General features: G+C 55.5%; 60 protein-coding genes (2 of these 60 cut by a window edge). 29 read left to right on the top strand and 31 right to left on the bottom strand.

Annotated features, from left to right (window positions below; translation table 11 throughout):
- The 5 genes from brxD to MBOO_RS11170 all read right to left on the bottom strand — a co-directional run.
- A protein-coding gene (gene brxD / locus MBOO_RS11190; protein ID WP_012107719.1) for a BREX system ATP-binding protein BrxD crosses the window boundary here: on the bottom strand, positions 1-1204 show its 5' portion. It extends 104 nt beyond the left edge of the window; 1204 of the gene's 1308 nt are visible here — the first part of the coding sequence; its start codon is at positions 1202-1204; its stop codon lies beyond the left edge, outside the window.
- The gene (locus tag MBOO_RS11185; RefSeq protein ID WP_012107718.1) at positions 1185-2999 is read right to left on the bottom strand and encodes a tetratricopeptide repeat protein; all 1815 of its coding nucleotides are present in this window, start codon (positions 2997-2999) and stop codon (positions 1185-1187) included. Before MBOO_RS11185 ends, brxD begins: the two co-directional genes overlap by 20 nt.
- Positions 2996-3706, bottom strand: coding sequence for a dolichyl-phosphate beta-glucosyltransferase (locus tag MBOO_RS11180; RefSeq protein WP_012107717.1), 711 nt, complete (start codon positions 3704-3706; stop codon positions 2996-2998). The genes MBOO_RS11185 and MBOO_RS11180 overlap by 4 nt, the downstream gene beginning before the upstream one ends.
- Before the next feature lie 97 nt (positions 3707-3803).
- Entirely contained in the window at positions 3804-4034 is a 231-nt protein-coding gene (locus MBOO_RS11175; RefSeq protein ID WP_012107716.1) for a hypothetical protein, read from the bottom strand.
- Positions 4035-4116: 82 nt separating this feature from the next.
- Positions 4117-4389: a hypothetical protein gene (locus MBOO_RS11170; RefSeq protein ID WP_232385609.1), complete on the bottom strand. Its 273-nt coding sequence runs from the start codon at positions 4387-4389 to the stop codon at positions 4117-4119.
- A gap of 107 nt (positions 4390-4496) precedes the next feature.
- Here MBOO_RS11170 and MBOO_RS11165 point away from each other — a divergent pair, with 107 nt between their 5' ends.
- A complete protein-coding gene (locus MBOO_RS11165; RefSeq protein ID WP_012107714.1) occupies positions 4497-4913 on the top strand; it encodes a PaaI family thioesterase in 417 nt (138 codons plus the stop codon).
- A 19-nt stretch (positions 4914-4932) separates the two neighbouring features.
- Here the strand turns inward: MBOO_RS11165 and MBOO_RS11160 are convergent, their stop codons facing one another.
- Positions 4933-5715: a tetratricopeptide repeat protein gene (locus MBOO_RS11160; RefSeq protein ID WP_157677694.1), complete on the bottom strand. Its 783-nt coding sequence runs from the start codon at positions 5713-5715 to the stop codon at positions 4933-4935.
- A gap of 142 nt (positions 5716-5857) precedes the next feature.
- Here MBOO_RS11160 and MBOO_RS11155 point away from each other — a divergent pair, with 142 nt between their 5' ends.
- The 6 genes from MBOO_RS11155 (at position 5858) to MBOO_RS11130 (ending at position 11755) form a co-directional block, all read left to right on the top strand.
- The gene (locus MBOO_RS11155) at positions 5858-7438 is read left to right on the top strand and encodes a CTP synthase (protein WP_012107712.1); all 1581 of its coding nucleotides are present in this window, start codon (positions 5858-5860) and stop codon (positions 7436-7438) included.
- A 13-nt stretch (positions 7439-7451) separates the two neighbouring features.
- A complete protein-coding gene (gene guaA / locus MBOO_RS11150) occupies positions 7452-8369 on the top strand; it encodes a glutamine-hydrolyzing GMP synthase (protein ID WP_012107711.1) in 918 nt (305 codons plus the stop codon).
- Between the two features lie 105 nt (positions 8370-8474).
- Complete coding sequence (locus MBOO_RS11145; protein ID WP_012107710.1) at positions 8475-9626, top strand: aspartate aminotransferase family protein; 1152 nt, start codon at positions 8475-8477, stop codon at positions 9624-9626.
- Entirely contained in the window at positions 9598-10653 is a 1056-nt protein-coding gene (gene hisC / locus MBOO_RS11140; RefSeq protein WP_012107709.1) for a histidinol-phosphate transaminase, read from the top strand. The genes MBOO_RS11145 and hisC overlap by 29 nt, the downstream gene beginning before the upstream one ends.
- A complete protein-coding gene (locus MBOO_RS11135) occupies positions 10650-11162 on the top strand; it encodes an adenylate kinase family protein (RefSeq protein ID WP_012107708.1) in 513 nt (170 codons plus the stop codon). The genes hisC and MBOO_RS11135 overlap by 4 nt, the downstream gene beginning before the upstream one ends.
- Positions 11159-11755 (top strand): CDP-alcohol phosphatidyltransferase family protein, encoded by a 597-nt coding sequence (locus tag MBOO_RS11130; RefSeq protein WP_012107707.1) that lies wholly within the window; start codon positions 11159-11161, stop codon positions 11753-11755. The genes MBOO_RS11135 and MBOO_RS11130 overlap by 4 nt, the downstream gene beginning before the upstream one ends.
- A gap of 260 nt (positions 11756-12015) precedes the next feature.
- Here the strand turns inward: MBOO_RS11130 and MBOO_RS11125 are convergent, their stop codons facing one another.
- Complete coding sequence (locus MBOO_RS11125) at positions 12016-12447, bottom strand: hypothetical protein (RefSeq protein WP_012107706.1); 432 nt, start codon at positions 12445-12447, stop codon at positions 12016-12018.
- 1137 nt (positions 12448-13584) lie between these two features.
- Between MBOO_RS11125 and MBOO_RS11115 the strand changes: the two genes are divergently transcribed.
- Both MBOO_RS11115 and MBOO_RS11110 read left to right on the top strand, forming a co-directional pair.
- Complete coding sequence (locus tag MBOO_RS11115) at positions 13585-15003, top strand: hypothetical protein (protein ID WP_012107705.1); 1419 nt, start codon at positions 13585-13587, stop codon at positions 15001-15003.
- Positions 15000-16943 carry a type IV pilin N-terminal domain-containing protein gene (locus MBOO_RS11110; protein WP_048068462.1) on the top strand — a complete coding sequence of 648 codons (1944 nt, stop codon included), beginning with the start codon at positions 15000-15002 and terminating at the stop codon, positions 16941-16943. Before MBOO_RS11115 ends, MBOO_RS11110 begins: the two co-directional genes overlap by 4 nt.
- Positions 16944-16960: 17 nt before the next feature.
- Here the strand turns inward: MBOO_RS11110 and MBOO_RS11105 are convergent, their stop codons facing one another.
- A complete protein-coding gene (locus MBOO_RS11105; RefSeq protein WP_012107703.1) occupies positions 16961-18490 on the bottom strand; it encodes a small ribosomal subunit Rsm22 family protein in 1530 nt (509 codons plus the stop codon).
- 159 nt (positions 18491-18649) lie between these two features.
- Here MBOO_RS11105 and MBOO_RS11100 point away from each other — a divergent pair, with 159 nt between their 5' ends.
- Positions 18650-18886 carry a hypothetical protein gene (locus MBOO_RS11100; protein WP_012107702.1) on the top strand — a complete coding sequence of 79 codons (237 nt, stop codon included), beginning with the start codon at positions 18650-18652 and terminating at the stop codon, positions 18884-18886.
- Positions 18887-18916: 30 nt separating this feature from the next.
- Here MBOO_RS11100 and MBOO_RS11095 read toward each other — a convergent pair whose 3' ends face one another.
- Genes MBOO_RS11095 through nifS form a run of 5 tightly spaced genes read right to left on the bottom strand, consistent with a single transcriptional unit; the run spans position 18917 to position 22067 of the window.
- Positions 18917-19339 (bottom strand): molybdenum cofactor biosynthesis protein MoaE, encoded by a 423-nt coding sequence (locus tag MBOO_RS11095; protein ID WP_012107701.1) that lies wholly within the window; start codon positions 19337-19339, stop codon positions 18917-18919.
- 16 nt (positions 19340-19355) lie between these two features.
- Positions 19356-19634: a ubiquitin-like small modifier protein 1 gene (locus MBOO_RS11090; RefSeq protein ID WP_012107700.1), complete on the bottom strand. Its 279-nt coding sequence runs from the start codon at positions 19632-19634 to the stop codon at positions 19356-19358.
- A complete protein-coding gene (locus MBOO_RS11085) occupies positions 19624-20400 on the bottom strand; it encodes a HesA/MoeB/ThiF family protein (protein WP_012107699.1) in 777 nt (258 codons plus the stop codon). The genes MBOO_RS11090 and MBOO_RS11085 overlap by 11 nt, the downstream gene beginning before the upstream one ends.
- A gap of 43 nt (positions 20401-20443) precedes the next feature.
- On the bottom strand, positions 20444-20878 hold the full coding sequence (gene nifU / locus MBOO_RS11080; RefSeq protein WP_012107698.1) for a Fe-S cluster assembly scaffold protein NifU: 435 nt from the start codon (positions 20876-20878) through the stop codon (positions 20444-20446).
- Positions 20871-22067 (bottom strand): cysteine desulfurase NifS, encoded by a 1197-nt coding sequence (gene nifS, locus MBOO_RS11075; protein WP_012107697.1) that lies wholly within the window; start codon positions 22065-22067, stop codon positions 20871-20873. Before nifS ends, nifU begins: the two co-directional genes overlap by 8 nt.
- 242 nt (positions 22068-22309) lie before the next feature.
- Between nifS and MBOO_RS11070 the strand changes: the two genes are divergently transcribed.
- From MBOO_RS11070 to fdhD, 3 genes are read left to right on the top strand one after another with little or no spacing between them, the layout of a single operon-like run.
- The gene (locus MBOO_RS11070; RefSeq protein ID WP_012107696.1) at positions 22310-22657 is read left to right on the top strand and encodes a transcriptional regulator; all 348 of its coding nucleotides are present in this window, start codon (positions 22310-22312) and stop codon (positions 22655-22657) included.
- 45 nt (positions 22658-22702) lie between these two features.
- The gene (larE, locus tag MBOO_RS11065; RefSeq protein WP_012107695.1) at positions 22703-23539 is read left to right on the top strand and encodes an ATP-dependent sacrificial sulfur transferase LarE; all 837 of its coding nucleotides are present in this window, start codon (positions 22703-22705) and stop codon (positions 23537-23539) included.
- Between the two features lie 5 nt (positions 23540-23544).
- Positions 23545-24324: a formate dehydrogenase accessory sulfurtransferase FdhD gene (gene fdhD / locus MBOO_RS11060; RefSeq protein ID WP_012107694.1), complete on the top strand. Its 780-nt coding sequence runs from the start codon at positions 23545-23547 to the stop codon at positions 24322-24324.
- Here fdhD and MBOO_RS11055 read toward each other — a convergent pair.
- Positions 24298-25245 (bottom strand): TIGR00269 family protein, encoded by a 948-nt coding sequence (locus MBOO_RS11055; RefSeq protein WP_012107693.1) that lies wholly within the window; start codon positions 25243-25245, stop codon positions 24298-24300. The genes fdhD and MBOO_RS11055 overlap by 27 nt on opposite strands.
- 4 nt (positions 25246-25249) lie before the next feature.
- Entirely contained in the window at positions 25250-25444 is a 195-nt protein-coding gene (locus MBOO_RS11050) for a MoaD/ThiS family protein (protein WP_232385608.1), read from the bottom strand.
- Positions 25445-25570: 126 nt separating this feature from the next.
- Here MBOO_RS11050 and nadA point away from each other — a divergent pair, with 126 nt between their 5' ends.
- The gene (nadA, locus tag MBOO_RS11045) at positions 25571-26479 is read left to right on the top strand and encodes a quinolinate synthase NadA (protein WP_012107691.1); all 909 of its coding nucleotides are present in this window, start codon (positions 25571-25573) and stop codon (positions 26477-26479) included.
- Positions 26480-26616: 137 nt separating this feature from the next.
- Positions 26617-27483: a methanogenesis marker 8 protein gene (locus tag MBOO_RS11040; RefSeq protein WP_012107690.1), complete on the top strand. Its 867-nt coding sequence runs from the start codon at positions 26617-26619 to the stop codon at positions 27481-27483.
- 57 nt (positions 27484-27540) lie between these two features.
- On the opposite strand, the gene comE is transcribed toward MBOO_RS11040, so the two are convergent.
- Genes comE through MBOO_RS11015 form a run of 5 tightly spaced genes read right to left on the bottom strand, consistent with a single transcriptional unit; the run spans position 27541 to position 32074 of the window.
- Positions 27541-28659: a sulfopyruvate decarboxylase subunit beta gene (comE, locus tag MBOO_RS11035; protein WP_012107689.1), complete on the bottom strand. Its 1119-nt coding sequence runs from the start codon at positions 28657-28659 to the stop codon at positions 27541-27543.
- Positions 28652-29926, bottom strand: a complete 1275-nt coding sequence (locus MBOO_RS11030) for a cysteate synthase (RefSeq protein WP_012107688.1) — start codon at positions 29924-29926, stop codon at positions 28652-28654. The genes comE and MBOO_RS11030 overlap by 8 nt, the downstream gene beginning before the upstream one ends.
- A gap of 10 nt (positions 29927-29936) precedes the next feature.
- Positions 29937-30551: a (Fe-S)-binding protein gene (locus MBOO_RS11025; protein ID WP_012107687.1), complete on the bottom strand. Its 615-nt coding sequence runs from the start codon at positions 30549-30551 to the stop codon at positions 29937-29939.
- Between the two features lie 6 nt (positions 30552-30557).
- Positions 30558-31265, bottom strand: a complete 708-nt coding sequence (locus MBOO_RS11020; RefSeq protein WP_012107686.1) for a GTP-binding protein — start codon at positions 31263-31265, stop codon at positions 30558-30560.
- A complete protein-coding gene (locus MBOO_RS11015) occupies positions 31262-32074 on the bottom strand; it encodes an ATP-binding cassette domain-containing protein (protein ID WP_012107685.1) in 813 nt (270 codons plus the stop codon). The genes MBOO_RS11020 and MBOO_RS11015 overlap by 4 nt, the downstream gene beginning before the upstream one ends.
- A gap of 103 nt (positions 32075-32177) precedes the next feature.
- Here MBOO_RS11015 and MBOO_RS11010 point away from each other — a divergent pair, with 103 nt between their 5' ends.
- Positions 32178-32666: a helix-turn-helix domain-containing protein gene (locus tag MBOO_RS11010; RefSeq protein ID WP_012107683.1), complete on the top strand. Its 489-nt coding sequence runs from the start codon at positions 32178-32180 to the stop codon at positions 32664-32666.
- A 3-nt stretch (positions 32667-32669) separates the two neighbouring features.
- On the top strand, positions 32670-33611 hold the full coding sequence (locus MBOO_RS11005) for an ABC transporter substrate-binding protein (RefSeq protein WP_012107681.1): 942 nt from the start codon (positions 32670-32672) through the stop codon (positions 33609-33611).
- Positions 33612-33666: 55 nt separating this feature from the next.
- Here the strand turns inward: MBOO_RS11005 and MBOO_RS13225 are convergent, their stop codons facing one another.
- The gene (locus MBOO_RS13225) at positions 33667-35967 is read right to left on the bottom strand and encodes a hybrid sensor histidine kinase/response regulator (RefSeq protein WP_198324433.1); all 2301 of its coding nucleotides are present in this window, start codon (positions 35965-35967) and stop codon (positions 33667-33669) included.
- A 119-nt stretch (positions 35968-36086) separates the two neighbouring features.
- Complete coding sequence (locus MBOO_RS10995; protein WP_012107679.1) at positions 36087-37022, bottom strand: cation diffusion facilitator family transporter; 936 nt, start codon at positions 37020-37022, stop codon at positions 36087-36089.
- Positions 37023-37167: 145 nt separating this feature from the next.
- Here MBOO_RS10995 and MBOO_RS10990 point away from each other — a divergent pair, with 145 nt between their 5' ends.
- On the top strand, positions 37168-37719 hold the full coding sequence (locus MBOO_RS10990; protein WP_012107678.1) for a protease inhibitor I42 family protein: 552 nt from the start codon (positions 37168-37170) through the stop codon (positions 37717-37719).
- 499 nt (positions 37720-38218) lie between these two features.
- On the opposite strand, the gene MBOO_RS13220 is transcribed toward MBOO_RS10990, so the two are convergent.
- From MBOO_RS13220 to MBOO_RS10975, 3 genes are all read right to left on the bottom strand, one after another.
- Positions 38219-40201 (bottom strand): hybrid sensor histidine kinase/response regulator, encoded by a 1983-nt coding sequence (locus MBOO_RS13220; protein WP_012107677.1) that lies wholly within the window; start codon positions 40199-40201, stop codon positions 38219-38221.
- Positions 40202-40321: 120 nt separating this feature from the next.
- On the bottom strand, positions 40322-41323 hold the full coding sequence (fen, locus tag MBOO_RS10980; protein ID WP_012107676.1) for a flap endonuclease-1: 1002 nt from the start codon (positions 41321-41323) through the stop codon (positions 40322-40324).
- A 36-nt stretch (positions 41324-41359) separates the two neighbouring features.
- The gene (locus tag MBOO_RS10975) at positions 41360-41674 is read right to left on the bottom strand and encodes a hypothetical protein (protein ID WP_012107675.1); all 315 of its coding nucleotides are present in this window, start codon (positions 41672-41674) and stop codon (positions 41360-41362) included.
- A gap of 66 nt (positions 41675-41740) precedes the next feature.
- Between MBOO_RS10975 and MBOO_RS10970 the strand changes: the two genes are divergently transcribed.
- Complete coding sequence (locus MBOO_RS10970) at positions 41741-42721, top strand: presenilin family intramembrane aspartyl protease PSH (protein ID WP_012107674.1); 981 nt, start codon at positions 41741-41743, stop codon at positions 42719-42721.
- On the opposite strand, the gene MBOO_RS10965 is transcribed toward MBOO_RS10970, so the two are convergent.
- Complete coding sequence (locus tag MBOO_RS10965) at positions 42662-43639, bottom strand: NOG1 family protein (RefSeq protein WP_157677690.1); 978 nt, start codon at positions 43637-43639, stop codon at positions 42662-42664. The two genes, MBOO_RS10970 and MBOO_RS10965, sit on opposite strands and share 60 nt — an antisense overlap.
- 61 nt (positions 43640-43700) lie before the next feature.
- On the opposite strand from MBOO_RS10965, the gene MBOO_RS10960 reads away from it, so the two are divergent.
- Positions 43701-44579, top strand: a complete 879-nt coding sequence (locus tag MBOO_RS10960; RefSeq protein ID WP_012107672.1) for a CBS domain-containing protein — start codon at positions 43701-43703, stop codon at positions 44577-44579.
- Positions 44580-44753: 174 nt separating this feature from the next.
- Positions 44754-45008, top strand: coding sequence for a PRC-barrel domain-containing protein (locus MBOO_RS10955; RefSeq protein ID WP_012107671.1), 255 nt, complete (start codon positions 44754-44756; stop codon positions 45006-45008).
- Here the strand turns inward: MBOO_RS10955 and MBOO_RS10950 are convergent.
- The 5 genes from MBOO_RS10950 to MBOO_RS10930 form a co-directional block, all read right to left on the bottom strand.
- Complete coding sequence (locus MBOO_RS10950) at positions 44990-45688, bottom strand: phosphoglycolate phosphatase (RefSeq protein ID WP_012107670.1); 699 nt, start codon at positions 45686-45688, stop codon at positions 44990-44992. The two genes, MBOO_RS10955 and MBOO_RS10950, sit on opposite strands and share 19 nt — an antisense overlap.
- Positions 45682-46659: a DNA repair and recombination protein RadA gene (gene radA, locus MBOO_RS10945; RefSeq protein ID WP_012107669.1), complete on the bottom strand. Its 978-nt coding sequence runs from the start codon at positions 46657-46659 to the stop codon at positions 45682-45684. Before radA ends, MBOO_RS10950 begins: the two co-directional genes overlap by 7 nt.
- A 90-nt stretch (positions 46660-46749) precedes the next feature.
- Entirely contained in the window at positions 46750-48057 is a 1308-nt protein-coding gene (locus tag MBOO_RS10940; protein ID WP_012107668.1) for a nucleic acid-binding protein, read from the bottom strand.
- 15 nt (positions 48058-48072) lie between these two features.
- The gene (gene lysA / locus MBOO_RS10935) at positions 48073-49365 is read right to left on the bottom strand and encodes a diaminopimelate decarboxylase (protein ID WP_012107667.1); all 1293 of its coding nucleotides are present in this window, start codon (positions 49363-49365) and stop codon (positions 48073-48075) included.
- Positions 49362-50510, bottom strand: a complete 1149-nt coding sequence (locus tag MBOO_RS10930) for an LL-diaminopimelate aminotransferase (protein WP_012107666.1) — start codon at positions 50508-50510, stop codon at positions 49362-49364. Before MBOO_RS10930 ends, lysA begins: the two co-directional genes overlap by 4 nt.
- Before the next feature lie 116 nt (positions 50511-50626).
- Between MBOO_RS10930 and cutA the strand changes: the two genes are divergently transcribed.
- From cutA to MBOO_RS10890, 8 genes are all read left to right on the top strand, one after another.
- Positions 50627-50971, top strand: coding sequence for a divalent-cation tolerance protein CutA (gene cutA / locus MBOO_RS10925; protein ID WP_198324432.1), 345 nt, complete (start codon positions 50627-50629; stop codon positions 50969-50971).
- A gap of 65 nt (positions 50972-51036) precedes the next feature.
- On the top strand, positions 51037-51531 hold the full coding sequence (locus MBOO_RS10920) for a DUF1890 domain-containing protein (protein ID WP_012107664.1): 495 nt from the start codon (positions 51037-51039) through the stop codon (positions 51529-51531).
- Entirely contained in the window at positions 51519-51800 is a 282-nt protein-coding gene (locus tag MBOO_RS10915) for a DUF1894 domain-containing protein (protein ID WP_012107663.1), read from the top strand. The genes MBOO_RS10920 and MBOO_RS10915 overlap by 13 nt, the downstream gene beginning before the upstream one ends.
- Before the next feature lie 132 nt (positions 51801-51932).
- Entirely contained in the window at positions 51933-52322 is a 390-nt protein-coding gene (locus tag MBOO_RS10910) for a response regulator (RefSeq protein ID WP_012107662.1), read from the top strand.
- A gap of 94 nt (positions 52323-52416) precedes the next feature.
- Entirely contained in the window at positions 52417-54078 is a 1662-nt protein-coding gene (locus MBOO_RS10905) for a 2-oxoacid:acceptor oxidoreductase subunit alpha (protein ID WP_012107661.1), read from the top strand.
- Entirely contained in the window at positions 54075-54926 is an 852-nt protein-coding gene (locus MBOO_RS10900) for a thiamine pyrophosphate-dependent enzyme (protein ID WP_012107660.1), read from the top strand. Before MBOO_RS10905 ends, MBOO_RS10900 begins: the two co-directional genes overlap by 4 nt.
- Positions 54927-54984: 58 nt before the next feature.
- Positions 54985-55818 (top strand): hypothetical protein, encoded by an 834-nt coding sequence (locus tag MBOO_RS10895; RefSeq protein ID WP_048068461.1) that lies wholly within the window; start codon positions 54985-54987, stop codon positions 55816-55818.
- Positions 55819-55956: 138 nt separating this feature from the next.
- On the top strand, positions 55957-55997 hold the start of the coding sequence (locus tag MBOO_RS10890) for an IPT/TIG domain-containing protein (RefSeq protein WP_012107658.1). The gene runs 931 nt beyond the window's last position; 41 of the gene's 972 nt are visible here — the first part of the coding sequence; it begins with the start codon at positions 55957-55959; its stop codon lies beyond the right edge, outside the window.

Here is a 55997-nt window from a genome sequence, read left to right as displayed (position 1 = left end):
GCTCGCACTTGTCCAGCACATCGATAAACTCCTTGAGGAAGATCCGTGGGATTACGTCAACCCGGCCCCCGAACCGACCGGTGAGTTTTTTGATCATTGCCCGGATAAACCGGTGGGAGACCCTTTCCCTGTCCACCTCACGATAGGCCTGCGCATACACCTCTGTTACCTTAAGGGCCACCAGCTCGAGCTTTCCGGTATCGAACTTCGGCAACTGGATCTGCGGCTGGCGGGGATTTTTGTAAGCATCGGTTTCGGCACCGGCCACACTGATCCGGTCATAGAGGGGGGGCACCGATCGTATGCCCCGTGAACTGTCAAAAAAAGCCGGGGTGCCGGTAAACAGGAAGTAGCAGTGCGGCATCCGCCCCCCATCCAGTGCGTCGATGATCCGGGCGAGTGTCTGGTAACTCCGGTCCCGCTGGCTCCGCTGGAGTCCCTGGATGGTTTCCATCTCATCGATCGCAATGGCGAGCCCAGCATATCCGGCAGCATGAATGATCTCGATAAGGCCTGCGAGGAAAGGAAATGCAGTACTGTCATCGACCTCTCCCTTGATCCCGGCCTGTTGCTTAAAGTCACGTCCCACGGTCGGTTCTGCGGCAATCCAGCCAATGGCTGCCTGTGCAAGGGAGAAGTCCCCGGTGTTGTTTGCACGGTAATAGGTGCGCAACGCCGCGGAGAGACCGGTACTTGTTTCGCTGATGCCGGCCAATGCCGTTTCAATCTCGTTCTCTGCTGCACGTTCAAGACTGGTGTCTCCATCAGTTCCCCGATTGGCTGCTATCAGGCGCTCCTCTATGGCATAGACCCAGTTGTCCACAATGGTTTTGAGCGCATGATCGCCTTCAGTCGTCCTGAGGCCTGCACAGATCTGCTGGTAGAGTGCCTTTGGTTTCCCGAGCGGGGCTGTTGGTGAGACAAAGATATGTGCGGTAGCAAAGCCCTTTCCCATGGCAATCTCGAGGGCTCTTGCAACAAAAAAAGTTTTGCCGCTTCCAAAATCTCCTCGTATGAACTTGAGATCGCCTCCTCCTTCTGCTACGTAGTCCAGCTGCCGGCTGACCGCCCCCTCCTCCAACTCAAGCCCTACCACTATCCGTGCAAGACCATCCGCAGGGACGGTACCTCTTCGCAGGGCATTGATGATGTTGAGGCTTTCGTGCCGGCGCAATTCCTTTTGGTCAGGGTCCGCAGTATTCATAGATCTCCCCCTCAGTACCCATTCCTTTTTTTTCTATCAGCATAAGCCCCTGTGCCTGCATTTTCCGGATCATAAGGTTGACCATTCCGGTGACTCTCCGGCTTCCCAGCAGCCGGCGCAGATCCGTCTCGCTTGCCCTTCGGTGAGTGGCAAGGAACATCAGGATCTTCTGCTCTGCCTCCGAAAGTGTAACGCGATCCACTATTTCCTGGAGCGTCTGCCCTGTGCGCTCTTTTGTTTGCGGAAAACTCACCGTCATGACCGGGGTATCGGTAAGTGCCTGCTCTTTGGCCCGGTTAATGAGGGTAAGAAAGTCCCCGGTCTGGCAGAAGCGGGGATAAGCCGGCAAAACATCAATACCGCAGAGACAGCTGCGCATGCACGCCGCCCCATCACCCTGCGAAAGTGCATATGCGGCCTGGTGCAGGTATGCCGCTGCGAGACACTCCCGGTCATCGGAGGTGAGAATCTGCCGCTGCTCTTCCAGTCTTTTGATCAGCTGCAGGGAGAGCCGCTTCATGTATTGCGGGGGCTGGTCAAGCTCTGTGACCACAGCGGCAACCCTGCTGAGATCAACGGGTTTTTTGACATTTGCGAGGATGTGAAGCAGTACTTTTTCGCATTCGCGCATATCCCCGCTGGTGGCAAGGAATATTGCATAGGAAAGGCCCCCGGTACGGAAATCCGCGCGGTACGCACGGTAGTACCAGGACCGGGCCTCTTCGGGCTTGCCCTCCTCCTGGTACATACGCGCAGTTTCCTCAAGGCAGGTAACATCGGTGTCCCCTGAGATCAGACAAAGGAACCGCTGCCTGGCCTCGTCCGGGGAAAACCGGGCAACCAGGTACTTACGATAGGACCGGAGAATTTGTCGGAGATCCTCAGGCTCAATCGGCATATTCAGGATATCCCTGATCAGTCCCTCATATTCCCCTAATGCATGCAGGTGATCGCCCAGCTCTGCAGAAATCTCGCAGGCAAGGAGCCTGTACTGCGGGCAATTGTCAAGATCAAGGAGTTTCTTTGATGTGGCAAGGGCCCGGAGGAGTTCTTTTCGTTCCCTGAGCAGGAGCGTATAATCCAGACAGATGCCGGGATCGGATGTTTCCCTTATTGCCGATGCGTAGGCCGTCATACCCTCGTCTGCACTGGCACGGGCATGAGCGGCAAGGTAGATCCGGAGCAGTGCCGGCTCAGGGTTTTCATTATGCAATTCCCATGCTTTGTCTGCGGCTTCCCGGTACCTGCCTGCAGCCTGGAGGGCTTCGGCATATTCCCGGCCCAAACCCGCTCCCGGGCTTTGTGATGTGCAGAGAAGACAGGCCTCCTCATAGCGTCCGGTACCTGTGAGCGTTGCCACAAGGAGCCGGAGATCATCGGGTCGCCCGCTCAGGATGTGAAGTTTTTTGAGTGTGGGCAATGCACCCCGGTGATCGTTTCGTGCGATCAATCCCGCTGCATAACTGCGCAATGCTTCGAGGTTTGCGGGATCCAGCCTGACCGCGGCTGCATATTCGGAAATTGCACCAGTATCCCCCTTTATTTCAAGCACCTTTGCAAGATAACTGTGAACATGCGATGACTCGGGCATCCTCCGGGCAAGGTCCCGGAAATGCACTTCCGCATCCTCGAATTTTCCCAAGGAAAAAAGGTTAATGGCAGCGAGGATCTCAAGAGACGGATCCCGGGTCGATTCCAGCAGCCGGTTGCAGAGCACCTGGGATTCAGCATATTTCCCGGCCTGATGCAGCGCAAATGCTTCCTTTATCCTGTCATCAGCGGGAGGGGGTATCATGGCCTGGCCGGGCGGAACCGGACCCGGAGGAGACCGGCAAGCATCCGCAGCATATCTCCTTTCCTGACCCGGGAATCCCCCTTGTTCTGCCATACGATTGGAACCTCCTCAATCCGGCAACCGGCCTGTTCCAGCCTCCAGATCAATTCTACATCGAACTCAAAACCCTGTGCGATAAGATGAGGTAATACAGCATCGACCGCGTTTTTTTTAAAGACTTTTGCCCCGCACTGGGTATCGTGGAAGGTAAGACCAAACAGGAGCCGTATAATTGTGTTGAATCCCCGGCTTTCCAGCCGGCGGACCCATCCCTGCCGTACTGAAGGAGCCGAACCGGGTACCCACCGCGAACCGATAACCACGTCATAAGATGCAAGATGGCCAAAAAGCCTGATCATCTCCTCAATGCTGGTGGAACCATCCGCATCAACATACCCTACAAGGGGAGCCCGTGCTGTTGCAAGCCCCGCGATCACCCCTCCGCCTTTCCCCAGGCGGTTTGAGAAACGCAGGCAGCGGATACCGAGTGCTGGCTGATCTCTGGCGATAGTCTCTATGATATCTGCAGTGTGGTCGCTTCCATCGCAGACAACGATGATCTCTCCATCGAAGCACCGGAGGTTCTCAAAGATGCAGGCAATCCGTTTTTCCTCGTTGTATGCCGGGATAACCAGACTGTATCTGAATTCGGTGGCGGGGGATGACATGGCAGGCCGTGGGTCCCTGCCTATCTGCAGATATTTGGTAGCGATATGCTCTGCAGCGGGGCAAGTCCTGTACCGTTGGGTGAGGAACCGAATAATATTACTGGTGTTTTCCCAGGTGCCGGGCAAGTGCAGTATCCTTGCGGTATTTCTCGGCTATGGCAAGGGCAGTGGCCCGGAGATCCCGGTGATCGGCCAGGCAACTTTCGGGAGGGGAGGATTTGCGCAGAATGGCTGAGGTATTCTCCGTTACCTGGATAAGTTCGGTTGCAATAACTGCATTAAGCCAGATCAGATCGGCAAGCATACTTTTGAGTTCTGCATCTTCCATACACGTTATTTCCGCGGTGCAGAATAATTAAAGATAAGCTCTAAGGGAACCGCTGTATCCGGAAAAAAGAATAATGACGGGATTATCCTTTCCATCGGAAGTACGGGATACCATTGATTACCCGGGATTCGATCTTTTTTTCTTCAAAGAGGAGCGGCGCAAGGAGTGTCAGGGCGGCGATGAAAAGGTCAAGATGCTTTGTACGGTTCATACCGGGCCCGATTAATGCCTCCTCGATCTCGTGAAGGGAGTATGCGGTATCCGGGTGTTTCCTTAGCAGGGCCTCAATTTCGTTTGTCCCGGACTCTCCTTTTTCAAATTCAGCAACAGACAGCGGCATATTACGTGTCACCATGCACCGGTTACCGTTTCCGGACACATATAGGTTGGCCGTGGAACCTTTTGTCCTAGAATGGTAACCTTAATCCCCGTTTCGCGCGAGAAAGTTCCTTTACGAATACCATGAGTTATCTGGAGAATCTACAAAAAAACGGGAAATATGCCAATCCCTTTTTCTGCCTGACCGGAATTGAAGTGGTCAGCATGGGGGAACGTCATGCCGTCTTGAAAATGGCGGTCCGGCCCGATATGCATAATGGCGTGGGCTGGCTCCAGGGAGGGATGCTTGTGGCACTTGCCGATGAGGCAATGGCACTTGCGCTCTATTCCCAGCTTGGACCCGGTGAGGGGATCGCAACGATCTCTGAATCCACGAGTTTTATCAAGGGGATCCGCGACGGTGTGATCATCGCCGAGGGCAGAGTGATCCGTAAGGGAAGGCGTGTGGCGTTCTGCGAAGGAGAGGTCCGGATGGATAACCCCGAAAAGACCGTGCTTTCCCGAACGACTGCTTCTTTTGCAGTGACTTCGTGCGTGTAAGACAAAGAAAAAAGTGAGTTTATTTTTTATTTTTCTTTGAGCCTGCTTTTTTGACCGGTACTTCGTTTGCCTTTTGCTGGACCGGGCGCTTTTTTAAGATATAATACGCAACCCCTGCCCCGGCGATAATCACTACGATAACCAGTGCGATCAGGGAGACCGGCAGCTCAGCGGAAGTAAATTTCTCTGCAGCGGCCAGCTTGGTTGCGGTCTCATTGCTGTCGGGATTGTTTGCAAGCGCTGCTTTATAGGAGGTAACGGCATCCTGGTAATTTCCGAGTTTAACAAGGGCATCGCCCTTATTGACCAAGGTCAGGGTGTTATTTGAATCATTTGCGAGCGCATTATTATAGGAGGTAACGGCGTCTTTGTAATCGCCGGTTTTGAACTGGGCGTATCCCTTGTTGTTCCAGAGATGCTCATCCGTGGGGTACAGGGCCAGCCCTGCGTTGAGGGTATCTATCGCACCGGTGTAATTTCCCAATTGGATCTGCGCGTAGGACTTTCCCTGATATGTATAGAGAAGGCCATCGGATTCCTGTATTTCCGTCGTGTTCGAGTTCAGCGCCATATCATAAAGTGCAATCGCCTCCAGATAGCTCTTGCTCGCTGTTGCATTGTCTCCGCTTGCAGCTGCGTTGTCCCCGCTAGTTGTTAACTGTACAGCACTATTGTAATAGTTCGTTGCGGCATCAGGGGCTTGAGGGTACGATGTAGTCACATTTGCACCCATTGCTGGAATAACGGCTATGGCACATATCAGGAGAAGTGCCAGAATACCAAGAATCTGCCCTCGTTTCATGCCCGGTATATGGATCTTGGGCATTCATCAATCTTGCTTTGGCAGGGCAGTCTCCGGGATGCCGGGACGGCTTTCTATCACGACGTTAAGATAATAATAATAGGGAATGCGACGCAAATGGTAAAGCAATCGGGGAGATCACGTGAAGTATATTTTTGTCACCGGCGGAGTCATGAGCGGCCTGGGGAAAGGGATCACGGCCGCTTCTGTGGGGCGGATCCTGAAAAACCGGGGGTACCGGGTCACGGCGGTCAAGATCGATCCGTACCTTAATATCGATGCCGGCACGATGAACCCGGCCCAGCATGGGGAAGTCTTTGTCCTGAAGGACGGGGGGGAGGTCGACCTTGACCTGGGTAACTATGAACGGTTCCTAGACATCGAGCTCACCTCCTCGCACAATATCACGACGGGGAAGGTCTACCGCACGGTGATCGAAAAAGAGCGCCGTGGCGATTTCCTGGGTGAGACCGTCCAGATCATCCCCCACATCACCGACCAGATCAAGACCTGTATCCGTCAGGCCGCAGAAGAGACATTTCCCGACGGCACGAAAGCCGATGTCTGCCTTGTCGAGGTTGGCGGGACGGTCGGAGATATCGAGAGCATGCCGTTTCTCGAGGCCGTTCGGCAGATGCGGGGAGAACTCGATGAGCATGACTACGTCCTTGTTCACGTGACCCTTGTTCCCGAGGATGCGATGGGGGACTTAAAAACCAAGCCCACCCAGCACTCGGTAAAGGCGCTCCGGGAGCTCGGCCTTCACGCCGATATTATCGTTTGCCGGAGCGAGCGGGTGGTAGGGGCAAACACCAAGCGCAAGATCTCGGCGTTCTGCGACCTCCCCCTCAGCGCTGTCATTTCGGCTGCAACCGCCCGGGATACCTACGAGGTTCCCATGGAGATGGAAAAGGAGGGGATCGCCGATGTCCTCTCGACCCATCTCGGCCTTGAGAAGAAAGAGACCGACCCCTCGTGGTACCGGCTCGTCACCAAAGAATACACCAACCGCGTCACCGTTGCCATCGTGAGCAAATACGGGATCGAGGATGTGTACATCAGCATCAAGGAAGCGCTTAAGCACGCGGGCCGCGCCCTTTCGACCGAGGTGAAGATCGTCTGGCTCGATGCCGAGCGGTACGAACCCTGCTCGCTCAAGGATTATGATGGCATCCTTATCCCGGGAGGTTTCGGGAAGCGGGGGATCGAGGGCAAGATCGGGGCAATCCGGTTTGCACGTGAGAACAAGGTCCCTTTCCTTGGTCTCTGCCTCGGGTTCCAGCTTGCGACAATCGAGTTTGCCCGGCACAAGTGCGGGATTGCCGATGCAACAAGCGAGGAGTTTGGCGAAGGCTCGCACGTGATCGCGCTCCTTCCCGAACAGGAGAGCGTGACTGAACTGGGCGGCACTATGCGGCTTGGTGACTATACCTCAGATATCAGGGACAAAACGCTTGCGATGAAACTCTACGGGAAATCCCAGATCATCGAGCGCCACCGGCACCGGTACGAGGTAAACCCTCACTATATCGAAAAACTCGAAAAAGAGGGACTGGTCTTCTCTGCAACGAACAAAAACCGGATGGAGTGCCTGGAACTCCCCGGCCACCCGTTCTTCTTTGCAACCCAGTTCCACCCCGAGTTCAAGTCCCGGCCGACCCGCCCGTCGCCGCCGTACCTCGGCTTTGTCGAAGCGTGCCGGGCAAACAAGCGGACCACATAATCAGGGGAGCACCATGGTAAAAACAGAGAAGTTCATCCAAAAATCTGTCGAGGAGATCCAAAAAGAGGCAGGTAATGAGAAGGTCGTGATGGCCCTCTCGGGAGGCGTGGACAGCTCGGTCTGCGCAAGCCTTGCCGCCCGTGCCATCGGGGATCGCCTTATCCCGATTTATATCGATACCGGCCTGATGAGAAAAGGCGAAACGGAACGGATAAAGGCGGTCTTTGGCAACATCCGGCTCCAGGTGGTCGATGCCGGTGACGAGTTTGTTGCAGCGCTTGCCGGGATCACCGATCCCGAGAAGAAGCGCAAAGCGATCGGGGAGCGATTTATCCGGGTCTTTGAGCGCGAGGCAAAAAAGTCGGGGGCGACCTGCCTTTTACAGGGCACCATCTACCCGGATCGGATCGAGAGCGAGGGGGGCATAAAAAGCCACCACAATGTCGGAGGGATGCCTGAGCATACGGCATTTAAAAAAGTGATCGAGCCGATCAGGGATCTGTACAAGGACGAAGTACGGGAGGTTGCGGGGGCGCTCGGCCTGCCGCCCGAGATCCAGCACCGGATGCCTTTCCCCGGCCCGGGACTTGCAGTCCGTATCCTTGGGGAAGTCACCAAAGAGAAGGTTGCGGTGATAAGGGAGGCCAACTGGATCGCCGAGTCGGAGATTGTGGAGAAGTACCGCCCCTGGCAGTGCTTTGCAGCGCTTATCGGCCTTGGGACCGGGGTCAAAGGGGACAATCGGATCCATGGCTGGATCGTTGCGGTCCGGGCCGTGAACTCCCGGGATGGGATGACCGCCGACCCTCTTGAGATCCCGTTTGCGGATCTTGTGAGAATCGGGTCGAGAATTACCGCTGAGATCCCAAGCGTTGCCCGGGTGGTGTACGACATCACCCCCAAACCCCCGGCAACCATTGAGTACGAATAATCCGGCCGGCAACCTCCAGAGAACCAGAAACAAACAGGGTTTTTTAGGAGAACAGGGACAGAATACTAAACGGGAATAACACCAGCAAGAAATCACGTGATACCCATGAAAAATACCGATATAACGGCGCAGTACAGGGCGCTTGATGACCAGTATTATATGCCTGCGTTCTCGCGGAACATGGCGATCGTACGCGGAAAGGGCTCGACCGTCTGGGATGGGGACGGGAAGGAATATATCGACTGCGTAGCAGGGATCGCAGTCTGCAGCACCGGTCACTGCCACCCCGCAGTGGTAAAGGCGATCTGCGAGCAGGCACACGAGCTCATCCACTGCTCCAACCTCTACTATGTCCCCCACCAGGGCGAGATGGCAAAGAAGATCGTTGAGGTAACGGGCATGAAAAAGGCGTTCTTCTCGAACTCGGGGGCTGAGGCAAGCGACGGGGCGTTAAAGCTTGCCCGGGTCCGCACCGGGAAAAAGAAGTTTGTCGCGTTCACCCACGGGTTCCATGGCCGGACGATCGGATCGCTTGCAGTGACCCACAAGCCTGCCGCCCGTGAGCCGTTCGAGCCTCTCGGTCTCCCGACCACGTTTGTGGAGTACGGGAATCTTGATGCCGTAAAAAAAGCGGTGGATAATGATACTGCGGCGGTGATTGTCGAGCCGATCCAGGGTGAGGCCGGCGTCATCATCCCCCAGGACAGTTTCCTTGAGGGTATCCGGGAGATCTGCGACAGGAAAGGGGCGCTTATGATTGTCGATGAGGTCCAGACTGGCATGGGCCGGACCGGGAAATGGCTTGCTCTCCAGCACGCAAAGGTTCAGCCCGATATTGTTACGCTTGCCAAAGGTATTGCAAGCGGCTTTCCCATGGGTGCCTTTGCTGCCCGCGACGGGTTAGAGTTTGGTAAAGGGGAGCACGGAAGTACGTTTGCCGGCGGGCCTGTTGCCTGCGCAGCAGGGCTTGCAACGATCAGTGTCCTTGAGCAGATCCTTCCGGATGTAGCCCGCAAGGGCGAGCGGTTCAAAAAAGGGCTTGCGAAGTATCATCCCCGGGTCCGCGGGCTAATGATTGGGATCACGGTCGGGGAGAAGTGCCCCGAGGTACAGGCAGAGTGCCTGAAAAACGGCGTGCTTGTGAACTGCGCCGCAGACGGGAACCTCCGGCTTGTCCCGCCTTTAGTGATCTCGGATGCCGAGATTGACCGGGCGGTGAAGGTGATCGATGGAGCGCTTGGTAAGGTCGTGCTATAAGCAGGGCGGATATGTTTTCGCAAAGAAGGCGGGAGGCCGTACACACGGTGCGGGCGACGAGCGTATCGCCCGCCTTGCCAGCAACGAGAATCCCGAGGGTCCGTCGCCGGCAGCGGTAATGGCTGCACAGGAAGCGGTCCTTACCGCAAACCGGTACCCCGATGAGCGGGTGGACGTACTCGTGTCTGCATTAAAGACGCACTACGGGGACTACGCCTTTGTAGCCGGCGTTGGCATGGACGGGGTAATCGAGACCCTGATGCGGACGCTTGTCGAGCCGGGAGAGACGGTGGCGGTTTCGACCCCGACGTTTTCCTTCTATGGGCTTGCCGCACAGGCACAGGGAGCAAAGGTTGTTTCTGTCCCGCGCCGGGCGGACTTTTCTGTCGACATCGATGCACTTATTGCGGCCGGGAAGGACGCGAAGATTATCGTACTCTGCTCGCCGAATAACCCGACGGGGAACGCAACCCGTGTTGAAGATGTGAAAAGAGTGCTCGAAGGGATCAACGGATTCCTCTTTCTGGACAATGCGTACGTCGAGTTCTCCGGGATTGATTATCTGCCCCTGATCAGGAAGTACGAGAACCTGGTGATTGGCCGGACGTTCTCGAAGGTGTACTCGCTTGCCGGTCTCCGGATTGGGTATGCGTTCGTCCCGGCCTGGCTCCAACCCTACTATGCCCGGGCAGGGACGCCCTTTACCGTAAACTCGGTTTCGGCAGCAGCAGCGGCTGCTGCCCTTTCGGATGACGGGCATGCGGACCGGTATATCGGGCATGTCCGTGTGTGGCGGAAGCGGTATGCAGATAAGATAAAATTCCCCGTCCTCCCCTCTGATGCAAACTTTGTGATGATTAATGTGACACCCCACACGGGCGATGAGATCGTAGAGAATCTTGCCGCCAAGGGCGTACTCGTGCGCTCGTGCAGAAGTTTTACAGGGCTCGGCGATCATTATATCCGGGTGAGCGTCGGAGAGGACTGGGAGAACGAGCGGTGCATACAGGAGCTCAACGCCCTATGATGTGCGGGATCACCGGCACACCGGGAACCGGGAAATCGACGGCAGCCGATGAGCTTGCCCGCCGCGGGCATACTGTTGTCCACATCACCGATATCGCGCAGCCCTACGTGCTCGGGAGAGACCCGGAACGGGACACACAGGTCATCGATACCGACCGGATGGTGGACGAATTCGTGCCGTTCGATGGTTTTATCGAGGGTCATTTCGCCCATCTGCTGCCCTGTGACCGCATGGTTGTTATGCGCCTGCGGCCTGACGAACTGGCAGCCCGGCTGCGTGCCCGCGGGTACGAGCAGGATAAGATCCGGGAGAACCGGGATGCCGAGGCGCTGGATGTCTGCCTGATCGAGACTGTGGAACAGTTCTCACCCAATCAGGTCTTTGAGCTGGACACCACAGGAAAAAGCCCTGTTGTATGTGCCGATCTGATCGAGCAGTTTTACCTGGGGGAGATTCCCGCATCATTCGGATCGATTGACTGGTCTTCGTATGCGGAGGGATCGCTATGACGCTCGACCAGTTCCGGCCGCATGTGAAAGTCTATTTCGATCCTCTTGTCCGGTTTGCGATCCGGTGCAGGATTACCCCCAATGTCCTGACTATTGCAGCTCTTATCGCATCAGCCGTTGCGGGCATACTCTTCTATTTCCGGCTTGAGCTCTGGGCTGTCCTTGCCGTTGCCATCAACGCATTCTGCGATGCCATGGATGGTGCGGTCGCCCGGGAGATGAAGAACCAGAGCCTGCGGGGCGACTTCCTTGACCATGCCGTTGACCGCTATGCGGATATCTTCATCATCACCGGGATCTTCGCAAGCGGCCTTGTACCTTGGCCGATCGGGGTGCTTGCCCTTACCGGCGTCCTGATGTCCTCGTACCTGGGCACGCAGGCGCAGGCAGTTGGCGTTGGCCGGGTCTATGCCGGGTTGCTCGGTCGTGCCGACCGGCTTGTGCTCATCATGGTGGTAGGGATCACATTCATTGTCTTCCCCATGACGATTTACGGCCTAAACCTGCTTGGCTGGCTCCTCCTTCTCTTCGGGGTTTTTGGCCATGTGACCGCGTTCCAGCGCTTCGCGTACGTCTGGCGGAAGATGGAATAAGACCTTTTTTTGAGCCGGATCTGTTTGACCTCTCACTATCACCGGTTGATGCCAAACAATACCAGTGGCCATTGATGTTGCGGCGCACGATAGAGTAAGGATTCCTTGGTGGGAGAAACCCGCACGGCAAAAAGGAGCTAATAATTATGGTGTCACTTACGCTTGCCTGAGCACTTATGACTTCTTTAGATCCTCGTAGTTCACAATTTTGTCGACAAAGGCTGAAATATGAGAGAGAATGCGTGGATCGAGAATGTTTTCTACACACAGAAATATCCCGGATACCTCTGCCATCTTGAGTTTATTGACGACGAAATGGATAGTCTTTCCTTTCCCTGAAAACTATCTGCCTTACCCGGCAAACCTGACCGGAGCTGTACCTTTGGCCTGCGCCAGATCTCTACGATCCCTTCATACCAGTCCGGGAGTGATTCCCTGTAGGGGACGAACTGAAATTTTTCGAGGATATGCTGCATAATAGGACGCGGCATTACCACCCGCACATCGTACCCCCGTTCAATCCAGTCGCTGATTAAATTCTGGGTATTGCCCCTGTTTTTGCTCCGGGAAATGATGAAATGAAGATAGAGCCTGCGGTGATCCCTGAGTTCCAGCCAGCCGGAATAGAGGGTTTCAAAAAATCCAAGGGCATCTCCGGCTTCCGTGCCTGTTTCTATTCGTTGAGCGTTCATGCTTGTTCACCTAGTGCGGTATCCCAACCGTCTGCGGGAGGTCATTTAAAGGCAGGGCACGGACGGGGTGAAAGTGCAGCTGATCATAAAGGCTCCCGCATGCTTCATTTCAGGAAATAACCCTATGCGCGGGAGGTGACGTTTAATCTTTGCGTCATGGCAGTTTGAGGGAGCGGTTTTACAAAATTCGTTATGCATTTAACCGGCCATTTCACAAAAAGGGGAAAGAGAGAATCCGGAATTTCCTACTCCCGGATGTCCTTTTTCTCAAAAACCTGCGGGTTATTTGCAGGACATTTTTTTTAGAATACGGATATTTTGGGGATCCAGCGAAGAATTTGAGGGTTACTGGCGGGTCGATCGGTTTTGGTGCAAAATAATACGGGTTTTTGTAAAAATCCTCAACATCTGATCCGCACATTTCCCGGAAAAGAGGCCCCCCGCTCGCGTGAGCACATGGTCGGGGCTACTAATTCTGAGATCGATCGGCCCGATCAACTTTTCTGCGGATTGCAAAGCGGGATGAGGGGGGCTATCTCTGATCCCGCTGTACGATCGGTCACCCCGATCAATTCCGGAATTGATCGGTCCGGCTAATTTCAGAAACGATCGGACCGACCACTCCGCCTCACCTGAAAGTTCAGTGGAAACACTGGTTGTGGTACTGGAAGAAAAGAGGTCACCCCGACCGATTTTGAAATCGATCGGTCCGGCCAATTTTTTTAAAGGGCTGCACAGTGGAGGGAGGGGAGTGACTGTTTTTTTTAAATGGGGGGTGGGGTCCGCTTATGTTCCGGAATCCTCAAAGCCTGGGACCCGGATTTTTTTGAAATCCCGGGCTGCCAGATCGGATCTTTTCCGGAAAAAATATATCAAAGGTCCCGGACAATTCTCATGATCCCTGTACCAAACCAAAGAGTTTTTTTCTGGAACCGACTCTTTGAAATTCACCGGCCTTTTCCGGTAAAAACAGATCCTGTGCTACCGGGCCGGCAAGAGAGACGTGGTCCCCATATTGCCAGCAGCAGATCGGTCTTCCTCCGAAATAGGGAGAGACGCACACTTCCTGTCAGAACAGGAAGGAGTGAACTGACACGAACAACTTTATAAGCAAAGTAATATACGAATAGTCTGAACATGGAATGTACTGCCGCCGGGGCCTGTCGGGAACGGGCTCTTTCTGAAGTTATCGGGTTTGTGCTTATTCTTGGGATTATTATGGCGGCATTCTCCCTGTACCTGGTCTATGGCGTTCCGGTACAGGGCCGCGAGAACGAGATCAACCACATGAATGTCATAAACGATCAGTTCGTCAGTTACAAGATTGGTGTCGATTCGCTCTGGACAAACCAGCAGACCGGTCTTGCCATGAGCACCACGTTTCCTCTGGGCACCGCGGGTCAGACCGCACAGGGGAGTACAAGCATCATACCTGTTCTTCAGCCCATCGGATCGAGCGGAGTACTTGCCATCAACCAGCGGACAACCACACCCGAAATTTTTACCGTGTCATCCGCATCCTATATCAGCAATACGACTTCGACTTCGTCAGGTTCTCAGGTTCAGATTACCACATCATCAGCCTCACAGGCAATTTTAAATGCACCTTCGAGCCTGCAGGTAAACCTCTCAACAACAAATGCATTCTGGAACAACACCGCTCCGGGAAGCGTCCTGATTAATGGCAGTACCTGGAGTGCAACAATTAATATCACCCCGGATATTTCCGATTGCCTGACCACCGGATCCGGAAATAATGTGACCTATCTGACCAGTTGTTATGGATCTGATGTTACGGCAACCGTTGTGAAAAATGGTATAACCACGTTGAATCGTGCAGTGATATACTCAAATATTAAACCAGGATCCATCTATTCGATTAACCTGCTTGATGCGGCATACGGGATACAATCATCGATTACGTACCCTGCGACGCTTTACTTTTCGAAATATGACCCGAGCAGTCAACTTACAACTGCAACGGCAACCGCCCAGTACGCCTACCAGCAACAAACCAATTATACCTACTCAGTCCCTCTCGGCTCCCTTGAATACAGCACGAACAACAACTACTGGATCCCCCAGACCTATTATTACCAGATGGGCGGGGTGTTCCTCTCCCAGTCTGATGGAATCACGTACAAACTACCCCCGGAGATCACTTTTCTCAACAATGGGAACGGGAATGTTACCATCAGCATCGTGGCGATAGCTTATGATCCCGCAGATTCAGGTGCGATTGGCGGCAGCAGCCCGGCACAAATTTCAACATCGTTGGATTCCAATGCCGGCAGCCTTCCCTATGCGCCGATCAACCTGAATACCTGGAATGCAAGTATCAATATCACGACACCGGACCCGAATGCTGCCGTGATGTGGGCAGCCTACTTAAACGCGGCGGCAAACCAGACCGGTGGAATTCCAACCTCCTTGTACGCGGCGGGTAACACCACAAACGGTAGTTATATTAATTTCCCCGGGACGTCCCCACATATAACCCTCAGCGTGAAGACTGCAAACCTTACTGCCAGCGTGCAGAGCGTGGGGAGCTTATGATGCGTCCGTGCCGGAAACAGGATTCTGCCGTCTCCGAGATCATCGGAACGGTATTATTAATATCGATAGTCGTCCTCGCAGCATCGATTATTGCCGTCGCTGTCTTCTCTCAGCCCCAGGCGCAGAAGATCCCTGCGGTAAGTGCCCTCATCTCAAACCAGAGCCAGATTGTATATATCAAGCACAACGGTGGGGATCCGCTCCAGAACGGGACCTACCGGATTCTTGTCGATGGGGCAGACGTTACCTCCAGCATTAACCTGCCATCCACATGGTCGATCGGTAATACGCTTACCTATACAAAACCCGGGACAACTCCCCCGTCAAGTGTGGTGATCGTATATACCGGATATAGCTCCACGGGAGTGGTCTTGACATCGGCGTATTTCGGGACAGGACCGCTGACGACGGCAACAGTGACAGCAACGACTTCGCCGGTACCGGGAACGTCCTCCACTATTACATCATCTGTTTCGGGAACTGGCGGCACTATTTCCCCGAGCGGATCGGTTAATGTCACCTATGGCTCCAGTCAGACATTCAGCATTACCGTAAATTCCGGATATTCTGTCGCCAATGTCTTGATCGATGGAACCTCAATTGGTCCTCAGTCGTCATACACATTCTCAAATGTAGTTGCAAATCATACCATTGTGGCGTCATTTGCGCTTACCACCTACGTGATCAGTGCTACCAATGCTACTACGGGAGGAATGATATCCCCGAATGGATCGATCAGTGTCAATTATGGCGGGAGCCAGACATTCACCATTACGGCAAATTCAGGGTACCACATCTCCGACGTTTCTATTGATGGAAGCTCCGTAGGTGCTGTATCCAGTTATCCGTTCACCAGCGTCGCCTCAAACCACACGATCATCGCATCGTTTGCTGCCAATACTGTACAGATTATCACTTCGTCAGTATCAGGGTCGGGAGGCACCATTTCCCCATTGGGTGCGGTAAGCGTTCAGTATGGTGCAAGCCAGACATTCAGCATTACCGCAAATTCAGGATACCATATTTCCAATGTCCTGATCGATGGGGTCTCGAATGGAACCATATCCACCTATACATTTTCAAATGTGGTAACAAGCCACACCATTGTAGCATCATTTGCGCTCAATGCGCCGACACTATCAGGTATTACGCCAAGCAGCGGGGTAACCGGTACATCGGTAAGCATCACCAATCTTGCAGGAACAAACTTCAGTGTCAGCGGGACCACCGTTGTCCAGCTGACGATGGGATCAAACACGATTACGGCGACCAGCGTGAATGTGGTGTCATCAACGCAGATCACCTGTACATTTAGTCTTGCCGGAGCAGCAACCGGCGCTTGGAATGTAGTGATGACAAATCCGGATGGACAGACCGCAACACTCTCCTCTGGATTTACGGTCACCAGTAATGTCGTCCCGGCATCCTCAGTTCTCGTGAATGCTAATAATTACCCGGGGAAACCGGGGTATCTGCTGAGTGGAGGATATATCCAGTTCACAGTAACGGGAAGTTATTACACGATAACCTATGGAGGCACTCAGCATACTTTTAATAATGGCGATGTTGTCCGACTGACATTAGAATCAACCACGCAAGGGACTAACGTGCCAACAATATATGTCACATCAAGTCAAATCAGTGCATTTTATCTCAATAATGTTGACCTGACCATCAACGGGGTTGATTATGGCCAGTCTACGATTTCCCAAATATATATTGGCAGCTACAGTTCATTCACATCGACACTTACGTTGAATGTCCCCTCTCAATCTGCACAAACCGAATTCGATGCAAATGGTGCATGCGTGATATGCAATGCGGTCAGTTCTACCCCGATCACAGTTTATAATCTGGGGATGGGTTCAGGTGGAATTAATCTCGGACCCATGGCGACTATTTACTATACCGGTGGAGCGACCGGGTATTCCCTATCCTGATCCCTGAATACATCTCACTATTTAACTAAGGGTATGACCATAGTATCCCTGCTCACGAACAGGTTATACGCGTCGTGATCCGGGTTATACCGCACCAGCACGTTTCGGATTTCAAGTATCGTTCCGTACGGTGCAATCCCCAGCTCACGGTTAGACGGCATAATATGAAACGCGGGCAGCATGGCGTACACCGGTTTTTCCGCCGAACCATCGCAGAGCCTGAATATATGGGTCTCCTTGTCGCCAAGATCCTCGGACATCTTCGCCGCAACCACCGTGATCCGTTTTCCCACGTTCAGGTGTACCTTGGACAACCGCAGGGCTTTCATTTCCTTTGGGATGTTGCAGGAAGTGCGAACCTTCCCGTCTTTGCGCAGCATCACGTAACTGTACTTGATATCAGTGTTCACGTACCGGAACGGCTCATTACATGACGCCAGCGTATTCATGATCCGGGTGGGCCGGATGGAAGGTGCAGTCTGGAAACTCCAGCACCGGTCCGGCGTACAGTTCGTCCCCCAGACAAACGTGCAGGGCGCATAGATCGAGAGGCCCCTTTTCTTTAACGCAAGGGACATGGCCCGCAAACCGGTTGAGGTCACCTCCTCAGCCGGCTCGATAATGAGGATTGTCCCATCGGGTGCGAGCCGCTCTGCATAGGTCATGACCAGATCTGCTCTCTTTGCAAGGGGAAGGCCGGCCAGTTCGTTGAGCACGTTGGAAAAGATCATCAAGTCTATACGGTCGGGAAGCAGCACATCCCCGGGAGAGGTTATATCCGCTTCCTTTGGGGGCTCTATCGTTACCTGGGGATCCGGTGTGGCAATGCTCCGGGCAAGAGCGCCAAACGCCTCGATGTTTTCTTTTGAACGTTCGATCGAGGAGACGGTCGCCCTGGCGTTATCTAGACACCTCCAGAAATCCTCAAGGGCAAGCGGCATGACTCCCGGCCCGGTGCCGAGATCAAGGACAGTCATATCCCGTTTGAGCAGGCCGTCGCGGGCAAGCTGCGCGAAGAGGTACCGGGCCTGCATGAAATAGACCGGGAAATGGTACGCCAGGTAGCCGAGCACGGCATAGCCTTTCGTGTACTGGAGTGACCGTTTGTCTGCAGGTTTCCAGTAATCGTCCTTCTGGGCGACAATCGCATGGCGGAGCCGTTCGAGGATGATCGGATCAGACCAGTCCTTACCGGTTTTGCGGGTGATATACTGTTCAATGGCATCTTCAAGAACGGAGGGCATGGAGCCAAGGGAGAGGTATGCGGCAAGGCGTTTTTCCTCGGCAGTATTCAAGGTATAGAGGGGGGATTGTTGCGGCCGCGAGATTGTATAATCTTCACCGGTCTTTAGTGCGGAAAGCCCGAAGCCGGCAAGATGCGGCTGGAGCGCGGCATACATCTGCCCGACCGTGAGTGGATCATCGAGATAGGCCGCAATCTCGGAAAGCAAAAAGACCGGTTTTGTGCCGGCCACGTATTTTACTGTTGAAAGAAACTGTTTTGCGGCCATGATCTGCCGGAATCTTTGCCGCAGGCACTCATACATCTTTGGATGACCCATGCCTCAACAGCCCTGTGTGTTTTTGTTGGTGATTCCCTGATGCACTGAGGTGGATCCTTTCCGATCCCTGAGTTTTCCTAGACACTCGTCCTGATCCGTCCGGTTCATGAGCTGGGAAAACAACATATCCCAGAGAAGTGAGCCATGTACGACCACTGTCCCGGCGCAGCGAATATACGGACACCGACGCTTGCCATTAAGAAGTGCCCGCAATGTGGAGAGGAAGTCGAAATCTTCTCTAATGATGTCTCTGTGAAATGCAGTAAATGCGGGTTTGAGATTTACAACGATATTGCATCGTGCGTGCAGTGGTGTAAACACGCACGTGAATGCGTGGGCGAGGAGATGTACCGGAAACTCACAGAAAAGAAAGTGGCCTGAACATAAACAGGGTATAAGGCAAAGGATGGCTCAGTCTTTTGGTCTCTGCCCGTGCGAGTGCTCCCCGGGTACCCAGCGATCGCCATTGCGGGAGAGCTCCTTTTTCCAGATCGGGACGCCGGCTTTGATGGCCTCGATAATAAACCGCGAGCCCTCGTATGCCTGTTTACGATGACCTGCGCTCACCACAATAACCAGGATATTCTCGCCAATGGCAAGGCGGCCGATCCGGTGAATGATGTCAATGGAAAGAAGGTGGTAGGCTGCCTGTGCCTCTGCGGCAATCTTCTCCAGTTCGGGAACGGCAACTTCTTCGTATGCTTCCAGTTCTATTTCCCTGATATCGTCATCGCGGACAACCCCGTCAAAGACAACAATTGCCCCGGTCCCTTTCTTTTTGGCGCCGGTGATCAGTGCCCCGATATCCACATCGCCGGTCTGGATCGCGATCATATCGGCCCTCCTCTGCCTACCCGCCCGCAACCGGGGGAAATACCGCGATCTCGTCGCCGTCAGTGACGGGGGTTGAGGCGGCAGTGGCAGTCTCCACGCGTCTGCCGTTCTGCATTACGATGACAAATTCCCGGAAGTCGCCCTTCGCATCGAAGATGGCATCATACCCATCCTGGCTTTTTTCTGCTATCTTTTTCACTACCGTAAGGAGGTGCGTTCCTTCCTGTGAGGTGACTATGATATCGGTCCCGAGCAGCTCGCGGAACCGGGCAAAAAACCGTACCTTAATTGTCATTTTTTTCCCTCTTTTGTGATCTTTTCGTTTCAGGTGGATTGACCTTCGCTCCACAGGTGGGGCAGGCCGGGTTTTGTTCAACCCTGATCTCCTCTGTATGCATGGCCATCCCGTCCCAGATCAACAGGCGGTTTGCCAGCAGGTCCCCGGTTCCAAGGAGATACTTGAGGACCTCGGTTGCCTGGATGGTACCGATCACGCCCGGTGTTACTCCCACAACAGGAAACACTTCCTGGGGCGGGGCACAGGGAAAGATACAGCGCAGGCAGGCAGTTTTTTCGGGAATAATCGTTGTGGCCTGGCCATAGAATCCCCGGATTGCTCCATGGAAGAACGGGATCTTTTTTGTGTGAGCAGTATCGTTGAGGAGATACCGTGTCGGGTAGTTGTCCATCGCATCGACAATCCCATCGGCACGCCCGATCAGCTTCCCTACATTCCCCGCATCGATGGTGGTATCGATCACGCGGATGGTGATATCCGGGTTCCAGGCTATGAGCTTCTCTTCAGCGGATTCCGTCTTCTTTTTTCCTATATCCTTGTCATAGTGCAGGATCTGGCGGTTGAGGTTGGTCTGGTCGACCACATCCTTGTCCACCACGGTGAGGGTCCCGACCCCTGCCACCGCAAGATAGATGGAGACCGGCGAGCCCAGTCCTCCGGCCCCGGCAATGAAGATATGGGCTTTTTTGAGCCGTTCCTGGCCTTCATCGCCAAAGAGTATCAGCTGGCGTTTATACCGTTCGCGCTCGCGGGCCGAGAGCATTCTTCACCCGGTCCGGCGGCGTGGATGCAGTGATGCCGCCATGCTAGTGCTGGCACTCGATTCCTTCCTCATGCTCATGGGCATGAGAAGAGGTTTCCTGCCAGGGTTCGAGACCATGTTTGACACGATAATCGTTGATTGCTTTATGAATGCCCTCCTCCGCGAGCACCGAACAGTGCATCTTGATCGGTGGCAGGCCGTTAAGCGCCTCGGCAACGGCCTTGTTGGAGAGCTGCCATGCCTCCTCAAGAGTTTTTCCCCGGACAAGCTCTGTTGCCATGCTGCTCGATGCAATTGCCGCCCCGCAGCCAAAGGTCTTGAACTTCGCGTCGACAACGATGTTGTTCTCGATCTTTAAGAAGATCTTCATGATGTCGCCGCAGACCGGGTTCCCGACCTCCCCGACACCATCGGGATTCTCAATCTCTCCGACATTGCGCGGATTCTTGAAATGATCCATTACGGTTTCGCTATACATTACACCCTCCTTTCTTTCCTGCAGACTGGTACAAGGGAGACATCTCCCTCAGACGGGATACCACTTTTGGCAGTACCTCAAGCACAGTATCCACATCCTGCTCTGTATTAACATCACCAAGGGTCAGCCGGAGAGAGCCGTGCGAGATCTCAACGGGAAGACCTGTGGCAAGAAGCACATGCGAGGGTTCGAGTGAGCCGGAGGTACAGGCGCTCCCGGTCGAGGCACAGATCCCCTCGTCGTCCAGCCACAGGAGCATGGATTCCCCTTCGATGAACTCAAAACTGATATTGATGTTCCCCGGCAGCCGCTCTGTGGGGTGGCCGTTGAGGTATGCATGGGGAATCCTCTCAAGGATCCCCTTGAGGAGCCGATCGCGCAGCGCACGAATCCGTACATTATGCCCCTCAATATCGGCAGTGGCAAGCTCTATTGCCTTCCCGCATCCGACAATTCCCGCAATATTCTCCGTGCCGGCCCGTCTCTTCTTTTCCTGCCCGCCGCCATGGATCAGGTTATCGAGCCGGACACCATTCCGGATATAGAGGGCGCCGACGCCCTTGGGCCCGTAGAATTTATGGGCGGAAAGGGAGAGCAGATCGATCTTTTCGTTCCTGACATTGATAGGGACATTCCCGATTGCCTGCACTGCATCGGTATGGAAGTATATCTTATGCTTCTGTGCTATTGCCGCGAGCTCCCGGATGGGTTCGATCGTACCGATCTCGTTGTTCGCATACATGATCGAGACAAGGATCGTTTTGTCGGTGATCGCTTTTTCAAGTTCTGCCGGATCGACACGCCCATACTTGTCCACCGGGAGGTAGGTGACCGCAAATCCCTCTTTTTCAAGGAACTGGCAGGTATGAATGACCGCATGGTGCTCGATCTTTGTGGTAATAATATGGTTACCCCGTTTCCGGTTGGCGTATGCAACACCTTTTATTGCCCAGTTGTCGGATTCGCTGCCTCCCGAAGTAAAGTAGATCTCATCGGGCTCTGCCCCGATTGCCTTTGCCACCTGGGCCCGGGCCGTGTCTATGGCCTGCTTTGTATAGCGGGCGATACCATAGATGGACGAAGGATTTCCAAAGTGCCGGGTAAAGTAGGGAAGCATTGCCTCAACAACATTTTCTTTTGTATACGTTGTCGCGGAATGATCCATGTAGATTATACGCTGTTCTCCCATGCTCTTGAACCTCGTCGTTTTTAAGTGAGTAATTGAGTGAATATGTGCGCGTTTCGTCTGATTATCCTTTTGTTGCTGGCAACAGGTTTTCACTACTATCGGTAGTATTGATATTTATACCCCATCCGGATGCTCCGTGGGCGGGATGTCCGCGGGAATATATTTATGGCCTCACAACAAATTCACAATTGTGAATACAATTGATTATGTAACAATTGTGATAACTTAAAGATTGTGATATAATGGAAGCCCCCTGCCAGAAGATCGTATGGGATGTATTGCCGGCAATCCGTGCCGCCATCGCAGTGGAGCTGGTAAAGTGCGGTGTATCCCAGGTGGAGGCGGCCCGCATGCTTGCTATTGCCCCCTCTGCGGTTTCCCAGTACCTCTCAGGGAAACGAGGTTACCGCATTGAGTTCGAGAATGATGTGAAGCTTTCGATAGAGCAGCTGGCCCGGGATTTAAAAGAGGGTAAAGAGGTGAATCTCGTGCAGCGCACCTGCGATATCTGCCACCAGCTGCGTGAAGGCGAGGAATATCAGTGTGGCGGGGGTAACACTTCCCCAAAAAATCCCCGGTGCGGCAGCTGATTCCCGGATGAGTCAAATCAAGGGATCCAAAAAGGCGGGTTTGTAATGAGTACTGATGAGCGGCGTCAGCGTCTTTGTGATCAGATAGTGGGGCGGGGCTCTATGCTCGTTGCTTTTTCCGGCGGGGTGGACAGCAGCCTGCTTGCAGTCCTTGCACAGAAGGTACTCGGGGAGAGGAGCCGCTGCGTTCTTCTTGACAGCCCGGTGGTGCCCCGGGAAGCAATTGAGGAGGCGCGGCTCATTGCACAAAAGTACCAGCTTGACCTTGAGATCCTCCCTGTAAAGGTGATGGATGATGAACGGTTCACGAAGAACCCTGCCGAACGCTGTTACTGGTGCAAGAAGAATTCGGCTGCCGTGCTCAAATGGCGGGCGCGGGAACTGGGATTTGCCTGCGTTGCCGATGGTATCAATGTCTCAGATACCGGGGAGCACCGGCCGGGCCTTGTTGCCAGCACCGAGGAAGGAGTTGTCCACCCGTTCCTTGAAGCTGGCATTTCCAAAAACGAGATTCGCGAGATTGCCCGGAATGAAGGCATGGTGTTCTGGGACAAACCCTCGGCGGCCTGCCTGTCCTCCCGCTTTCCCTATGGCGATGAGATAACCGGGGAGAAACTCCACATGATCGAGGAAGCCGAGGCGTTCCTGCACCGGAACGGATTTCGCCAGGTGCGCATCCGCATCCACGGGAAGATTGCCCGCATCGAAGTACCCAAATCAGAGATGAATGCAGTACTGGATATGCAGGCAGACGTGACAAAGACCCTTCACGGGCTTGGTTTCTCCTATGTCACCCTCGATCTCGAGGGGTACCGCACCGGAAGTATGGATGAGGTGCTCCCCTCTGCCGTCAGGCAGACTCCTGCGGGACCGGCACGGTGACCGCGATGACGGTGCCGATGTTTAAGAAGGTGCGCTGCATCAAACTGGACGCAGAGGGCGCAAAATCCGGGCTGCATGAAGTAATCGATGAGGTGCCCGAAGCGGTTTTTGTCAATGGCAGGCATGCGATGACCGCGATGATGAGCCCATCGGACCTTGAGGACTTTGTCACCGGCTACCTGTTTACCGAGCAGATCATCAAAAGTGCCGAGGAGATCGAGTCCATCCGTATCGAGACAAACCGGATCAGCGTGATCACCAAGAATCTCTTTAAAGTGCTTGGCCCGAAAAAGACCATCCTTTCCGGGTGCGGAGGGGCAGCATCGTTTATCGATACCGAAAAACTCCCCCGGATCCTCCCGGGGCAGCCGTTCCCCGTCGATCTGATCCGGAAGACCACCGTTGAGGTGCTCGATTCCGAATTGCATACGGTAACCGGGGGCATCCACGTGGTCGGGCTTGCTTCTGAGGCAGGTATTATTACCCGTTCAGAGGATATCGGGAGGCATAATGCCCTTGACCGCGTGATCGGGTACGGCCTCAAAAAGGGCACCGATTTTTCCAGAACCTTTGCCATCTGTTCCGGCCGCATCTCTTCGGAAATGGTGCGCAAGTGTCTGGTTGCCGGTATCCCGGTGATCGTTTCGCGGGGGGCAACAACGACCCTTGCCGTGCAGATCGCCGAACAGAACGGGGTCTGCATCATCGGTTTTGTCCGCAGTGCAAAGATGAATATCTACACTCACCCGGAACGGATCTCAGGAATCCCTTCCCCTCTCCAGTGAGTGCCTGAGCCGGCAGACCTGGCAGAGATCGCCCGAGCAGGGATCGCCGCACTCCCCGCACCGGTTGAGGGGGGTCATTACCGGGGTTCCCGCACAATACCCTCGGATCTTTTTTTTGCTTTCCCCGAGGCTGGCGGTTGTACCGGGATACCGGCTCTCCAGCCCGGCAAGCAGGGACCGTACATCTGCACGGAGCGCGTACCGGGTGTACGGGCACTCGGGCAGCACGGGAAAGAGATCCTGGACAAAGAGGTATGCGGCAATCTCTTTTTCTGCAATTGCCGCAAGGGGTTTAATCCGCGGGAGAAAGGGTGCTGACCGGCCGGCGCCGGCGTCCCTGACAAGGCGGGGAAGATCCCCCCGGAGGGCATTCATCAGGACCGATTGTGCCTCATCATCGAGATTGTGGCCGGTGGCAATCACGGTTGCACCGGAGTCTCGGGCCGCATCCATAAGGGCTTTCTTGCGCAGGATGCCGCAGATGGTACAGGCCTGTTTCCCGCGTCCCAAAAGCAGGGTGTCGAGATCACTCCCGATGAGATCCCGGAACGAGACCATCCGGTGTTCCACGCCGAGGCGCCGGGTCAGTGCTTCCGCCGATTTTATCGTGTCAGAACGGTATCCGGCGATCCCTTCGTCTACCGTAATGGCCACAATCTTTACCTCCGGCAATCCGGGCAGGAGCCGGGAGAGGATAACCAGGAGTGCAGTGCTGTCCTTGCCGCCGCTCAGGCCCACCGCGATCCGATCGCCCGGGTGGATCAGGTCCCCCTCCCGGATGGTTGCCGCTGCCCGGGCTTCCAGATCCTGGATAAGATGCGTACCGCAAAGATGGCGCTTCTGTGCAGGCTGGCAGATGACCGCCGGTTCCCCGCAGATAGCACAGGGCGGGATACGGGAGGGGACTGCTGACTTGGCCACCCGGCTACCCCCCGTGCGCGATACGGATGATCCGGATCTCGTCATCCCCGCCGATTGCTGCCTGCTCGGGGACAAGGGCGCCGTTTCTTGCAACCATCACCTCAAGGGGATTGATCCCAAGCTCCTGCAGGAGTGCCGCAACCGTGCCGGGGCCCCAATCGATCACCCTGATTCCCTGATCCGGCAGAAGGACTCTCATGCTCTCTCGAAAAGAGGGTAGGAGTGCCCGGTGCATAAATATCCCGGTAGGGTCTGGATCCTGCCAGCGAGTTTTTGACACTCAACAACACACTACTAGGATACAACCCCACGCGAGCTAACCTTCATGGATGATACCGCCCTGCTGCAGGAGGAGATCCTGCGGCTCAAAGAAAAGAAAAATGCGATCCTCCTTGCGCATAACTACCAGCGCCCCGAGGTACAGGATATTGCCGATCTCACTGGGGATTCCCTGGAACTTGCCCGCGCTGCAGCGGCAATGCAGGGCGACACTATCGTCTTTTGCGGGGTTGATTTTATGGCAGAGACCGCGGCCATCCTTGCCCCGGACAAGACAGTCCTCCTGCCCGCAGCGGATGCCTGCTGTCCCATGGCGGAGATGGTGACTGCTGAAGAGCTCCGGTTTGCCCGCGCCCGCCATCCCGGGGCGGCAGTGGTCTGTTACGTGAATACGACTGCCGGTGTCAAGGCGGAAAGCGACATATGCTGTACCTCCGCAAACGCCATAAGCGTGGTCAATTCCCTCACCGAAGATCGTGTCATCTTTGTCCCGGATAAAAACCTCGGCCGGTATGCTGCCCGGTTTACCGAAAAAAAAGTCCTGCCCTGGGAAGGATTCTGCCTTGTCCATGACCGGTACACACCCGATGACGTTGCGCGTGCCAAGGATGCGCATCCCGGCGCAGCTGTAGTTGTGCACCCCGAATGCCGGCCGGAAGTTATCGACCTTGCGGATCACGTTGCCAGCACATCGGGAATTATCCGGTATGTCCAGACCTCCCCCGGCTCGGAGTTTATCATCGGGACCGAGATCGGCATCCTGCATCGCCTGAGTAAAGAGTGCCCGGGCAAGCGCTGCTTCCCACTCTCGGACAAGGCCGTCTGCGTTAATATGAAAAAGACCACCCTTGTCCATGTCCGGGACGCTCTTGTCACGGGCCAGCCCAGGATTACCGTACCGGATGAGATCGCATCCCGCGCCCGCCGGGCTATCGGGCGGATGCTTGCCTTATAACCGCACCAAAGCGCGGATTCTTATTTTAAGAACAGTAAAAGATCCCTTAATTAACAATCGTTACGTCCTGTAGCTAAGGATACCTTTTCCCCGGGGAAAGACAATCCTGCGGGACGTGAGAAGAAGAGGGAGAGGCAATGGCTGAAAACGAAGAGAATGACATCCATGTGATCGAAGCGATAGGCCGGTCGAAGATCGTTATCAAAAACGGGAATGTGGCAGAAGTCTCAGTCTCAAGACTCCGCCAGTGCCCGCTTGCAAAAAAATTTGCCCGGCCCGTAAACGAGATTACGCAGGATGAGGTAAAGGCCAACATCGAGCACCGGATGGATTCGTGGGGCATGTGCCAGCCGCACCGGAATGTCTGCGGGGCGGTGGATTTTGTCGGGTTTGGTGCGTCCGAGCTGATCAGCACCGGCATCCTGTCCGGGAGCCTTGACGCTGCCGTCCTTGCCTGTGACGGTGCTGGCACAGTGATCGTGACAACGCCTGAGATGGTTCAGGGCATCGGTGGCAGGATGTCCGGCCTTGTGAGCACTACACCGCTTGCTGAGGAGATGGACCGGATTGAGCAGGGTGGAGGTATCGTCCTTGACCGCGCAAAAGCCATGGTTGATCCGGTGCTCGGGACGGCAAAAGCATATGAGAAGGGATTTACCCGTGTTGCCGTTACTGTAGCTTCAGCAGGTACTGCACTGGCGATCCGCGAAAAATTCCCGGAAGCCTTTATTTTCGGCGTACATTTAAGCGGCATTACCGAAGAAGATGCTGAGCGGATTATCGGGGCTGCGGATATTGTAACTGCCTGCGCCTCGAGATGGATCTGGCAGATCGCAGGGGCCCGCGCCCTCCTCCAGGCAGGTACTGCCGTGCCGGTTTTTGCGCTTACCAAGCGCGGGAAGCAACTGATTCTCGACAAGATTGCGCGGTCGGATCGCCCGGTGCTGGTATCCGGTTCAAAACTTCCGGTCTACGGTCCGGAACTTCCCGATCCCCTCTTGTAAAAACGGAATGAAAAAAGAGCCCGGGTTATCACCCGCTCCCTTATTTTTCCTCAGGGTTCATGAGAGTGCAGCCACGAACCGGTCCCGTATCTTTTCGGGTGAAAGAGGGATATTGGGGACCTCGCTGTTCCCGGGCCGGATACGGGCATGGATAAATGTCGGCCCTTCTCGGTTTTTCTGCGAAAGTGCGGCTTGAAATTCCCAGTTCTCGTGTACCGTTGAAGCGTGTGCAAATCCCGCCCCAAGAGCCATGAGGGCGAGGTCTGCGCTGTCCTGTCCGGGCCGGGGCTGGTTACCGGTACTCCCAAAGACGCCGTTGTCAAGGCAGGCAATAGTGAGATTTTTCGGGCCGGCTGCGGCAATAACGGGGAGGATTGCCGAGCCAAGCAGGCTTCCGTCACCGTCAATCACGATCACGTGTTTGTCCGGGCGCGCAGCCGCGATACCAAGGCCGATTGCAGATGCCTGCGTATAGCTGCCCAGCATGTAGAAGTTCTCCGGCCGGTCCTTCGCCGCGTAGAGTTCTTTTGATGGGACACCGATGTTTGCGACCAGTATTTCATCCTGTACACTTCCGGCAATGACCCGGATGGCATCGTCTCTGGTCATAACGGGAGGCCGCCAGCTCCGGGTATAACAGAACGATAATAGACGTGGCGGCTGGTCTTGCGGCAACACTGTTCTGCCGCCGCATTCGGAAAAGCATTCCGGGCGGAGGAGGATGACCTGCGGCGCCCGGTTCCGGTACGCTGCCGCAACCGCCTTCCCGATCTCATGCGCAGCATCAGGCCCGGAGACTTCTGTGCAGGCAATCCCGGCAGCGGAAAGAATAGCCGGGAGCGGGCGGTTGAATGGGATCTGGGCCGGGATCTTCTCTCCCTCGCACCCCCGCCAGCTGGCAAGGATCGGGAGCGGAAGGCCAAAGGTTATCGTGAGGGAGAGTATTGCGTTTAACATGTTCCCAAGGCCTGAGCTCTGGATGGCAAGCGCCGGGTGGGCCCCGGCAAGGTACGCCCCTGCCGCTATCCCCACCCCGTCCTCTTCCCGGGTCAGGCCAATATGCCGGAAGTGGTCCGGCAGCGCAAAAAAGAGTCCCTTTGCCTTGTCGCACGGGATCGAAGCGATTAGGTCGATCCCCTGGTTTTTTAGTTCCCCGATGATCTGGTCTTCATCCATAGTGTGCGACCCACCGTGAAAGTTCTGCCTTCAGGGTATCCCCGGTTTCGTGCTGATTGACCGTCACAGACGGTTCGATCGGATAGAGAGTATAATCCTCCCGTATTCTTTCATAGCCTCCCCCGGTGATATTGAGGAGGATAGAGTCGTCCGGTCCAACGGTGCCGGCCGCTGCTGCCTGCACGAGCGCTGCTGTGGCAACCGCTGCTGCCGGATCAGGATCGATCCCCAGAGTATCCCTGATGAGTGCCATTCCTTTCTTTCCCTCGTCGTTTGATACCGCATACATCTGCCCTTCCGTTGCCTGAAGGGCATCAAAGAGCCCGCCCCCTATGCCATAGGGCGGGCTGCGGTTCGTGAGCACCGGGGACATTACCTCCTTTATGGCATTGGGTGCATCCGGCATATCAAGCTCCGGCTTAAAGGTACGACGGCGCTGCTGCCATGCCAAAACGATGGGAGTAAATGGCTTATTCTGGGCCAGGTGAAGGCGGGGAAGTTTTGTGCCGTACCTGCCATCCCCGATAAGGCGGAGCGCCGCTTCCCACGCCGCAATCGCTCCCGTGCCGCTCCCGACAGCCTGGAAATAATGATCCGGTATCCGGCCGAGCGTGACTGCGGCATCAAGCACTGTGGTTCCCATGCCGTCACGGCGGGCAACGTTCCTTGCCCCGCCTTCCGGCACGCACCCGGGGACCGTTGCAAGCGCGGTGCTCACCGCGATTGCATCGGTATAATCCCCGTCCACCGCAACGAGGAAGACGTCCTGTGCGGGAGTCGTTGTCCAGAGGCGGGAGACCGCACTGGAGGGTACAACCACGACAACAGGTTTTCCGTACTGTGCCGAGAGCCCGGCGAAGGCCCGCCCGGTGTTCCCCGCGGATGCAATCACCGGGATCTTCTTTCCCAGTTCCCAGAGCCTCTGGAGGGTGGCAAGGGCTTCGAGTTCCTTGAACGAACCGGTGGTAAGGGAGGCGTGATGCTCCGGGGAATACCCGGAAAAGGAGATGGCAAGCCGGGAAAGCCCGAGCTCGCGGGAGAGCTCATCACTGGTAAAAGTTACCGGACCCCCTGATGGGAGTAAGGGGGCGGTAACGGGCAGCCAGCAAAGGTACCGGAAGATCCCGCTGTGGTAAGAGAGCTGCAGCCTGCGGCTGGTGTACTCGGTGCGCAGCAGGGAATCATGGCCGGCAGGGCAGGAAAGGGAGGTGATATCGGGGACAATCTCCCCCCCGCTGATGCACCGGATGCGGTACTTGGGGATCATACGGAACCCTTTAGAGGATCCGGATGTCTTCCACCCTTACATGGACCCCGTCTTTTTTCTTCAGGACCATGTTCACAAGTGCGGTGTGGGCGAGATCGATCATGCAGTAGCCGGGGAGGAAACGCTGGCGGAGCCCAAGGGTGGGGGGTCGGATCACGGTCTCGGCAATACCCTCGAATGCATGGACATGGTAGGCCTGCACATCGAAAGCCTTCTCTTTTCGTGCCTCAAGCGGGCCGACCGTGTGGCATTCGAGGACACCGGTAATGGGGTTTGCAGAAAGTACCCGGAGCGCATGGTACAGGGGACAGCCCGGGCCCGCGGGGCGGCCGGTAATGAGCGCCCCTGCCCGGATGTCCCACTTTTCCACGAGATCGGCACGGAAGGGCACGACAAACTTACGTGCCGAGGGTTCACCGGGGAATGCCCGTATGATAAAATCATACTTGGCCCCGGTGACGTCGGTCCCTGAATAGCTCGTCTGTCGCTGTATAGCGCAGTGATCCGTTGTATAATACGGGCAGTCGCTCTCCGTCTTGCTCCCCTTTTTCACGGCTTTTACAAAATCCCTGCATTTCGGCAGGCCGCACGCACCGCAGTCTTTTCCGGGGGGAACCCATGCCATGGCGTTTTAGTCCCCCCGGTAGAGGTTATCTGCCTCTTCAAGCGGGCGGATCACACCAAAGTGGTGCTGCCACCCGATCTCTTTCTTACCTATGCAGATCGTGCAGACCCCAAGCGGCGGGGTACCCCGGAGCGCTATGGCTTCTGCATCCGTGATTGTAGGGTACTTGCTGATGGCCTTGAGGAGGTACCGGAGGCCCGTCCCCTGCACGGCATTGGTTTCGATGATATCGATCTTTGGGACAACGCTGCGGATGCATTCCCGGAATACCTCTTTTTCCGCCTGCGAAACCAGATCGGTCTTGGTGACTACGGCTGCATCGGCAAGGGCGATTAAGGGTGCCATTTTCAGGGGTGAGTTGCTACCAGATACGGCGGGAAGTACAGCTATGCCGAATGCCTGCGTAGTGTACGGAGTGCAGCGGAGGCAGAGCCCTGCACTCTCGACAATAAGGATACCGGCACCGATCCCTTCTGCCCAGGCGATTGCGTCCCTGAGTACCATGATGCCCATATGATCAGGGCAGAGATCGCCCGAGTAGACCTTGCGGGTCGGGATTTTGAATTCTTCAGCGAGTTCCTCGTCCTCGAATGCCTTTACCACATCGATCTTGAGATACGCAGGTTTGTCGGACTTTACGAATTTTTTTATGATCTGGCGGATGACCGCGGTCTTTCCGGCGCTTGGGGGGCCGGCAACGATTACGAGTTTCATGCGGCAACTACCTCCTTTTTGTGATTTGCAGGAATGATATCCGGTGTATCTACCCGGTCCCCGTTGCGGATCTTCTCCCTGAGATCCCACAGGTACGCGTCAATCTCTGCAACTGTACTGGTAACAACACGTTCGGATCCGTCAGGTTCAATCACCGCAGACACCGCTCCGTTCTTCATAACAATACGCCGGTCGGTGATGAGGGCGATATAGGGGTCGTGGGTGACAAAGATCACGGCTTTCTTATATTCCCGCAGGCAGGCAATGACCCGCTCCTTGTTGATCCCGGCGTTCTCCACCTCATCAAGAAGCAGGATCGGGGTCTGGCCGACAAGGATTGCATCTGCGATAAGGAGCGACCGGGTCTGGCCTCCCGAGAGCTCGGTCATCCGCATACCTTCGGCAATCTTTTCACCGGTAAATTCGTTCGCGAGTGCAATGGTGCGGGCCATCAGGCGGCCTGCCCCGGTATCCCGTGCCTGAATATGCAGCGCAAGGAAACGGGAGACCGAAAGGTCGGCAATCACCCGGGTGTTCTGGGAGATGAGCGCGATGGGCTTTTTTGCCGGGTCGCGCACGAGCTCTTCTGATGGCTCCTCCCCGTTTACGAGAATGGTTCGCCCGGTTACGGTATCCTCCTGTGCCAGTACCTCGATATCGTTGATGAATGCCGATTTGCCGGACCCCGTGGGCCCGACAATAGAGAGGGAATCTCCCGGGCGGATCACGATCCGGTCAAAGCCTTCCTGCTCCCCGTTCCGGTTGGTGCCGGGAAGCACGGTCAGTTCGTATGCCTTCTCGTTGTACATCGCATGATCATCTGCGGGATTCTTCAAATAGCTTTCCAATTTTACAAAAAAATTAACCTTATAGTAACAATTATAATCCTAAAAATACCACATAAAGGATAATATGTTCTCGAAACGGATATTTGAGATCGATTTCACTACGGCCCTCAACGAAGAACTGGAACGCAAGAACCTGACGGTAAAAGAGCTCGCGGAACTGACCGGTATCCCTGTTTCTACCCTGTACAAAGTGACGGTGGGGGAGCGGGATCCCCGCCTATCCACGGTAAAAAAGATCGTGTCTGTATTAGAACCGGAGCGCAACCGGTTTATCGCGGTGATTGCGGCAAAATTCCTGCTCGATTCTTTTACCACCCGGGAAGTGGAAGCCGGGGGGCAGAAATATGTCATACGGGGGTACTCCGCTCACTCCCTTGACGAATGCATTGTCGCTGCCGCCCGGGCGGAAAAGGACGGGGCATCGGGGATCATCTGCGCCCCGATCCTTGCAACGATGGTCGAGAAGATTGTCGATGTACCCGTGGGAATGCTCCGCCCCGAACTCTCCTGCGTGGATGAAGCTATCGACGCTGTACTCAGAAAGGTCGGATAAATCATGCCGGATGAGACCATCAGGATCGGCCATCTCTCCACCCTTTACCATACTGCGTTCCTGCTCCGCGGCTCGGATCTTCTTGCACAACGGGGTGTCCGTGCAACCTGGTCGCTCTTCCCCTCGGGGCCGGATATCATCAGTGCAATGCAGGCAGGGCGGCTTGACCTTGGGTATATCGGTATGCCACCGGTCATCATAGGGATCGACCGGGGGCTGGAACTTGCCTGTATCGCCGGCGGCCATATCGAAGGAACGGTCATGATTGCGGACAGTACGATCCGGACCCTTGATGAATGCGGCAGCATGCAGGCGTTCTTTTCCCAGCTTGCAGGAAAAGCGATCGGGACACCCCCGAAAGGCTCCATTCATGATGTGATCGTTACCGATCTGCTGGAAAAGAACAGGAGGCCGGACATCTCCGTGCGCAACTATCCCTGGGCAGACTTCCTCTCCGATGCACTCGTACAGAAGGAGATTGCCGCTGCCGCCGGTACCCCGGCGCTTGCAACAACTGCCCGGACGTACGGGAATGGCAGGATCGTGATCCCGCCGGACCGGCTCTGGCCGTTCAATCCCAGCTATGGCATCGTGGTGATGCGCAGGATGCTTAAAAATCGCGATCTCCTTACCCGGTTTTTAACCGCCCATGAGGCTGCATGCGAGTGGATCCGCAGTGACCCGGCTGCATGTGCACGGATCGTGGCAGGGACAACCGGGATGGTGGACCCAGGTTTTGTTCTTGAAACCTACCGGATCTCACCGAAATACTGCGCGGCGCTGCCGCCGGAGTATATCGCGTCCACCATGAAGTTCGCACAAACGCTTCATACCCTCGGGTATATTTCCCGCCTGATCCGCGAGGACGAGTGCTTTGAGCGGTCACTGATAGAAATCGTCCACCCGGGACCCCACCATTACGCTGACGGGATCGCAGACGCGTGATGTACACAGTTTCCCGGATTACGTGCCGGGTCATACCCTGAAAGGATTACGGGTTTCACTTCATCAGGCGGTATGCACCCCGGGGCACCCGGAGTGCGAACCGCGCCCCTTTCCGGTACTCCCCGGTCTCTGCGATTCCGATACGGGTAATGGCAAGGATCTCCCGGGTTAAAAAGAGTCCAAGGCCGGTATTTTTGCCAATGCCCCGGGAGAAGATCCGGCTCTTCTGGCTATCAGCGATGCCAATCCCATTATCCTCGAAAAAGAGGAGCAGGTCGGTTCCGTCTACTTCCCCGTACAGCCGGATCCTGGTGACACCTTCACCATACCGGAATGCATTGTCAAACAGGTTGTAGAAGACCTTCTCGAGCATCGGATCCGCATAGATCTCAAGGTCGCCGGTCTCGCAGGTAAATGAGATGGTATGGATAAACTGCGCATAGGCCCGTACCGCGGTATTTCCCACATGCTGCCAGACCGGGGCCTTGATACCGAGATCGTCATAGGTGCGGGTGAACTCAATCTGGCTGCGGATCGCAAGCAGGGCCTTTTCCTGTTTCTCAAGAAGGTCCCGGGTCGGATCATCGACCTCGCGGTCCCTGAGGAACCCGTTATAGGCCAAAAGCAGGGTAAGTGAATTTAGCACGTCGTGGCGGGTTACCCCGATAAGCAGGTTGAGCTTGACGTTTGCGATCCGGAGGGCATCGCCGATCTGCTGGACGCCGGTCAGATCCCGGATGGAGAGGATAAGCACGGATCTTTCTTTAAAAGAGAACCAGGCAAGCGCAATATCGGCGGGAAAGACCAGGCCGTCTTTTTTTCTGTGGTAGCGCAGGGCAACCCGGGGAACCCGTTGGTCGAGGACCTCCTTTGTCTTCTCCGGTTCAGCAGAGAGCTCCAGCAGCGTCATCCCGAGCATCTCACTGCGGGAATACCCGTATAAATCTTCTGCCGCCTGGTTGAGATCGATGATACGCCTTGTTTCCGCATCGGCGAGGAGGAGGGGGTCGTTTTTTGCCTCAAAGACCGTCCGGTACTTCTCCTCGCTTTCGTGGAGCTCACGGGTGGCTTCCTGCAATGCCAGCTCCGCTCTCTTGCGTGCAGTAATATCCTGGACAACCCCGATTACGCCAGTGATCGAACCTTCGTGGTCTTTTAAGGGGGAGGCAATTCCCCGCACCCAGATCGGGGTCTCCTTTTTCGCATTCAGCAGGACCGGGAGATCGGCAGTCTCCACTGTTTCCCCGGTACGTGCCTGTTCGATCATGGCAAGGATGCCGGTATTCTTGGACTGGGGGAAGATCTCGTCCAGCCGTTTTCCCATCACCCGCAAAGAAGGGATCCCGGTGAGGGTTTCCATAAACGGGTTCCAGAGCGTAATGCGCAGGGAAGAGTCCAGGGCTACAATGCCTTCACTGACGTCAGTGATGATGTTTTTGAGAAAGGTTTCGGAGGCGCGTACCATGCGATCTGTTTCCATCCTCCGCTGTTCGCTTGCGGCAAGCTCGTTGTAGTTCTGGCGGAGTTCCTCCTCGGTTGCCGTCAGCTGCTCGAATGCGGCAAAGAGCTCCTCATGATTTTTCTTCTGCCGCATCTCTGCCTCCTTACGCTCTGTGATCGGGCGGGTGGTAACCACCACGCCATCGACGTCTTCCTCTCCTATCAGGTTGGAGGCGATGGATTCGACCCAGATATACCTGCCGTCTGCTTTTTGTATCCGGAACTCGGAGGGCGTTCCCGGGTTTTTCTTTTTATAGACCAGGGCCAGATCGGATTGGATCCGGTCGCGATCTTCGGGATGGACAAAATCAAGAGGATTCCGCCCCTCCAGGGAACCGGGTGCATACCCGAGGATCTTTGCGGCTGAGGGAGAATCGTACGCGATCCTGCCCTGGTGATCCAGGATCCGGATAATGTCCGAGGCATTCTGGAAGAGCGCCCGGTACCGTGCCTCTGCCTTGCGGAGGGCTCCTTCGGCCCGCGATCGCCGGACAATCTGGCGGAGCTTCTCTGCGAGTTCGACAAACTGGGCCTTTGGGTTTCCCCCTTTCTGGAGATAAGAGTCGGCACCGCTGTTGATCGCTTCTATGACCACCTCTTCACGTCCCCTCCCGGTGAAAATGATTACCGGGGTGGTATCTCCTGCACCTCTGATGTGCTGCAAAAGGGTGATCCCGTTCATGCCGGGCATCTGGTAATCCGAGACGATCGCGTCGTACCTCCGGGTCTTAAGGATCTCAAGTGCCTCCTCTGCGGAGACGGCTGACGTTACGGCAAATTCCCCGGTGTTTTCAAGAAAGAGCCGGGTAAGATCGAGCAGGGCGGGTTCGTCGTCGATAGAAAGAACATGTATCACGAAAACATACACCCGATACGATCGGGTTGTCGTGCGCGTTATTAAACAGTTTCTTTTCCGGTGAAACATCCCCTCGCCCCCGGGGAGGAGAAACCACCTGTTGTAGCCGTGGAAAAAGGTTACCTGTGCGCCGGTCCTGCCGGCTCACTGGTGGGGACGATAGAGACCACACTGCCGGAAATCTTCTGCTCAAGGGCGGCCCTGAGCCGGTCGCATGTGGCCTGCACCTCGCCCATCCTGAGCCCGGGGTCAAATCCAAGAAAGATATCGATATAGATCTTGCTGCCTGACCTTCGGGAGCGGACCCCGTAGAACCCTTCGTACTCGGTAAAGAAGGCAGAAAGTTCGTGGAGGATGACGATCTGGAGTTCCTCTTCGAGTGTTTTATCGAAGAGATCGGGGAGTGAGGAGGAGATCTCCCGGAACCCTGCAATGAGGAGGAAGCCGATGATCACAAATGAGATCACCGGATCGATGTAGGTGGACCAGGAATAGCCGATCAGGGCAAACGAGAGCACCAGCGAGAGCAGGACTGCGATATCGGCAAATGACTTGGTCCGCCGAAGCCGCCACTGGGCCTCCATGATGGGCGAGGGATCAGAAAGGGAGATGCGGTAGTTTTTCTTCCAGAGGTACGTATCGATGATGGCAGAGATGACCATTAAGGGTATGGCGAGGTAGGCTCCTGCAGTCTGGAGGGGTTCGGGGACGAAGATGCGGTGGAATGCGGCAAAGAATATGATAATGATGGAGACCAGCATCACCACGCCGGTGGCACTCCGGGTGAACGTCTCGAATTTGCCCATCCCGTAATCGTATTTGAACTCACCTCCCTTCTTCATCTTGAGGAGGATGGCAAGCGCAAAGACCGTGGCAAGGATCTCGTTGCCATCCTTCATGACATCGGCAAAGAGAGTCACAGAACCAGAGAGGACGACCGCGGCGATCTCAGGCAGCCAGAGCCCGATGTCGCAGAGGAGGCTCAATACAACCGTCTTCTCTTTTGAAGCGGTGGCCCCCGGGGTCGTACTGATATCTCCCGCACCCTCACTCATAGGATCCCGGAGATGTTTGGGCCGGGAGGCTAAAAGGGAGATCGTTTTTTTCCGGGCGCGATGGTTGACTGCAAAAGGAATCGTAGTTATCGCCAGATTTATTAAAAATTCGCGCGATAACCTGTTTGTTTAACAGGTGACCAGAATGAGGAAATCTTACGTTATGGGGGCGCTGTGCTGCACCCTTATCCTTGCAGCCCTTGTAATTGCAGGATGCACGCAAAATGCCGCACCCGCCCCGGCCACACCGGCTGCCACGGCGGTTCCTGTGGCGACTACACCCGTTGCCAGCGTACCGGCAGCAACGGCCATTTCGACTACCTCCTCCATTGTACAGACCATGACACCAACACCCACCACTTCCGGCAATTCAGCAACCACGATTCCGGTGAACAGCTCATCGAACGGGGATATTCTGACCATCCCGGCCAGCAACCAGGTTCTTGTCACCCTCGCGGAGAACCCGACTACGGGATACCAGTGGAACGCCACGGTTTCAAAAGGCCTCTCCGTGGTCTCGGATACCTATGTTGCGCCGAACTCTTCCCTGATCGGGGCCGGCGGGTACCACGAGTGGCTCCTTGCGCCTGACACGGTGGGCACGTACACGTTCCAGGCGGTCTACATGCGTTCCTGGGAAGGTCCGTCATCCGCTGCCAACACCTTCAGCATCGTGATTGAGGCAACCTCGAAGTGAACGGGGCAGTAACCTTCTCTTTGGGAATTTGAGGGAATCTTCCCTGCTTTAATCCCAAAAAGCCAGGGCAGGGTACCTTCGCGAAAGGGAATCCAACAAACCCGATCTTTTTTCTTTTAATCTTCAGCTGCAAAATCAGGCTTTTTTCGGAACCATGGTTTCTCCCTGCACGAGCAAAGGGCCGGGCGACCGATTATGAGGTCGATCGGTCCGATCAATTTTTTAGCGGAGCAGCAAGTGGGGGGAGGGGGCTACCTATGATACTGCTGCAAGAGCGGCCGCCCCGACCAATTCCGGAATCGGTTGGTCCGGCCAATTTCAGAAACGATCGGACCGATCACCCCGTCTCGCCGGAACCTCCAGTGGAGGCACATGTTGCGATACTGGAAGTAAAGAGGTCACCCCGACCGATTTTGAAATCGATCGGACCGATCATTTTTTTTGCGGAACGCTACGTGGGGGGAGGGGGGTGACCAATTTTTTTGAGGGGGGATCCCCCTCACGATCTCTCCGGCACCCCCTCCGGTATTTTCTCTTCCACCGCTACGGCCTTCCCGTTCTTCCCATACCGGAATCCTCCCTCCGGCACCCGGATCTCAAAGCGTGCCCCCTTGCCAAACGTTCCGGTCTCCTCAATCGTAATCCCGGTGATCCCGAGGATCTCCCGGACTAAAAAGAGGCCCATTCCTTTGCGCTCGCCAATCTTCTTCTCGAAAATTGCGGCCTTCATGGCTTCGGGCACCCCGACTCCGTTATCCTCAACAATAACCTTCAGGCCGGAACCGTGTTGCTCTGCCCCGATGGTGATCCGTGTTGCCCGCTCACCGTGGCGTACCACGTTCTCGGCAAGATAGGTAAAGATCTTGGCCACCAGGGGATCGGCAAAGATCTCGACCTCATCGAGTGAGGGGGAGACGTGGATCCCCGGCCGGGAAGAGGTCGGGATCATCTCCCGCACCTGTTGCCACCGCGGCTCCTTGACCCCGACCTCCTGGTACTCCTTGGTGAACGCCACCTGTTTCTGTATATCGACAACGAGTCCCTTGATCTCCCGGTTCAACTGGTCGCGACCCTCGCCCGCCGGCATACCGTACGCCATATCCACCAGCCCCAAAAGGCCGGTGATGGTGTTGGTGATCTCGTGCCGGGTAAACTCGTTCATCATAAACAGCTTCCTGCTTGCAAGTGCAGCAGCCTGCTCGGCTCGTTTCCGGTCCGAGATATCCCGCACGATTGACTGGACGCACATCTCCCCCCCAATTTCCACGGCATTGAGCGACACCTCTGTATAAAAGGGTGTCCCGTCGCGCCGGGTATGTACCCATTCAAAAAAAAGCGGGATCCCTTCCAGCGCGGCCCGATCGTTTTCCCTGACCCGTTCCATGGACCTCGTACCATCGGGCTGGAACTCGGGAGAAAATTCCGCCGGGGAGTGTCCAAGGACCTCAGAGATATCGGAGCAGCCGAAAATGACCCGTGTCCGGGCATTGCAGCGGACAAACACGCCGTCCGAAACCACGAAAATGGCATCGTTTGCTGAATCAAACAGGGTCTTAAACTGCTCCGCGCTCTCCTTGAGGCTCCGCTCGCTCTCGATAAGGGTGGAATAATCATGCATAAGGATCTGTTCGTTTCCGGCAAGTTCGGCGTACGCAGCCTGGATCTCTTCCTGGTGCATCCTGAGTTCGTCGTAAGCCTTCCGGAGATCCTGCTCTGCCTGCTTTCTTTGCGTATTATCGATAAAGGTCTCAAGCAGGCAGGGTTTTCCGGAGAGCATGACCGTGGTAACGTACTTGATGATCGGTATGTGTTTTCCCTCTGCCGTGATAAGGATCTTCTCGGAATTGTCCACGGAATGGCCGAGATCGGTGATCGGGCATTTTCCTGTTTCGGCAGGGCAGACATACTTATGGCAGTTTTTCCCGACGATCTGTTCCCGCGGGAGCCCGATCATTTCGGCTGCCGCGGGATTGATATCCACAATCCCGTGGCTTACAGCATCGATCACGAGAATCCCCGCCTTAACCGAGGAAAATATCAGGTTGAGATAATCCCGGCTCTCCTCGAGGGCTCGTTCTGCCTTTCTCCGGCGCACAGCCTGCCTGATCTTATGGGCAAGCTCAGTGAACTGGGACATGGGTTCTCCTCCTTTCTGGAGGTAGAAATCGGCCCCGTTGTTGATCGCCTCGATCACCACTTCTTCCCGTCCCCGGCCGGTAAAAAGGATGAATGGAATCTCAGGAAACTGTTTTCTTACTTCCACAAGGAACGCAAGACCATCCATCTCCGGCATCTGGTAATCCGAGATGATGGCATCGTACGCGGTCTTTTCAAGGGTTACAAGTGCAGTCCGGGCCGAGGTTTCGGTATCAACGCAGACATCCCCGTTGTCCTCCAGGAACAGCTTCCCTATTTCGAGCAGTCCGGGTTCATCGTCCACGTACAGGACCGAAATACGGGGTTTTTCGACACCTGCGTCCATGAGAATGTGTATCCCGGGCTATGCTATATAAAAATATGGAGGGGGTAAAAATCCAAAATTTGCAGCCATCCCGATTTAACTACCGGAAAATACCGTTTTTTGGGTACCGGCACTGCTCCTTTAGAAAAAGCTTTCCAGCGTCTTTTGACCTGCCTTTGCCGAGTAGCGTTCGAGTGCCGCATCAACCCGTTCCGGGGCAAAGTCGTACCCGTCGCAAAGCATCTTTTTGATCCCCTCCACGCACGGGTGGCCCCACGCAAGCTCGTACTCCGTTGTCACCGGCGGCTTCAGGAAAAAGTCGGCCACTGGCGCCGGGTCAAAGCCCGGGCACTTCTCGGCGAGTTTTTGGGCAAACCCCCCGCTCTTTACAATCTTGAGTGCGGTCTTTGCCCCCACACCGGCCGCACCCGGGTTAAAATCGGTTCCGACCAGGATGCCGACTTCCACAAGCTGCTCCCGGGTCAGGGAGAGGCCGGAGAGCACTTCGGAAAGCACGAGGCGTTCGGGATTGACAGTTACGGCTCGGCCCCGGATCTTGCGCTTCCCGCTCACGGTAAGGTTGCGCATCAGGAGCGGTGCGCCAAAGAGCAGGGTATCGTAGTCCTGCGAGACTGCAAAGCGTGCATCGCCCCGCTGCACCATGAATGCCGCCTGCGCCTCGCCTTCTGAAGGAGCCTGCACGTACGGAATTCCCAGGAGATCGAGGAGCTCCTTTGAGGTTGCAATAATGGTTTCATCCACCCGGGTCGCTGACCGGGCCTGCCTGTATGCCTCCTCCTCATCGCCCCGCTCAACTGCCTCTTTGTACTTCTCCCCCGCCTCGTCACGGAGTTTCTTTCTCTCCGCGTTCGTTTCCTGCTTGAGCTCGGGCGGTTTCCCGTCAAAGACAAAGACCGGCTTTATCCCTTTTTCAAGGAAGTTGACCATCCGAAAAAGTATCCCCGAGAGATGGGAGGTGACCCGGCCTTTGGCGTCCATCAGCGGCGTTCCGTCCGGCTGTCGGATGATGGTTAAGAATTGGTAAAGCGTGTTGTTTGCATCAACCGCCGCCACCCCGGAGAGTCCCTCCCAGGTGACCGGGGTCTTGTAATCGGCAAGGATATCCCGTAGTGCTACACCCATGGCTTATCTCATCTCGTGGTTGTGCAGAAACCACACTTATTTGTAGGCCCTTTTCGTGAGCTCGCCGACCAGGTCGTCGAGGTGCGCCGAGGTTTTGTCGTACTTTTCGTTCATTGCCGTTGATATCTCCTCAAGGTTCGTGCGCAGCATCCGCTCCCGGGTAATCACGTTCTTCTCGAGGTTCCTCACCTTAATCTCAAGGGATAAAAAGAGCCCGCCAAGCGAGAGCATCATGAGCGCCGCGGCAATGGCAATAATGAGATCCTGCCAGAACCGGAGGATGAGAAAGAGGGTCGAGATGACCATGACGCCGGTAAGCACGATGTCGGGGAGATACTCGGGAATGTCCATGCTTTTAGATGATGAGAGCGCACATCATTAAGCTAACTATCCCCTTTCGCGGAGCACAGAAACACCATGGACACGACACTTGCCCGGCTCAAAGATGCCATGCCCCTCATAGTGATGCCGATATTCCTTATTATAGTCGAACTCGGCGCCCTTCTGCTCGCTGCCCCGGTCCAGTCTGCGGGCCTTGTTGCATTCCAGGATCCCGAGTCTGTGGCAAACCCGTTCATCTTCCTTGCGATGATCCTCGGCTTTACCATCGTCCTTTTGATCCTGATAAAATATGCCTTGAAGAAACTGATCGCGGCCATCATCGGGCTCTCGATCTTTTTTACCTTCTGCTTTGTCTTTGCGGCCCTTGTCTACGCTGCGGCAAACATTACGGTGTCGGGAACCGGTGCCTGGTGGGAAGACCTGGTGCCGGCAGTCCTTGTTTATTCGACAACCGCAAGCACGATTGCGGCAACAGCCCTTGTCCTTATCCTTGCCGCCCTTGCCACCCTGCTGCTGTACAAGTACCCCGAATGGTACGTGATTGACCTGCTGGGAATTCTCCTTGCCGCCGGTGTGGCCGCGATCTTCGGGGCGTCGCTTGATGTATGGCCAGTCGTTCTGCTCCTTGTGATCCTCGCGGTCTACGATGCGATCTCGGTGTACAAGACCAAGCACATGATCACCCTTGCCGAGGGTGTCATGGACTTAAAGACCCCGATCCTCTTTGTGATTCCAAAAAAACGCGACTACTCGTTTATTAAAGAGGGGATCGGGAAGATAGCTGATGGCGGGGAGCGTTCGGCGTTCATTATAGGGATGGGCGACCTCATTATGCCCTCGATCCTCGTTGTCTCCGCAGGGGTCTTTACCCATGGGACAAAATACTTCGGGATCCTCAATCTGCCAGTGCTCGGGGCGATCCTCGGCTCGATCTGCGGCCTTGTGGTCCTGCTTCACTTCGTGATGTCGGGTCGTCCGCAGGCCGGCCTGCCCCCGTTAAACGGCGGGACTATCGTCGGTTTTCTCATTGGCTGGGCTCTCATCGGCTTTGTGTGATTCTTCCCAGGCCTTGCGGTGTGAGAGGAGCTCGGCGAGCACCTCATCAACCCCGTTTTTTGTTTCCGTGGACATGGAGCGGTAACCCGCGGCGACCTTAATATCGGATTTGTTCGCGACGACAATCACCGGGACCCTAACCATGCCCTTTACCTCATCCAAAAGGCGCAGCTGCATCTCCATCGGGTACCCGCAGTGCTCCGACGGGTCGAGGATAAAGAGGATCACGCTTGCGACGTTCATCATCGCTGAGAGCGCCTGCCTCTCGATGGGGTTTCTTTCCTCTGCGGGACGGTCAAGGATGCCGGGCGTGTCCACGAACTGGATGCGGATCCGGCCCTCCTCGCGAAGCCCGACAATCACGCCTTTTGTCGTGAACGGGTAGGACGCGATCTCGGGCGTTGCCGATGAGACGAGCCGGATAAACGAGGACTTACCCACGTTGGGGTAGCCTGCGATCACAACCGTGAACGCGTCCTCGATATGGGGCAGTTTCCGAAGAGTGTTTCTGACTTCGTTTAAGAACAGCAGGTCCTTGTTGATCTGGTGGACCATGGAGGCGAGGCGGGCCACCGCACGCTTCCGGTATACCATGGTATCAGTGGCCTTTCTGGTCTGCACCGCAATCTCGTGGCCTACCATTTTGGTGTGTTTGGCCGCCCATCCGACCGCCCCAAGGGACTGCTTGATCTTATCTACCCCGTAGAGGATCTCGGCCATCTCCCGGTAAAAAGGAGGTATCTCTTCAAACTCAGGGAACCCCCGGATGATATAGACCAGCCGGTCATGGATTGCTGCACCGACCGCCCTTACAAACTCCTCGTTTGCCCGGTCCTTATTGAGCTTCTCTTTACGTTTCTTTGCTGCACGGCGAAAGCTCCGATCAAGGATCTCATCTGCAGTGGGCACTGTTGGCATCCGTTCGAATTCCACAAAACTCCAACCTATATATCCATAGAGTGTTATACGTCTTATCGTTATGGAGCTGTCCCTGATCCAGAAGGATATCCTTATCACCCTCATCACCCTCTACCACCAGAAATCCCATTCTATCAAGGGTGAGGAGATCGCAGACATGATCCTGCGGAATCCGGGTACGGTCAGGAACCAGATGCAGTCGTTGAAGGCGATCGGTCTTGTTGACGGTGTTCCCGGCCCTAAAGGGGGGTATATCCCCACCCAGCTGGCCTACAAGGAGCTCAACCTGAACATCTCCGAAGGGGATTACGATGTCCCGATCAGCCGCGACGGTGAGATTATCAAGGGGGCCCATGTCCAGGAGATTGATTTTACCACTCTCTGTCATCCGGATATCTGTCATGCCGTGATCAAACTGGTTGGCAGTGCCAAGATCTTCGAGATAGGTGACAGGATCACGATCGGCCCGACACCGGTGAACAAGCTCCTTCTCCGTGGGGAGGTTTTCGGGAAAGACGAGGTAAAGCAGGCGCTTCTTATTGCCACATCGGAGATGATCTCGCTTCCCAAGCAGCCGATAAAATCCTACATGAGCACCCCTTTAAAGGCGCTTACCGTTTCCCAGACTATACGGGATGCAGTCTCCCTTTTTCACAAGCACCACATCCATGGTGCGCCGGTGCTTGATGGCGAGAACCTTGCCGGCATAGTCACTATGAGTGATGTGGTAAAGGTCATTGACCAGGGCCTGCCGCTTGATACGCCCCTCCCGTCCGTGATGACCCGGGATGTTGTTCAGGCGCCTTCCGATATCAAGCTCTTCGATGTAATCCGGCGCTTCAAGGAACGTGAGATCGGGCGCCTGGTAGTGACGGAAGACGGGAAGCCGGTGGGTATCCTGACCCAGTCTGATATTCTCCGGGTTTTCCCGTCTCTCTGAACGTGTGCTCTCCATGAGGGGTGGAATGACCACAGGGTTTTGTGAGATTGTATATCCCTCTAGCGTGGGCCACGCACACAAAAGAGCGAGAATATCAGATTAAATCCCCAAAATAACCTGTTATCCCCCTCCATTTCAGAACAGTTTATATATTTATACATCGTCATTTTTTTTATGACTCGAACATTCGCCCGCAGCCTCTCCCGAAAAAAGATCATGAGTAATGATGGCAAGCTGATCGGGACGCTCAAGAACCTGAGAGTTGATTTTGATTCCGGACAGGTCCTTGACCTGATCATCCACCCGGACCAGTCCTTTGTCACCGAAGGGTACAATCTGGAGGAAGGAAACCTTCTGGTCGTACCCTTTGAAGCGGTAAAAGATATCAAGGACTACATCGTCGTTGATCGCTACCTTGCCCGCAGGTAAGACCTATACTTTTTTACGGCTTGTACAAAGCCAGTCCCGTTTGCTTCTTCCATAACGTCAGATGCTGCCGCTTTTGTTGCCGGATGGGCATTGGCAATCGTCACACCCCGGCCGGCCCATTCAAGCATCTGGACATCGTTGATACCGTCGCCGATGGCAAAAAAGTCTTTGGGGGAAATCCCCATATCGCGTGCAAGGGCAAGAAGGGCGGTTCCCTTGCTGACGCCTTCGGATTGGAGATGGATGGCAAATCCGGTATCGATTACCTGTACCGCGTGGCCGGCAAGTACCTGTTTTACTTCTTCTGCCGGGACCGTACGGGCAAAAGCCAGGTCAGCATACCGGTACGTGGGATTGTAGAGATCCAGTTCGATCCCTTTCTTTCGGTAATACGCCTGTACTGCTTCAAGAGCAGTACGGCAGACGTGCTGGTCACCGTTGATGTGGAGAGATCCGGTGTACCCGATCCGGTACACCCCTCCGTTCTCCGCGATAAAGGATCCTTTGGTCCCGATCATTTTGCAGAGTGCATCCATAAAGCAGGCGGTATTCCCGCTCGCGAGGACAACCTCAATACCGTCGTCTATAAGTGACCGGAGGGATTCAATCGCCCCGACATCTATCCTGCGGGCAGAATCTGTTATGGTCCCGTCAACATCGGTGAGGATCGCACTTAACACGGCTTGAGTCCCGCCTCTTCTACCATGAACGGTGCTTCACCCTCGGGAAGGTTGGGGCTGTCCACGAGGCGGGCGATGCGTTTGCCGGCCTTGCTCTTCCTGAGATAGATCCGGAACGTAGCGGTGTGGCCGACAATATTCCCCCCGATAGGTTTTGTCGGGTCCCCAAAGAAGACCGCAGGGTTGGACATGACCTGGTTTGTGACAAGGCCTACGGCGTTGTGCTCATCAATGAGCTTGAAGAGCTCATGCATATGCCGGTTGAGTTTCTGCTGCCGTGCGGCAAGGGTGCCCCGGCCGGCGTACTCGGACCGGAAATGGGCGGTGAGCGAGTCGATGATGAAGAGTTTTACGGGTTTTTCGCTCCCTTTGAGTTCGTTTGCGAGATCTCGGGAGTTCTCCACAAGGAGCATCTGGTGATCGGAGGTGTGGGCCCGGGCGATATGGATATTGTCCAGGAACTCCTGGGTGTCCGGGATATCATCGATACCCAGGCCCGCCACCATCTGCTCGATACGCTCGGGACGGAACGTATTCTCGGTATCGATATAGATCACGCTGCCGTTCATACCCCCCTGCTCCTCGGGAAGCTGGACATTGACTGCCATCTGGTGGACGACCTGGCTTTTACCGGAACCGAATTCACCGTACATTTCGGTGATTGCCTGCGTTTCCAGCCCGCCACCCATGAGTGCGTCGAGTTCCGGGACCCTAAACGAGAGTTTCCTGATTTCCTTCCTCTGCTCGAAGATGTCTTTTCCGGTCCGGAAACTTCCTATATCTGCAGATTCGCGGGCTGCCTTAATGATCTTCTTTGCGGTTGATTCTGAGATCTCCGTGATCTCGGAGAGTTCAGCTGGTGAAGCCGTTGCAATGCTCTCAACGGAAAGGTAACCTGCTTCGCGAAGCTTGTCAGCGGTGCTTGGCCCGACTCCGGGTAAATCTTCTATTTCCAGTGCTTTTTCAGCCATTTCTTGTACATCTCCTATGGCACAACAACATTTTAACATGACCCTTATAACCCGGAGCCGTGCGGGGGGCGAAAGTGAACTGGTAGTCTCTCATGTGCGGGGAGCGTCAATCCGTGCAATTAAGGCGGCGAGGCGACCGGCCAGCTCCTTGGGGGTCTTCCCGGCCGGCACTGCGGTTGCAGGGATAATACGGCTGCCGGCAAGCACCCCGGTCACCGCGATCTCAGCGCCGGGCTGGTATTCGCCCGTGATGAGGTACCGCTCGGTTCCGTTGTCGATGAACGTGCCCCCGTTCCCGGGAATGATCGTCCCGGTAAACGTGATCTCCCGCCGCGCTTCCTGCGGCAGCCGGAAAACGCTTCCCCTGCCCACGCCTAGCTCGATCCCACCAAAGCGTCCGGCCCGGGCCGACCCGTGATAGATCTCGACCCTGTCACCGGATCGGAGCGGCTGGAGTGCGAGTTCCCCCCAGAGCACGACTGCGAGCTCTTCCGTCCCGTCGCTGATACGGATGTTTCTCACCCAGGACGGGTTACCGGACTTTGTGGTAAACGCCCGGGGCTCCTGTGCGGCCTTTACTTCACCGGTAACGGAGTACTGCCCAGCGTCAGCAACCGATCCGAGCGGGGTAAAAGGGATGGTTACGGTGGAATCCGAGAGGTTCACCGTGCTTGTCTCATCAATGCTGTATGCCCGACCCTCCGCACGGCGATCGGGCTTTGCCCCATGGATATGGACCGTGCTGCCCGGAGGGATGCCCATGAGGTGATCCGGTGCCCACGCGACAAGGCGGGCAGTCCCTTCTGCATCACCGATGAGGCATTCACGCATCTCACCTGTGGTCCCATCGCGGCGGGTAAATGAGCGGGGCATCTCTGCACCGATCAGGATTGCTTCGAGATCCACCGGTTCTGATGATAACCCGGTCCCGCTCATACCTACGGTTGCAGTGCAGGTAATCTCGCACGTAGCCTTCCGCAGGGCAAGGGCATAGATCTCGTGCATGCTCTTTCCCGGGTGCCTCCCGATCACCTCCAGCACGTCCCCTATGGCGATCTCAAGTACCGCCCCCGCCCGTTCATCCCAGAGAACGACCCGCGTGGTCCCGGTCTCGTCGCCTACAAGGAGCGTGGCAACCCATCCTTTCTCGCCATCCTTGCGGTCAAATTCTTTGGGCTCGGTCTTATCGATCACCCGTGCAAAAAAGCAAAAAAGACTGGATTTTCCCGAGAGGGCCCGGATCTTGACATGCTGTCTCCCGAGTGCCCCGACAACCAGCATTGCTGCAGTCGGCTCATCAAGGAGGTCACCGCATTCCTCGATCTTTTCTTCTACGCGCCGTTCGAATTCTTCCTTGCTGATGAGGTCGTCGACCAGCGCATAGTGGAAGAGTACCACAACAGCCTCCCGGCCCTACCGCTGCCAGGGGGGATGTACCATAGCGCTGGTCAGGTCAGCGAGTGTCTCGGGACGCCGCATGAGCGTCTCCTCCTTCCCGTGGATGAGTATCTCGGGGCAGCGGGGCCGGCCATTGTACTGCGAGGACATCGCATACCCGTACGCACCGGCATCCAGCACCGCAATGAGATCTCCTGCCGCAAGCTCCGGGAGTTTCCGGTCGGCAGCAAGGATATCCCCGGTCTCGCAGATCGGCCCGGTTATGGTGTACTCAGTGGTGTGCGGGGCGTCCGCACGGTTTGCGACAATAATCTCGTGATAGGAGTCGTACATTGCGGGCCGGATAAGCAGGTTAAACCCTGCATCAACGTTGGCAAACCTCTTGTGGGCGGCCTTTGTCGAATTGACCCGGGTAAGAAGCACGGTCGAGTCGGCGACAAGGAACCGGCCCGGCTCAACCCAGAGCGAGGGGGTGATGCCTGCTTTCTCGATCCCTTCAAGGAAAACCGGCATGACTGCAGCCGCGTAGTCCTCGGGAGTCGGTGCCGGGTCTGTATCGTGGTGGTATGGAATTCCCAGTCCGCCCCCGAGGTCGAGAAACTCTAATTTCACTCCTATGTCAGAAATCTCTTTTGCGATCCTAACCATGACCTCGGCCGCCCTTGCAAACGGCACCACATCGAGGATCTGCGAACCGATATGGCAGTGAATTCCGACGGGTTTTACGTTTTTGCAGGCAAGCGCTTCTTTGTATGCCGCCGGGATCTGCTCATGCGGGATCCCAAACTTGCTTGTCGCAAGGCCGGTGGCGATCTTCGGGTGAGTCGGGACTTCGAGCGCCGGGTTGACCCGAAATGAGATCTCTGCAACTTTTCCTGCATTTGCAGCGATTGCATCGAGCTGGTGAAGTTCGTCGAGAGAATCGAGCGAAACCTTCACACCGTGTTTTACCGCAAGGGCGAGGTCGGCTGGAGTTTTTGAGCTGCCGTTAAAAAGCAGTTTTGACGCCGGCATCCCTGCTTCGAGGGCAAGCGCGAGTTCACCTGAGGAAAAGACGTCCGCCCCGGCGCCGAGCCGGGCGAGCGCCCTCATCACCGCAAGGTTACCGTTTGCCTTTGCTGCAAAGAGGACCTGAACCTTCGCGTATCTCCTGGAGAGGGCTGACTGGTATGCCGTAAAGTGCTCGCAGATCCGGTCCTCGCTTGTCACGTAGAGCGGGGTACCGTACTTTGCCGTGAGGGTGACGCAGTCATGGCTCCCTATGTGCAGATGTCCGTCCCTGATTGTAATGTGCGATGGCAGTTTCACAGGGAAAGCCTCCGCATCCGTTCTATGGCCTCGTGTATCCTTTCTACCGGTCGGGTGATCGCAAACCGGACATAGCCCTCGCCCGCGGAGCCAAAACCGATGCCCGGCGTGACCACGATACCGGCCTCATTGAGGAGTTTTGCCGCAAAGGACATGCAATCCTTTACCGGCATCCAGACATAGAAAGTCGCCTTCGGGGCCGGCACGTCAAAGCCGAGGTCGCGGAGCCCGGCAACGAGCACGTCCCGGCGCTCCTGGTAGATCGCACAGGCCTCCTTCACGCAGTCCTGCGGGCCTGATAGGGCAGCTATCGCCGCATACTGGACGGCGTTGAAAACTCCGGAATCGACATTTGTCTTGACCCGGCCAAGACCGGAGAGGATCTCCTGATTCCCGACAGCCATGCCGATCCGCCAGCCGGTCATGTTGTAGGTTTTCGAGAGTGAATGCATCTCGATCCCAACTTCCATGGCGCCTCTTGCCTCCAGGAACGAGGGGGCCTTGTAGCCGTCAAAGGCAACTTCAGAATAGGGGTTGTCCGAGACAACAACGATGTTATTGTCCGCAGCAAAATCCACAACCTCCTTATAGAACGAGAGCGGGGCAATGGCAGCCGTCGGGTTGTTGGGGTAGTTGATGAACATGAGCTTTGCCGTGCGGACAACCTTTTCCGGGATATCGTCAAGGACCGGGAGGAAATTATTTTTCTGTAACAGTGGCATCTCGTGGACTTTCCCTTCTGAAAAGAGGGTGCCGGTCGAGTACCCCGGGTAGCCGGGGCTCGGGGCAAGCACGTAATCGCCCGGATTTACAAATGCCTCGCCAATATGGGTGATCCCGTCCTTGGAGCCCATCAGGGCAAGGGTTTCACGTGATGCATCGAGCTTAACACCGAACCGCTTATGGTACCAACCGGCAACGGCCTCGCGGTAAGCCGGCATCCCGGCATACGAGGGATAGTGATGGTTGTTTGGATCACGTGCGGCGGTGCAGAGGGCATCCACAATATGGGGAGGGGTGGGAAGATCCGGGTCGCCGACGCCCAAGTCAATGATATCCACGCCTTTTTTCTGCTGCTCTGCTTTCATCTCGTCAATCCGTGCAAAAAGGTACGGAGGGAGATTGCTCATGCGTGCTGAGTACATACGTGTACCTATCATTGGAGCGGGCGCTACTAGAAAGTAACTCTCACGGGATATCCCGATGACTTACGGGGCCCGGTCGTATACCCTTATCTGCCGGGAATGGCAACATCTCACCCATGGAGGCCGGACCCGGAACGGAGACAAATATGGAGATCTGCGTCCTGTACGTGACCGCTCCGCAGTCACAATCCGAAGCGCTGGCAAAGAGCCTGCTTGAAAAACATCTTATCGCATGCGCCAATATCACCCCGGTACGCTCCCTGTACCGCTGGAAAGGCGAATCCTGCGACGACAAAGAGGACCTGCTTATCCTCAAGACAAGGAAAGGCCTTGTGCAGGCCACTATTGCTGCGGTAAAAGCAGAGCATCCGTACGAGGTCCCGGAGATTATCGCGCTGCCGGTTATCGCCGGCCACGCGCTGTACCTCGACTGGGTGTACACGGAAACCGATAGAAAGTAACGGGGGCCGCATGGCCACGAGGCGAAGGTTTTTCCATCCCCCGGCACATTGCTGTACAGGTGAGCATGGCAGGGAACGATACCATTGCCGGGGAAGCACCGCAGACAAAGAAGACTGCAGTCCTTGTCCTCGGTTGCCCGCAGGTCCCGGTGCAGACGAGTGTTGCGCTGTACCTGGCAGATAAGTTATCCGTGGCTGGCATAGCCCCGGTGATTGCCGGGAACAAGGCGGCCATTACCCTTCTTGTGGTTGCCGATCCGAAAAGGCATTACTTAAAAGAGGTCATGGACCTTGATCGTGCGATTGCCCAGATATCCGACAAGAAACGGGATTTTGACCTCTGCTTTGTTTTTATCCATAACGATGCCGGGGTAAGTTATGCTGCGACCATGGCAGCGATCTCGAAAGCGAAAATATTCCCGGTGATCTACGGCGAACACTGGGAGGAGATGGCTGCCCAGATCACCTTCCCCTGCACAAAGATTGCCGTAAAGGCCGTACACAATCCCCTGCCCATAAAGAAGATAATCGACGAGGTGGCACCGTCATGGGCTGCGTAGAATCTCTTCCCTACGAGGTCATCATGAGGGACGCTTCGTTTAAGGAGTGCCGGGAGTACATCAAGAGCCACTTTTCCGAATCGATCGATGTCGAACCGGGATTCAAGATCTTCGATGTCCACACTATCGGAGTACCCCCAATCGCCGTCGGCATCGATGGAAACTTTGTCATTTTTCCTTATACCAAACCCTGCCACGGAACCTTCCTCTTGCGGGTGGAGGATGCAGAAGAGGCCACGCGTCTGCGTGCCCTGAAAAAAAGCCGGTAGCCGCCGGGTGTCCCGGTACACCGAACAGATGAGATAAAAAAGCCACGTGCGGGAGATTGCCCTTTTGCGTATTGCATACGGGGGAAACTATATAGTACGCCTGCGTGAAGTATACATCGAGAGGGAGTGTGTGTGGCAGGTAAAGGAAAAGTGCTTCTGGTAGATGATGAGGAGATCATCCTGGATGTTTCCCGCGAAGTGCTCCGGTTTCTTGGGTACGATGCAGCCTTTGCCAAGGAAGGCGGTGCGGCAATTGAGATGTACAGGCAGGCCAAAGAATCAGGCCAGCCTTTTGATCTCGTTATTATTGATCTCACGATTCCAGAAGGGCTCGGGGGTCAGGAAACCATAGAAAAACTCCGCAGCTACGACCCGGAGGTAAAAGCCGTGGTGTCAAGCGGCTATACCAACGACCCGGTCATGCAGGAATATGCAAAATACGGTTTTTCCGGCAGGCTTACCAAGCCCTACCGGATCAATGAGATGAAGGCACTCCTGGAAAGCATGATCCAGAAGAAGTAGTTTTGTTTTAATCTGCCCTCCCCCTGAGGCTCCGCCACTATCCCAACCTATATACCATTCCCCGAAAGATCAGAGATGTGAAAGGGACACGACTATGACGGAACTATCCGTGCTCGTGGGGGGGAGGGCAGGTGACGGTATCAGCAATGCCGGGGCAATGATTGCGCAGCTCTTCAACCACATGGGCTATTTTGTATATATGTACACCGATTACCCGTCGCTCATCAGGGGCGGGCACAATTATGCGCTGGTACGCGCTGCAGATAGGCCGGTCGGTGCCTGCAACAACCATATCGATTACCTGGTGGCGCTCAACCAGGAAACTGTTGCCCTCCACCTCCCGCAGTGCCCGGACTGCACGTTCGTGGCAAATGAGGATATGGTAAAATCGCTTCCCCGGGGTCAAGCTGTTCCTGTAAATGCAATCCTCAAAGAGGAGGCTGCACCGCCCATCACCGGGAACTCTGCGATGATCGGGGCATTTGCCAAAGCCGCCGGGATTCCCTGGGAGATCGTCGAAAAGGTCTTCCACCGGCATATGCAGAAGGCGGCAGATGAGAATCTCCGGGTTGCCAAAAGGGCCTACACGCTGGTGCAGACCTTCCGTCCGATCCCCCTGCTTTCCGGCCCGGCATGCAGCCTGCTCTCCGGGAACGAGGCCATCGGGCTTGGTCTTGCGGCAGGCGGCTTGGATACATATATTGCCTACCCGATGACGCCATCGTCTACCCTTCTCCACTTCCTTGCAGGCAATGCAGAGCAGCTCGGGATGCGGGTTATTCACCCGGAAAACGAGATCGCGGTCATCCTGATGGGACTGGGAAGCGCAATCGCCGGGGCAAAAACCGCTGTCGGCACATCGGGCGGCGGGTTCTGCCTGATGACGGAAGGGCTCTCGTTTGCCGGGATGGCCGAGATCCCCATCGTGATCGTGGTCTCCCAGAGAACCGGGCCCTCCACCGGTCTCCCTACCTACACCGGGCAGGCCGATCTCCGGTTCGTGCTCCATGCCGGCCAGGGAGAGTTTCCCCGGCTGGTTGCGGCACCTGCCGATCCCGGTGAAGCCTACCTCTGGTCGACAGCCGCGCTCCGCCTGGCGTGGAAATACCAGATCCCGGCATTTATTCTTGTGGACAAGACACTTTCCGAGGGATCCTATAGTGTCGATCCGGACCGGCTTCCCGATCTCCAAGTCTCCGAGCCTGCTCTCTGGGACGGCCAGGGAACCTATCGGAGGTATCTTGATGCGCCGAAGGGGGGAATTTCCCCGCTGGCATTCACGGGCAGGAAAAACGCCACGGTCAAGATAAACAGCTATGCCCACGATGAGGACGGGATTACCACAGAAGAGGCCGCCCTTGTAGCAAAGATGGCAGACAAGCGTGCACGCAAAGGTGAGGAGCTCAGGGAAGAGCTGAACCGGCTCCCCTGCATTAGTACCGGGGGGAAGAAGGATGCTCCGGTTGCACTCCTTTGTTGGGGATCGGTCGGGAATGCCTGTGGCGAAGTGGCCACTGATCTGGGTCTCCGGGTGATCCGGCCAGTGGTACTCTCCCCGTTCCCGGACCGGCAGTTCGCTGATGCCTGCGCTGGGGTAGAGCGCCTGATCGCTGTCGAAGAGAACGCAACCGGGCAGCTGGTGTCGCTGGTGAAAGAACATGGCAGGAACCTGGACGATACGATCCTCAAATATGACGGCCGACCATTCTCCCCGGAAGAACTGAAGCGGCGGGTACAGGAGGTTCTCACGTTATGACCCGGAATCTGATCACCCCGGTGCAGAACACCTGGTGCCCGGGCTGCGGGAACTTCTCGATCCAGCACACGCTCAAGGATATCCTTACCGACATGGAGAAGGAGGGCAGATCCCTTGACGATGTGGTGCTTGTCTCCGGTATCGGCTGCCATGCGAAGATTGCCGATTACCTCAACATCAATACCGTCTACACCCTCCATGGGCGGACGATCCCGGTAGCAACAGGCCTAAAACTTGCAAACCCGGACCTCACTGTGATCTGCTGTGCTGGCGATGGGGACGCGTATGCGGAAGGGCTTGATCACCTGATTTTTGCAGCCAAGCGAAACATCGATCTCACGATGATAGTACACAACAACCGGGTCTACGGCCTTACTACCGGCCAGTATACCCCTACATCCCCACTCGGCTTTAAAGGGAAATCCACCCCTTCAGGGACCGCCGAATATCCATTTAATCCCCTGGAGCTGATGTTTGCAAGCGGTGCCACCTACATCGCACGGGGATATACAAGAAAGATGTCGCAACTGGGACAGCTGATCCGGCAGGGGATCGCACACAAGGGGTTCGCCTTCATTGATGTTCTCCAGATCTGCGCGAGTTTCTTTAACATGACCGAGTATTACCAGTCCCATGTGTATGATCTCGCAGGTCATGACACCCGTGATTTTGGGAAGGCATGCACCAGGGCGAGGGAGTGGGATTATAATCTTGATGCCCCAATTGCGTTGGGGACATTCTATGAGCAGGTCCTTCCCACCTTCGATGAGCGCCTTCCCGTCTGGCACCATATTCTACAGGATGAGCGTATGAACCGGGTCCGAGACCTTTTCGAGGCTGCGAAGTGATTTTTATTCCTGCACGGCACCACATCAGGCACCGGGTGCTCACCTAATGGCGAGGAGCATGGACACTTCAAAACCCGATCCTGCAAACGTGATCCAACCGGGCTCCCGGCAGTCTTCTCCTGTCAGCCTGGTTCTTATCCCGCTTGTGATTGTTCTTATTTGGCTGCTGGAAAATTTTCTCCTTGCGGGCACAACCCACCTTTTCCAGCATGCCAACCCCTTGGTTCTTGTCCTGTACACGGTACTTGCCGGTATTCTTGTGGGGATTGTCGTACCGGTTGTACGTATCCGGGCCACCTTCCTCTCAGGAGCGGTTAATATGTTCCAGATTGGATTCCGCTCTGCGCGCCGCACGATAATTGCCGTAGGCTTTACTGCAATAACATGCGTCATTGTCTCTCTGTTTACCGGTCTTCCTGGGAGCGGGCCTGAAACAACGGAGAGTGTGGCACTTTTTTTCCTCATGCTTCCGGTTACTGTTGCAGCAGTTATGATCTGCTGGGGACTTGTTGGAACCCACATCCAGGCATACGTACGGCGTGAAGGTATAACGGTCTCTGTCATAGCCGGGGTTATAGTGACATCAGTTATTTTTGCGCTTGCCCTTTCTGCACTGTTTGCCGGCCCGGATCTCAAGACTTTCATCAGTGCTTTTTTTGGGGTTGGCTGTATCTCTGCACTTTTTTTCTTTGCCGTACGGGATATCTACGCGACTGTAATCGTGGTCACATTCTGCCTTTCAACTGCGCTGAGCTCTCTTATCGATCCGGCATATCTAGTTCCGCTAAGTCCTGTGGGCATATCCTGCGGGTCTGCGGTGGTCCTGTCCCTCGTGGCCGTACACTGGTACTTTGCCCGGCATTATACAACCATTCTGCTGCCACAGCAGTAGACGGGATCGTATCCCTTCCGGGAGAGTGGTCATCCCACACGTGAAAAGAATCGTGAAGACGTATTCAGAATGGCTGACATACCTGATTGATTCCCACCTAACCAAATTTTTATCCGTCTTTATGCAGAACGCTATGATATGTCCGTAAAACCTTATTGTGGACTCCTGCTGGGTCTGAT

This window comes from Methanoregula boonei 6A8, assembly GCF_000017625.1.
Lineage (GTDB): Archaea > Halobacteriota > Methanomicrobia > Methanomicrobiales > Methanospirillaceae > Methanoregula > Methanoregula boonei.
Note: the sequence above shows the minus strand (reverse complement) of the source record. Positions and strands in the feature narration are given on the sequence as shown.

Coding starts and splice junctions, on each gene's coding strand:
- MBOO_RS11185 (WP_012107718.1), bottom strand. CDS start 2,999: ATGATACCCCCTCCCGCTGATGACAGGATAAAGGAAGCATTTGCGCTG.
- MBOO_RS11180 (WP_012107717.1), bottom strand. CDS start 3,706: ATGTCATCCCCCGCCACCGAATTCAGATACAGTCTGGTTATCCCGGCA.
- MBOO_RS11175 (WP_012107716.1), bottom strand. CDS start 4,034: ATGGAAGATGCAGAACTCAAAAGTATGCTTGCCGATCTGATCTGGCTT.
- MBOO_RS11170 (WP_232385609.1), bottom strand. CDS start 4,389: ATGGTGACACGTAATATGCCGCTGTCTGTTGCTGAATTTGAAAAAGGA.
- MBOO_RS11165 (WP_012107714.1), top strand. CDS start 4,497: ATGAGTTATCTGGAGAATCTACAAAAAAACGGGAAATATGCCAATCCC.
- MBOO_RS11160 (WP_157677694.1), bottom strand. CDS start 5,715: ATGAAACGAGGGCAGATTCTTGGTATTCTGGCACTTCTCCTGATATGT.
- guaA (WP_012107711.1), top strand. CDS start 7,452: ATGGTAAAAACAGAGAAGTTCATCCAAAAATCTGTCGAGGAGATCCAA.
- MBOO_RS11145 (WP_012107710.1), top strand. CDS start 8,475: ATGAAAAATACCGATATAACGGCGCAGTACAGGGCGCTTGATGACCAG.
- hisC (WP_012107709.1), top strand. CDS start 9,598: ATGGAGCGCTTGGTAAGGTCGTGCTATAAGCAGGGCGGATATGTTTTC.
- MBOO_RS11135 (WP_012107708.1), top strand. CDS start 10,650: ATGATGTGCGGGATCACCGGCACACCGGGAACCGGGAAATCGACGGCA.
- MBOO_RS11130 (WP_012107707.1), top strand. CDS start 11,159: ATGACGCTCGACCAGTTCCGGCCGCATGTGAAAGTCTATTTCGATCCT.
- MBOO_RS11125 (WP_012107706.1), bottom strand. CDS start 12,447: ATGAACGCTCAACGAATAGAAACAGGCACGGAAGCCGGAGATGCCCTT.
- MBOO_RS11115 (WP_012107705.1), top strand. CDS start 13,585: ATGGAATGTACTGCCGCCGGGGCCTGTCGGGAACGGGCTCTTTCTGAA.
- MBOO_RS11110 (WP_048068462.1), top strand. CDS start 15,000: ATGATGCGTCCGTGCCGGAAACAGGATTCTGCCGTCTCCGAGATCATC.
- MBOO_RS11105 (WP_012107703.1), bottom strand. CDS start 18,490: ATGTATGAGTGCCTGCGGCAAAGATTCCGGCAGATCATGGCCGCAAAA.
- MBOO_RS11100 (WP_012107702.1), top strand. CDS start 18,650: ATGTACGACCACTGTCCCGGCGCAGCGAATATACGGACACCGACGCTT.
- MBOO_RS11095 (WP_012107701.1), bottom strand. CDS start 19,339: ATGATCGCGATCCAGACCGGCGATGTGGATATCGGGGCACTGATCACC.
- MBOO_RS11090 (WP_012107700.1), bottom strand. CDS start 19,634: ATGACAATTAAGGTACGGTTTTTTGCCCGGTTCCGCGAGCTGCTCGGG.
- MBOO_RS11085 (WP_012107699.1), bottom strand. CDS start 20,400: ATGCTCTCGGCCCGCGAGCGCGAACGGTATAAACGCCAGCTGATACTC.
- nifU (WP_012107698.1), bottom strand. CDS start 20,878: ATGTATAGCGAAACCGTAATGGATCATTTCAAGAATCCGCGCAATGTC.
- nifS (WP_012107697.1), bottom strand. CDS start 22,067: ATGGGAGAACAGCGTATAATCTACATGGATCATTCCGCGACAACGTAT.
- MBOO_RS11070 (WP_012107696.1), top strand. CDS start 22,310: ATGGAAGCCCCCTGCCAGAAGATCGTATGGGATGTATTGCCGGCAATC.
- larE (WP_012107695.1), top strand. CDS start 22,703: ATGAGTACTGATGAGCGGCGTCAGCGTCTTTGTGATCAGATAGTGGGG.
- fdhD (WP_012107694.1), top strand. CDS start 23,545: ATGACGGTGCCGATGTTTAAGAAGGTGCGCTGCATCAAACTGGACGCA.
- MBOO_RS11050 (WP_232385608.1), bottom strand. CDS start 25,444: ATGAGAGTCCTTCTGCCGGATCAGGGAATCAGGGTGATCGATTGGGGC.
- nadA (WP_012107691.1), top strand. CDS start 25,571: ATGGATGATACCGCCCTGCTGCAGGAGGAGATCCTGCGGCTCAAAGAA.
- MBOO_RS11040 (WP_012107690.1), top strand. CDS start 26,617: ATGGCTGAAAACGAAGAGAATGACATCCATGTGATCGAAGCGATAGGC.
- comE (WP_012107689.1), bottom strand. CDS start 28,659: ATGGATGAAGACCAGATCATCGGGGAACTAAAAAACCAGGGGATCGAC.
- MBOO_RS11030 (WP_012107688.1), bottom strand. CDS start 29,926: ATGATCCCCAAGTACCGCATCCGGTGCATCAGCGGGGGGGAGATTGTC.
- MBOO_RS11025 (WP_012107687.1), bottom strand. CDS start 30,551: ATGGCATGGGTTCCCCCCGGAAAAGACTGCGGTGCGTGCGGCCTGCCG.
- MBOO_RS11020 (WP_012107686.1), bottom strand. CDS start 31,265: ATGAAACTCGTAATCGTTGCCGGCCCCCCAAGCGCCGGAAAGACCGCG.
- MBOO_RS11015 (WP_012107685.1), bottom strand. CDS start 32,074: ATGTACAACGAGAAGGCATACGAACTGACCGTGCTTCCCGGCACCAAC.
- MBOO_RS11010 (WP_012107683.1), top strand. CDS start 32,178: ATGTTCTCGAAACGGATATTTGAGATCGATTTCACTACGGCCCTCAAC.
- MBOO_RS11005 (WP_012107681.1), top strand. CDS start 32,670: ATGCCGGATGAGACCATCAGGATCGGCCATCTCTCCACCCTTTACCAT.
- MBOO_RS10995 (WP_012107679.1), bottom strand. CDS start 37,022: ATGAGTGAGGGTGCGGGAGATATCAGTACGACCCCGGGGGCCACCGCT.
- MBOO_RS10990 (WP_012107678.1), top strand. CDS start 37,168: ATGAGGAAATCTTACGTTATGGGGGCGCTGTGCTGCACCCTTATCCTT.
- MBOO_RS13220 (WP_012107677.1), bottom strand. CDS start 40,201: ATGGACGCAGGTGTCGAAAAACCCCGTATTTCGGTCCTGTACGTGGAC.
- fen (WP_012107676.1), bottom strand. CDS start 41,323: ATGGGTGTAGCACTACGGGATATCCTTGCCGATTACAAGACCCCGGTC.
- MBOO_RS10975 (WP_012107675.1), bottom strand. CDS start 41,674: ATGGACATTCCCGAGTATCTCCCCGACATCGTGCTTACCGGCGTCATG.
- MBOO_RS10970 (WP_012107674.1), top strand. CDS start 41,741: ATGGACACGACACTTGCCCGGCTCAAAGATGCCATGCCCCTCATAGTG.
- MBOO_RS10965 (WP_157677690.1), bottom strand. CDS start 43,639: ATGCCAACAGTGCCCACTGCAGATGAGATCCTTGATCGGAGCTTTCGC.
- MBOO_RS10960 (WP_012107672.1), top strand. CDS start 43,701: ATGGAGCTGTCCCTGATCCAGAAGGATATCCTTATCACCCTCATCACC.
- MBOO_RS10955 (WP_012107671.1), top strand. CDS start 44,754: ATGACTCGAACATTCGCCCGCAGCCTCTCCCGAAAAAAGATCATGAGT.
- radA (WP_012107669.1), bottom strand. CDS start 46,659: ATGGCTGAAAAAGCACTGGAAATAGAAGATTTACCCGGAGTCGGGCCA.
- MBOO_RS10930 (WP_012107666.1), bottom strand. CDS start 50,510: ATGTACTCAGCACGCATGAGCAATCTCCCTCCGTACCTTTTTGCACGG.
- cutA (WP_198324432.1), top strand. CDS start 50,627: ATGGAGGCCGGACCCGGAACGGAGACAAATATGGAGATCTGCGTCCTG.
- MBOO_RS10920 (WP_012107664.1), top strand. CDS start 51,037: ATGGCAGGGAACGATACCATTGCCGGGGAAGCACCGCAGACAAAGAAG.
- MBOO_RS10915 (WP_012107663.1), top strand. CDS start 51,519: ATGGGCTGCGTAGAATCTCTTCCCTACGAGGTCATCATGAGGGACGCT.
- MBOO_RS10905 (WP_012107661.1), top strand. CDS start 52,417: ATGACGGAACTATCCGTGCTCGTGGGGGGGAGGGCAGGTGACGGTATC.
- MBOO_RS10900 (WP_012107660.1), top strand. CDS start 54,075: ATGACCCGGAATCTGATCACCCCGGTGCAGAACACCTGGTGCCCGGGC.
- MBOO_RS10895 (WP_048068461.1), top strand. CDS start 54,985: ATGGACACTTCAAAACCCGATCCTGCAAACGTGATCCAACCGGGCTCC.